The organism is Cohnella sp. WQ 127256, from assembly GCF_024519285.1.
In the GTDB taxonomy this organism is placed as follows: domain Bacteria; phylum Bacillota; class Bacilli; order Paenibacillales; family Paenibacillaceae; genus Cohnella.
Window position 1 is genome coordinate 1 of record NZ_JAMZCY010000005.1, and the last position, 57671, is coordinate 57671.

Genomic DNA, 57671 nt, shown 5'->3' on the forward strand with positions numbered 1-57671 from the left:
GATGAGATTTCCCAATTCGTAAGACCCCTTGAAGAACACGAGGTTGATAGGCTCGGGGTGGAAGCGCAGCAATGTGTGGAGCTGACGAGTACTAATAGGTCGAGGGCTTATCCTAAGCGAATTGACACTGCAAGACATATGACACACCACTTCTTCTATAAAGCTTTACTTCGCATCCAGTTTTCAAGGCGCAAGCCTTGTATAGTAAGTCTGGTCTGGTAATAATGGCGGAGGGGTTCCACGCGTACCCATCTCGAACACGACCGTTAAGCCCTCCAGCGCCAATGGTACTTGGACCGCAGGGTCCTGGGAGAGTAGGACGTTGCCAGGCCGGATTTACAAGATTTACTTTGCTTATATTCCCTGATAGCTCAGTTGGTAGAGCACTCGACTGTTAATCGAGTTGTCACAGGTTCGAGTCCTGTTCGGGGAGCCACATGGAGAGGTGTCCGAGTTTGGTCGAAGGAGCACGATTGGAAATCGTGTAGGCGTCTAAAGCGTCTCGAGGGTTCGAATCCCTCTCTCTCCGCCACAATCCTTTTCGTATAAGCATGGCCCCTTGGTCAAGCGGTTAAGACACCTCCCTTTCACGGAGGTAACAGGGGTTCGAATCCCCTAGGGGTCACCAATTAATATCCTCAACCAAAAGAATTACCATAAATTGAGGGTTGCAATTCATAAGCGATATAGGTTATGATAAGAAATGTCGCTTAAGAAACTAAGCATTGAATAACGACGCGGGGTGGAGCAGCCCGGTAGCTCGTCGGGCTCATAACCCGAAGGCCGCAGGTTCAAATCCTGCCCCCGCAACCAATTGAACTACCTTCGGTTCACTACCGAAAATTAACATGGAGCTGTGGTGTAGTGGCCCAACATGCCTGCCTGTCACGCAGGAGACCGCGGGTTCGAATCCCGTCAGCTCCGCCATTCTTTACTTGAAACAATGGCGTAACAATCCGAATTGACAGCGGATTTGCCCTTGTAAGATCTACTACGGCTCGATAGCTCAGCTGGTAGAGCAGAGGACTGAAAATCCTCGTGTCGGCGGTTCGATTCCGTCTCGAGCCACCATTAAGTAAAAAAGAATAATACGCGCCGACTTAGCTCAACTGGTAGAGCAACTGACTTGTAATCAGTAGGTTGGGGGTTCAAGTCCTCTAGTCGGCACCATTTCTTATCTAATCTTGGAGGATTAGCGAAGTGGCCAAACGCGGGAGACTGTAAATCTCTTCCTTCGGGTTCGGTGGTTCAAATCCATCATCCTCCACCAGTTTTACTCTACATAGGGGCATAGTTTAAGGGTAGAACAGCGGTCTCCAAAACCGTTAGTGTGGGTTCAATTCCTGCTGCCCCTGCCAATAAGTTATACAATACGATCATGGCGGTCGTGGCGAAGTGGTTAACGCATCGGTTTGTGGATCCGACATTCGGGGGTTCAATTCCCCTCGTCCGCCCCATTTTTACTCAGTACAAATAGCTGTTGGGGATTAGCCAAGCGGTAAGGCAACGGACTTTGACTCCGTCATCCAAGGTTCGAATCCTTGATCCCCAGCCATTATATGCGGAAATAGCTCAGTGGTAGAGCATCTCGTTGCCAACGAGAAGGTCGCGGGTTCGAGCCCCGTTTTCCGCTCCAAAGTAATCTAGACTTTGGCGCCATAGCCAAGTGGTAAGGCAGAGCTCTGCAAAAGCTCTACCCCCAGTTCGAGTCTGGGTGGCGCCTCCAAAGCTCTACTACTTGCGCCCTTAGCTCAGCTGGATAGAGCGTTTGACTACGAATCAAAAGGCCGGGAGTTCGAATCTCTCAGGGCGCGCCAAGTAAGAAAACTGAATATGCCGGTGTGGCGGAATGGCAGACGCGACGGACTCAAAATCCGTTTCTCGCAAGGGAGTGGGGGTTCAAGTCCCTTCACCGGCACCACTACTTAACAGACGATTATCTCGTTTAGATCTTAAAAGATCTAGGAGATGATCTTTTTTTTTATAATCTGGTGACGTTTATTCCTAAATTAGTCGGGATAACACTGGTTGTGGCGAATACACGGTGGCTTTTTGATCGCAATGCGGATTCTGAGCGTAAGCAGGTAGAGCCGGCTTCATGAAGCCGTACGATACGTTCGTGCGATAGACGTATCGCGTAGTGGTCTAATAATTGCTACACATACGTAGATGGCAGCTACCGCGGCAGGAAAGGGATATACAAGCACATGCAGTTGAGACCGCAAGAGAGGCCATAAAAAGAAGAATATAGTAGTCGCTCGACGCCATGATGAACGACCGAATATTCCAGCTCGAGTCATAAACAGACTAAGAAGAGGCTTGTCTCAGAATTGAATTTCTGAAACAGCCTCTTTTTGCTAACTCAAGTTCTTAATCCCAGTTTGATTGTACGCTATATTTTCACTTTCTTCATAGCTGTAGTCCCGCCCTCGAAGCGAATGAATTCCGTAAAGCTAGCGAACAGATTAGTTGAATTCCGATTATTGATGATATCGATCAACAGGGTAACGGTTTTTGCTTTCTCCGCTTCGGACACGTAAAAGGTTGTCAGTTGGGGAACGCTTACTTTCACGAGTTCGGTGAAACCGGAGCCGATCAAGCTGATATCGTCAGGAACGGATATTCCGGTACTCTGAAGACGTTGAAGAACCCCAAATTGGATGACGGTATTCGTACAAAAGGCTGCCGTGTAATCCAGTCTTAGCATCTCGGCTCGCTTACATAGCTCATATCCGTTCTCATCGTTGCTGATTTGAATTAGTGATCGATCGATCGAAACTCCGTTTGCTTCATGCGCCTCATAATATCCTTCTAAAGCCAATTGATGAATTGTATAGTCCAAGCTCCCCATAAACATTGCGATACGGGTATGTCCTAGCGAGATGAGATAAGAAGTCGCGTCATAAGCCAGTTTCTTATCGTCGAATGCCGCATAATTAAGATTGTCCGCCTTTCGCAAGGGCAGACCATAGAGGATGTAGGACGAGCCGGAAAGGCGGAATAAATCGATGAATTTCTCATTTACGTCACCTGATACGATGTAACCCTCGATTTCCTGGCTATCTAGCGCCTTCTGCAGCTTGTTCAGTGAATCCGGCGTATTCGTAATGTTCATGAAGACCATTCCATAATTGAAGCTGCTAGCCGCTTGTTCGATGATTTGCAGATCAGCCATATAACGCGGATCATTCGCATCCCGATCAAACAGGACGAAGCATAGCTTAGGGGACACTTCAACATCCCGGTAGCCAAGCTCTTTGGCCGCTTGTAGAATTCGATTACGGGTTTCGATCGAGATCGTACTGCTAGGCGTATTGTTCAATACAAGGGAAACGGCTGTGCGCGAAATGCCTAGATGTTCCGCGATTTCCTTTTTCGTAACCATCAGTCGTTCTCCTTCTACATGCAACAATATAACGCTGGTTATATTATACCTTAATTAGGTAGAAAACGTCAATTTAAAGCGGATAATACTTGTTTAATAGAAAAAACATTAAATAAAAGAGCTTTCAAATGTTTATTTTTGTTTAAAAACAGCATTGACACCTAAATATAACGTGCGTTATGATTGCTGTGAAATCAAGTTTATCGATGTATGTTGCGAAGCATCGAAGGGTGGGGTCATACAACATTGTGCATCAAATTACTGCAGTACTCGTAGGAGCCGGTGCGAGAGGAAGATTCGTGTATGGTAAATATGCGAGTAAATATCCGGAAGAATTGAAAATCGTCGCAGTCGCAGAGCCGAATGAAGAACGCAGACAGCTGGCGGCAACTGAGCACGGACTTCAATCCGATCAGGTGTACGAGAGCTGGGAACGGGTGCTATCAAATGTGAAAATAGCGGATGTTGCCGTCATTTCCACGCAAGATAGAATGCATTTTGCACCGACAATGAAAGCTTTAGAGCTTGGGTACGATGTTTTACTGGAGAAACCGATGTCTCCCACCGAGGAAGAGGTCGTCGAGATGGTTCGTGCATCCCGCGAATATGACCGTCATCTTACAGTAAGTCATGTACTGCGTTATACACCCTTCTGGTCGAAGGTTAAGGAAACTATCGCAAGTGGTGCCATTGGAAGGATCGTTTCAATTCAGTTAAGCGAAAATGTAGGTTACTTCCATATGGCGCATAGCTTCGTGCGAGGAAACTGGAATAAGGCTGAAGAGACGAGTCCAATGATCTTGCAGAAATCTTGTCATGACATGGATATTCTTTCCTGGCTTATCGATGAGCGTTGTCAGAGAGTCAGCTCGTATGGGTCATTACTACATTTCCGTCAAGAGAATGCGCCAATCGGTTCGACGCCTCGATGTACGGACGGTTGCGCTGTCGAGAGAGAGTGTCCGTATTCCGCGGTTCGAATCTACGAGGAGGATGATTCTCACGAGTTTTCTCGCTTCATAACGAATGATTTGTCACGGGCGTCAATTAGACATGCGATTGAGGAAGGACCGTTCGGACGGTGCGTGTACCGTTGCGACAATAACGTGGTCGATCATCAAGTTGTGAATGTGGAATTCGAGAGCGGTTCGACGGCTTCTTTTACGATGTCCGGCTTCTCACACGATATTTCTAGAACGGTTCAAGTCATGGGCACGATGGGCGAAATTAGAGGCTACATGGAAAAAAGCGAACTTGTTCTATATCCCTACGGAAAAGAAGCGATTGACATCCAAGTGGCGGTAGAAGAAGGGGGTCACGGTGGCGGTGATGAAGGCCTCATGCGAGAATTCTTGAAGGAAGTCCGGAAAGAGAACAGGAATGTCGGCCAAGCGTTAACATCGGCTGAAGCCTCATTGCAAAGTCACCAGATGGCTTTCGCAGCGGAGCAATCCAGACTTGCGGGTGGGAGTTCAGTGACTATCTCGGGTCTGAACGCTCAACACGCCATAACGATCGGCAGTTGAGCTGAGTTATTGCCAGCTTCATATAGCTTCAACTGAATAAAAACTATTGGGGGGTCACATCAATGAAAAATGTAAACGCATTATTGTTGTCACTTGTTATGGTTGTCGTTCTGTTAGCGGGATGCGGGGGCAATAAGAACAACGAGCAAGCAAGTTCCACAGCGAGCGCAAAATCCAGCGAAAGCCCGAGTGCAAGCGCGAGCGCTTCGAGTTCAGCAAGCGAATCCAACGTGTATGATAATGGCTTGTCAAAGGACGACAAAGTCACTTTACAGATGGGTTTCTGGGAAGCCGGAGGCGGTCGCGCTTGGATGGATTTAGCGGTTAAGAAGTTTACCGAGAAATATCCGAACGTTACCTTCGACATCACCTCGACACCGACTTTGAATACCATTCTTGAGCCTAAGATCGCAGCAGGTAAAGATGATGACATGTTCGATCTTTTTATCCCGCATTTTTTGGCTCCCGGTCAGCTTGATCGCTTAGCACATGCCGGTAAATTAGAGCCGCAGGATGATTTGTGGGATCGCGATCTTCCGGGCGAGCCCGGCAAAAAACTGCGTTCGGTCATCTCCGACGATGCTTATGAGACATCGCTTAGCGTCGGATTTACGGCTAGAGTACCGGTAAATGGTTATACGGCAGGACTGTTCTTCGATCAGAAGCTGTTCGACGAGAAGGGGTGGAATAAAAATCCGGCCACTTGGGACGAATTCGTGGCACTGCTTGATCAAATCAAAGCCGACGGTGTCATTCCAATTACGTTCCCTGGCGTATATGCCGGTTACTTAACGGACTACACTTTTAATATTTTGCAATTCGACTTGGCTAAGGCTAACGGAAGCTTCGATACTTACGTGAAAAATTTCCGCGATTTCGAAGGACCGCTCCTCACGACACCTGAAAACAAAGAAGCATGGAATCGGATGTATGAGTTCGGGAAGAAAGGCTATTTCCCATCTGGTGTTGCAGCACTGAACCATACGCAATCTCAAATGCAAGTATTGCAGCACAAGGCTGCACTTGTCTCCACAGGGGATTGGGTTGGCAACGAGATGAAGGAAACTACACCTGAAGGATTCAAATGGGGCTTCATGGCCATACCGGCGGTCAATGATCCGAATCAAACCGTATTCGTGAATTCCGGAGTTGGTGATGCCTCGTTCGTTATTTGGAAGGGCAAGCCAGATCTTAATAAGAAGTGGGCAAAGGAATTTATCTTAAGTCTGTATGACTTTGAAATCCAAGTATCGTTAGCATCGGAAGCTGGAACGTATCCGGGAAGATTGGATTTCGGCGAAGACCCTGCTCGTATTGCGAAGCTTCAGCCGACACAGGCTGCTGTTATGGAATATGCGACAAAGCATAACGTGGAGTATATTTCTTATCGGCATACGTTCGGACTTACAAGTCCAGAGCACGGACAAGCCGAGAAGCTGTTGAGCGAACAGATTACAGCTGCTGCAACAGGGAAGAAAGATCCTGCATCCGTGCTAGAGAAGGCGGAGAAGCTTAAGCAAATCGCGATTGAGAAAGACCGTCCTAAACAGTAAGCTTCAAATGATCGTTTACAGCAATCGTTCATAAAAATAACAGCTTTGTTCGGGAGGAATCGGATTCCTCCCGTTCATTTATTCAAGAAAGGGGGAGACGCATTGAATGCCGATAGTGGAGTAAGTGCTCGGAAGCGGACAGGTTTGGCTAAGTCTAGAAGGCAGAAAACGGTCTTTTTGATCATTGCGATTGCCCCGTCGCTGCTTGGTTATATTTTGTTTACTCTGTACCCTAATGTGATGTCGGTCTATTATTCCTTATTGAACTGGGACGGTTTAAGTCATGCTGAGTTTGTCGGTTTTGATAACTATGTGAATATGGTCAAGGATGAATTCGTCTGGCGTGCTCTATATCATAACTTGTTGTACATGATTGTCGTGCCCGCTCTGATCGTTTTCATTTCCTTGTTACTAGCTCATTTATTGAGCAATAAATCGTATAAGGAGAATGCGTTCTATAAGGTAATCTTCTTCTTTACGAATGTGCTCTCGACGGTTGTTGTTGCCTTGCTTTGGTCTTTTATTTTCGACGGAAGCTTCGGACTGTTAAATGGTTTTCTTGAAATATTCGGTATGAATATGAACGATTTCTATTGGCTTGGCGATACAAGAACGGCGATATGGGCGCTGGTTTTGCCTATGGTATGGGGTGGAGTGGGGCTATATGTCGTCATTTTCATCAATGCGATGAGTGCGATTCCGAAATCCATCTATGAGGCCGCTTATTTAGAAGGCGCTCGTCCAATGACAATCCTGTTTCGGATTACAATTCCTCTTATTCGTGGAGTCATTCGTGTATGTGTCGTGTTCGTCATACTCGGTTCGTTGAAAGGCTTCGAGATCATCATGATCTTGACCAATGGGGGACCGGAAGGCTCGACGGACGTTATCGGTCTGTACATGTTCAATCTCGCGTTTGGCAAAGAATATCACAACTATGGGTACGCATCAGCTATCGGAATGCTCCTGTTCGTTATTCTGGTCGGAGCCAAGCTGATTATCGACAAGGTGTATCCAGAGGAAAACGTAGAGTTCTAGCACAGGAAAGGAGGCGAGGCGACAGATGACGGAGCGGAGAACTTTAATGGACGGAATATGGAGAATACTGCTGTTTCTGTGGGCGGTATCCATTCTATTTCCGGTGATCTGGATTCTCTACCAATCGGTAAGAACGAATCCAGAGTTTTTTCAAGATATATGGGCATTACCGACGGATATAAAATGGAGCAACTATTCGGAGGCATGGAATAGCTACGATATTGGCCAGTCCTTATTAAATACATTGTACTATGTTGGCGTAGCTTTAGTGCTGGGTACTTTTCTCACGACGCTTAACGCATACGCATTAACTCGCATGGAGTTTAAAGGTCGTAAGCTAATCTGGGGACTCATCATGCTTTCGTTATTTTTACCGGGGATTAACGCTCTGGTGCCCCAATACATTTTAATGAAATCTCTGAACCTAACGAATAGTCTATCAGGACTAATCATTTTGGACAGCTTCGGAGAAAACGTCTTTTTCCTCATGCTGCTTGGTGGATTCATGTCTTCTCTTCCAAAAGATTTGGAGGAGAGCGCGCATATGGATGGAGCAACGATATTCCAGACGTTCTGGCGAGTGATGGTTCCCCTGTCCACTCCGGGAATCGTAACCGTAGCGATCTTTAAATTCCTTGGGTTGTACAACAACTTCCTGGGACCGTTTATCTATTTAGGCGATCCTTCTAAGTATACGATCGGTGTTAATATGTACCAGGCAAATATGAAAATGCAATATACCTCGGATTGGGTGACGATGTTCGCTGGAGTCATGATCGTTATGGTTCCTTCTATTATATTCTACGTGCTCTTCCAAAAGAGAATTATGGAGGGTGCTACGATGGGGGCGATGAAAGGATGAGCACGACGAAACCATATGAATGGTCGTTTTTCGGTGATTATACCGGACTGGAGACCGGGTTAGAAGCGATTTGCGGCATGCTAGAGTTAAAATGGACAGCTAACGGAGGTCTTCCTGTTACGTTAGTTCGAACTAAAACGAGTACCGAGCTGATCGTAAAATTTGATGGTGTCCGAGCCGAGATAAGCTATGGGCTCAATCATCATTTGTTTCGTGCGATTGGACTGTTAGCCGAATCTCTAAGCTTGAGCGAGCCCTTCGAGATCAGGGAGGAGCCGCAATTCGATACGATTGGGTTCATGCTCGATTGCTCCCGGAATGCGGTTGCGACAACGGATAGCGTAAAAGAATTACTGCGTTATATGGCTTTGATGGGCATGAATATGCTGATGCTATATACCGAGGATACTTATACAGTGGAAGACGAGCCGTATTTCGGATATATGCGGGGAAGATATACGCCGGAGGAATTAAGGGAGTGCGACGCGTACGCCGAGGAATTGGGGATTGAATTAATTCCATGCATTCAGACGCTTGCGCATTTGGAGACCTTCTTGAAGTGGGAAGCTTCGACGGAGTTAAGAGATACCAACGATGTGCTTCTGGTCGGTCAGGATCGTACCTATGAGTTTATCGATCGAATGGTGGGGAGCGCGTCGCAAATCTTTCGCAGCCGAAGAATCCATATCGGAATGGACGAGGCTCATGGTTTAGGGCGCGGACGTGCGCTTGATCTCTATGGGAACCGTGATAAGTTCGAAATGATGAATGACCATTTGTCCAAGGTGAACGAAATAACACAGTCTTATGGCTTAGAGCCTATGATCTGGAGCGATATGTTCTTCAGAATCGGTTCTGAGACACACGATTATTATGATCTCGAAGCCGTCGTCGACGAATCTCATGTCAGCCGAATTTCTCGGGGGACCCAGCTCGTATATTGGGATTATTACCATTACGAGCAGGAGTTCTACGAGACTATGATACGAAAGCATCGTCAACTAGGATCCAACCCGGTATTCGCCGGCGGCATATGGACCTGGCTCGGACTTTGCACGCATTATGATCGTACGATGAAGTGCTCAAACGCGGGCTTACAAGCGTGCAAGCAAGAAGGCGTAAGGGAAGTATTCGCGACGGCGTGGGGCGATAACGGTGCAGAAAGTCATCTCTGGTCTATTCTTCCGGGACTACAGTTATACGCGGAGCATGCGTATTCCAAAGTGTTGGACGAGCAAAAGCTGAGACAGAGGACAGAATTCTGTACGGGAATTCCGTATGAGCATTATATGAATCTAGAGAAACTGGATGATATTCCAGGACTTCTAACCGATCATGGAGACTTGTCCAATCCATCCAAGTACTTGTTATGGCAGGATGTATTGTTGGGACTATTCGACAAGCATTTCCAGGATATTGATGTTTCAGGGCATTATGAACGGCTAGCGAATCAATATCGTGATCTTGCTACGTCTAGCCGAAGCTCGCAGCGACTATTCGAGCTTCCTGCTAGATTAAGCGATGTTCTCGCATTGAAGGCGGACTTAGGCATACGGATGAAACGAGCTTACGATTCTAGTGATCGTCAGTCATTGGAGCATATAGCAGCAATCGAGTTACCTGAAATCCTTCTACGGGTAGAAGCTTTGAGAGTCACGCATCGTCATCAGTGGATGGCAACGAACAAGCCTTTTGGCTGGGAGGTGTTGGATTTAAGATATGGAGGCGTAACAGCCAGACTTAGGACGGCGATGGATCGCGTGACCGATTACTTGAACGGAGTTGCATCGCGGTTAGAGGAGTTAGAGGAGCAGAGACTGTATTTTGATGATAGAGAAAGACGGGGTGTAGCGGGAACTGACTATTTTATTTCCTATCACCGAATTGCGAGTGCTGGAACGATGACTTAGATGACGACCAATGGCTCATATTCTATGATAAGCGAGGGCATGAAGATGAAGAAAAGTCGGAAGTTACTCTTGATGGGATTCATTGCAATTGTTGGTTTCTGTTCGATTCCAGTTTCTCCAAGCTATATTGTTAAAGCAGCGCCTCTTATAGAGGATGATATGGAAAATATAAGCAATTGGACTTTGGCGAATCCAAGCAACGGCTTCATGAGTACTTATTCCGGTATTCCCCAAGTGTTCCAAGGGTCTTCCAGCATGAATTTTAAGGTTACAGACGACAATGACGGCATTCCCGACACGACCTCTGTATCCAAGACCTATTCTCCGAATTTGAATTTGGCAAGTCATGACGTCATGTCCTTCTGGATTCAGACGGATACGCTAGATCCGCTCCTGGAGCTCAGTCTGCAAGACTCAGACGGGACGATCAGCAAAGTGAAACTGTCACAGGTCGTACGCAGTGCTCATCTCCCTTCAGTGGTCATGCCGGATGAATGGATTCAGGTACAGTGGCATTTCAAGGAATTCGATGGGGTGGTGAGCGGAGGAAACGGTGCGATGAATTACGGTGCCATTCAGAAAATCTCGTTCTCATCGACGGATGGCCGTCCCGCTAACATGAAATCGGAGCAAGTCAACTTTTATATCGACGAGCTGAATTTCTATGCGAATTCGGATCTCTATGACACGATGCAGATCGATGCTATGGATAGCGCGACCGCATGGAACGCGACCTCTGGCTCCAGTCTTGCTCTCTCGACAGTACAGGTGAAGCAAGGCACCTCCAGCATCAAATATACGGTGACGAATAATAACAACGGAATCGTAGAGTATCCTTCATTATATAGGGCGAACGTCAATTATAATTTGACCGGGTATTATCAGCTAACTTATTGGATCAAACCGACTCAGAATCTGACTTTCTTTAACGTGCGTATGACCGACACGGATCAGACTTCAGAAGAATTCAATCTCGCGAAAATGTTTCCGACGGCGGGAGGAACGCTGCTGGCTAACAAATGGTACAAGGGAACAATCAATTTCCGAGAAGATCCGGGAACGATCGTCGGTGGAAATGGCATTATAAATTTCGATCAGTTAAAAGAGATCGTCTTCGTAACCCGGGACTCCGAACTGCCTGTCGGGGTTAGTACGGACTTCTACATCGATGACCTGCAAGCGATTAAATACAAAGACAGAATGATGCTGGACTCCTTTGATGGAACGGCCGGATGGACGGCGACGCCCGGATCGAGCGTCATCGTGAACACTAATAACTATCGCGATGCATCCCGGGCGTCCGTAACCTTCCAGGTTCCGAACAACAATGACGGGATTGCCAATAGTTATTCCGCCACGAAAAGCCTATTCGCCAATCTATCGTCTCAGGATGTATTATCCTTCTGGATTCTGGTCAGCAAGGACACGGACAAGATGATCTTCAGCATTAAGGATGCTGACGGAACGGTTAACTATATCCGCTTGGATTCCATTTTGTGGGGCTCCCAGCTCGTTGCTGGTAGTTGGTGGCATATCGAATGGCCATTCAAAACGCAGACGGACGATATTGTCGGCGGCAACGGGGTCATGGATTATGGCAATATAACCGGCTTCGAGGTCATCGTCGATGATAACACGATGGTCAAGGGGATATCGGATAATTACTATTCATTGGATAATCTGGAGGCCATGACGAGCAAGGAGTGGACGAGAAGTAAAGAAGACGTTCCTATGCTCGCGCCGACGTCGCACGATTACGCGGCCGACGATTTTCAGATCGGGATGTATCACCATAGCCTTGTGCAGCCCGAAAAAACGCTCCAAGACATGGCGAAGCACGGGGTGGATTTCATTGTCTCGCACGAAAATCACCGAGATGACGTGATCACCAAAAATGCCGGATTAGCGCAGAAGCTTGGCTTAAAGATCGTTCGGCAGGCATTTCCCGTGGCCAATAATAACTCACTGGACCACGCAGGGCTTAATGCGCTCGCTGCTAGCGATTCCGGCCAAACTTTTGTTTACGATCCAATGAACCAAATCATTAGCTACTTGAATGCTAATGAGCTCGAAGTGTATTGGCCGAATAAGCTGCAAACTAATGCCGCAGGCGACTATGCTTACTATGCCGATCAAGCGCGTATGAACGATAGCGCAAAAGGAATCAACAGGCGGGTTAATACTCATCATATCAATTATCTTTGGTATGATACGGGCGAAGATCATCCGTGGTATATGGATTGGGCAACGCTCGGCAATTACGGGGGATTCCAGTGGACGGATCGACTGAAGCAGACCGCATGGCGAATGGGGAAGACGAATGCGACGAATACGCAATCGTGGTCTCCGAGTAAGCTGATCCCCAATATGAACGAAAGGAACTATAGGCATATCGGCTTAGCTCCGTTGAATCTCGATGAAATCGCCGATTTCAAGGATTCGCTCTGGACGAACTTCGAAGGAGGCTTAAGCGGGATCTCCTTCTTCACTTATGACGGGGACGAATGGGCGAACGAATGGAACTTCGTTGATAATGACGGCAATCCGATGAATGACCGACGCTGGGCGGCGGTGACGGATATGTCCAAGCAGATCCGCGCCACGGAAGGCAAACCTTACGCGGAGATGAGCTATCCGAGGAGTTTTGACGTCGTCGACAACGGTAACGTTCCGGTAAGTGCGCTTGCTGCTCCTAGCGGAGCGCCGATCGTCTCGGTCGCGTTCGAATACAACGACGGCACGAACGATACGTGGATTCCGATCGGTACGGCTATGGCAAGTCCTTATACGGTGAATTGGAACACGGGCGGTCTGGATTCGTCGAAAAAATACTTTGTCCGAGCAACTTCCTTCGATGGAATCCGCTATTCGGTCGCGGATACGAGCTATTCCGTATCCGTGAAGGCAGTCGCGGGAGGACCCATCGTGACAGGTACGGCCGTATCGTCCAATCCGACGAACGGGTTGACGTCGATCTTGCTCTCCGCTACGGCGAATTCTAGCGGACAACCGGTGGCGAAGGTACAATATTACGTCGATACCGTACAGAAGCAGGGACAAGGCATTGACATGACGGCTACAGACGGGACTTTCGATAGTTTAACTGAAGGAGCTTCGGTGACGATTGCCATCCCGACGATTGCTTCGACAGAGCCGATTCTGATCGATGATATGGTGGACATTTCCGATTGGAGTGGCACGGCGACGAGAAACCCGGAATCGGGATTGCTGCGTCTCGATGTCGGAAACAACAATAACGGTGTTTCGGATAAGCTAACGGCAATCAAGGATTATGGTGCAAGCTTGCAGAATTTATCCGGTTTGGATACGTTGTCCTTCTGGTTGAAGGACGTAACGGCTCCTCTAAGCCAATTGCAGGTTAAGCTGCAGGACGTTGACGGCACAGTGCTCGAAGCCTCATTGCCAACGTTCTACGGTGATAGCAGCTTGCCGATTGATGTATGGAAAAACGTACGTTGGAACTTCAAAGAGAACTACGATTCGATTACCGGAGGGAACGGAGTCTTCAATTTCGAGAGCGTGAAGTCGATCGAATTCAGCGTGGATGACAGTATGCTTCCCGCTTCGGGTGCTCCCCAAAGGATTTACGTCGATCTGATTCGCGCATTCGCGGAAACGCGCTGGCAGGAACAGACGACGCCGATCGTCTATGTGCGAGCTATGGATAGCGCGGGGAACTGGGGGCCGACCCAGTCCGTAAAAGTGAACGTGACGAAATCGTCTGCAGGTGATACGCAAGGACCGATAACGGTTGTGGCAGGTACGAATCCGCGCGGCATTACGGACGGACTATCGTCATTCTTATTGACCGCTAACGTGGATGATGGAATCGACAACCATGGCGGTTCCCGGATCGTTGCTGGGGAATACTTCGTCGACGCGCCGGGAACGAACGGTTCGGGCATACCAATGGGAGCAGTAGACGGAAGCTTCGATTCGATGAGCGAATCTCTTGTTGCTACGGTATCTGCCGCTGGATGGGCGGAGAACAGTAAACATACGCTATATATTCATGGACAAGACGAGGCGGGGAATTGGGGACCGTTCTATACGGAAACGATGATCAAAACTTCCGCTCAAGGACCTCGCATACAGAATGCGGCTGCAACTCCGAGAGAAACGCAGGGAGGCGCAAGGGTGACGATCCGGGCGCTTGCTGACGAAACGGATACGGGCTGGGGCAACATCGCTGGAGCGGAATATTTCGTGGATTCGGTCGGGTTCGAGGGGAGCGGGACGCCAATGACTGCGCATGACGGATTATTCAGCGCTAAGTCAGAGCAGGTGACGGCTCAGATCAACGTTTCGTCCTGGTCGAGCGGGTACCACACGGTATTCGTTCATGCGAAGGATTCGCGAGGTAAATGGGGACCGTTGAAATCCATTACAGTGAGGAAGAACTAAGCGAATATCCTTAACAAATTAAACAGCCTGGCTTTTCCTAGAGGAAAAGCCAGGCTGTTATTTTGCGTTGGTACCCAGCATGATTGTCAGATGCTATATCTTAGCAATGACCGTACGTAAATACTCGGATGGAGACATGTCGGTGATCGACTTGAAGTACCGTGAAAAGCTGTGGATGCTGTCATAACGAAGAAGCTCAGCGATTTCCGTTAAAGTATGCTGCTGAGTTCGAATAAGGCTCTTTGCATGTTGGATTTTCAAATTTCGATAGTACTTCATAATACTGATCCCTTTATTCTCTTTAAAAATAGTGAAAGCATGGCTCTTGCTTAAGTTAAAGTTCTTATAAATATGTTCCAATCGGATATCCTCATAAACATGCTGTTCCATAAAGTCGCACATACGAGTGACAAGATCGTTTTCGCTTCGCAGCTTAATCGTGTGTGACAAGCGATGTTCTCTTCTGACGTGCTCATCTCCTGCGGATCTTAACCGAATAAGTAGCATTTCCAAATAAATTTTGATCAATTGCTCGGAGCCTAGAGGCGCATCAGGTTGTCTACAAAGGGTATGGTTGCGCGGATCGTCGTAGGGAGGGGAGAAGGCAGCGAAGCCATTTTTCATGATTTGCGCCAATATATCTCTTTGCCGAACGTCCAGCGTAAAAATTTTATTATCAAAGAAGTCCATTTCCTTCGAGCGGCACACGAAAGAAAGAATAATAACATTTGGGGCGATTCTCTTATTTGCCCAAACCCCGTGAAATTCATTCGGTTTATGAAAGATCATGTCCCCTTGCTTGAGGCGGTAACCTTCCGTATCCGCAAACACCTCTAATTCCCCTTTGTCCACATAAACGAATTCCCAGAAGTCATGCTTCTCACCTTCGAAGGCGAAGTCTTTGGAAAACTCAAAATAATGGAATGAAATCAGCTGTTTGACAGCCAGTGGTTCATTAAGCTTAGTGCGAGCGAATTGGATGTCCGTCACCTGCTGGAGCCCCCGTTGCGTTAGATTCGTTGTGCCTATTATATCATGTTGTCTTGACCCTATCTTTAATAGTAGAACAAGAAATTAAGGACTTATTGCCACGTTAAGCGGTCTTTTTGCTAAAGCTTGCGTGGGAAGGTTGTCATACACTCTATGTAGGGTTGTGTATAGGAAAACGGGCTTAGGAGGAATCTCGGTGAACATATTGGCGGTAGGCTGTCATCCTGATGATCTGGAGATAGGCTGTGGTGGAACGCTTGCAAAGCTATCTGCACAAGGTCATCAAGTGACAATGGTTCATGTGGCTAATGGTGATAAGGGACATAAAATCATTGAGCCGGAACAGCTGAAACAAATCAGACGGCTGGAGGCAAAGGCTGCTGGTAACTTAATCGGTGCCGAAGTAGTTAGCCTGGATATACCTGATTTGTCGGTGAAATCGGATCAGGATGATCTTGTCGTTAAACTGGTAGAGGTTATTCGTAGGGTCAAACCGGATTATATGATCACGCATCCGCCGGAGGATTATATGAAGGATCATATGGAAGTATCGAAGGCAGTGTTCGATGCCAGTTTCGCGGCTACGGTGCCTCATTATCATAACTCATTCGGTGAAGATGCTCATGACAAAGTCGTACCCATTTACTATATGGATACGCTGGCGGGCGTAGGTTTTCTGCCAACAGAATATGTGGATATTAGTGAGCATATGGAGACGAAAATCCAGATGAATGATTGCCATCAGAGCCAGATCAAATGGCTGTACGAGCACGACGGCATTGATTTCCTCGATTTTGTCAGAACCGTTTCCAAATTCAGAGGTCTTCAATGTGGTAAAGCTTATGCAGAAGGCTTTAAGCAATGCCAAGCATGGCCGAGGCTAACGACTGTGAGGTTGCTTCCATAATCCAGAGTCTATATCCGTAAAGAGGAGAGAGCTGAATATGAATTTTATACAAACTGTTCATGGATCATTATTAGAGGGTTTCTATCCAGCTGGCTGGGATATGGAGAAGATTGACCGTTGCTGTGCGAATTCTCCAGAACGCATTAATGATCGTCAAACCTTCTGGCACAGAGAATTTCGCCCTATCGCATGCAATGAAGTTCAAGAACTTGACGTGAAGATGGGGCATGAAATCGCTTGGCAGATTCGTCAGAGTAAGGAAGCGGGACGTAAGGTCGCTTTTATTTTGCCGGTAGGTCCGATGGGTATGTATAAGTGGGCTGTATACTTCCTTAAGGAATGGAAAATCGATTGTGCACATGTGTATGGCTTTAACATGGACGAATGGAGCGATGGGGAAGGGAGTACGCTACCTTCGGATAATGCGGGCTCTTTCCAGAACGCAATGGAGCAAGCCTTCTACGGTCCGCTTGGTGAACTCACCGTACCAGCGAATCAGCGGCATTTTGCCACCAAAGCAATGCTGCCTACTTATGCCGAGAAAATTGCGGTATTGAAAGAGGAGGGGGCAGAGCTTATCACTGTGTTCGGAATCGGTCGGATGATGCATATTGCGTTTTGGGAGCCACATTTCGGCGCGGAATTCGCGAACGATGAAGAATGGAGTAAGCAAACGCACCGCATTGGCGCTCAGCTTCATCCGCTCACAATCGAACAGAATGCAATCACGAGCTTCAAGAGCCGGACGACACTCGTTCCTTGCCGCGCTAATACGATTGGGCCAGGATTATTCCTGCAATCCGATCGAATCATTGGTGGTTGCGACGGAGCGCTTGGGCGAGGTATGCAGTGGCAGGGACTATCCTTATGGACGACATTGCGTCACGGACCGGACAGGTGGCTCCCATCGACTTACATGCCGACATTGCCTGGTAAGTTATTTTACTTGGAGGAATTGGCTGGACCTTTAGAAGCGGATGTGAACTGATCGCCCCTTTCCAGGAAAGGCTAATAGAATTCAAAAGCACTTAATTTCATCTTCTCAAGGGCTGTCCCAAAGGTGAAAACTTTGGAGCAGCTTCTATTTTTTACAACGCATGACGTGAAATAAGCTTTATAAAACCGTAAGAAAAACGGAGCTAACACAAGCCTACTATCACTTAAGAGATAAACTTTCTTATGGACATACAATCCCTTATTTGTGCAAAATAACGGATCTGATGTCCGATCAGACTTTTGAGACACCCTCGTTTTCATGCTTTTTTTTATAAGCGACTGGACTAAGTCCATAATGCTTCTTGAACGCTTTGCTGAAATAATAAATGTCGGGGAACCCGGAGCTTTCGGCGACTTCCTTAATGAGCAGAGAAGCGGGATCCTGAAGAAGCATAGCCGCTTTTTCTAAGCGAATTTGGTTCATTCTCTCAATCAAAGTAATTCCGGTGCGTTGTTTGTAAAGTCTGCAGAGGTGTCCGTAGCTCATATGGAGGGAAGCTGCCAGCTCAGTCACGTTGAATGATTTGCCTTGATAGTCTTCCAGATATACTTCGATTTTCTTGATGAGTTGATCACGCGGACCAGAAGACTCAACGGATACAAGCTGCTCAGATTGAGCGATTCGGGTTAATGCTTCAAGCAATCGGATAAGGATGAGCTGAAGGGAAAGATCGGATCGGCCGGATAAGGCTTCCTGAAATAAATGAAGAAGAATTTCCTTGATTCCGTACTGATCGGCATATCCGCCGGGTTTCCAATGCCGTAGCCCTTCTAGCTCGTCAAAGAACGGATCGTTACCGTCTTGATCATCCGGTTGGCGAATCCGCCACCTCAAGCAAATACCTTCATGCGGATTATCGTTCTTATAAATATGGGAGTGGATCATGCCGGGTGGGATGAGGAAGAAGTCATCCTCATTAATCGTGACCAGTCGGTCGTGAAAGCGAGTTTGCAGTTGTCCCGTAAGCACATAGTTGAATTCAAACCAGGTGTGGGAATGAGGAGGACATTTGCTGGCATTGCCCACTTGTTCAAAAATGATATCGATCCAATCGACGATTGTATCGTTGATTCTGATTTCATTGCATAACCTGTTGAATATTGCAGGTAGATCAGCTTTCCATCGCGTAATGTCCACTCTAGTCACCTCGTGCTCCATTTTCTATTCTGTAATCATATCATAATAGAACAAAAAGTCATGCGAATAGACAATTTACGGAAGGCGTGTTGAACGTGAAAATGGAGAGGAGAGACTAATGACATACGGGGGATTATCGATGAAAAAGCTATATTTGATCAGCAACGCGCATTTGGATCCAGTTTGGCAATGGGAATGGGAGGAGGGTGCCGCCGCGGCTGTATCCACGTTCCGCGCAGCAGCAGATTTCTGCGAGGAGTTCGAGGGGTATGTTTTTAATCACAATGAAGTCATTCTCTACAAGTGGGTGGAGGAATACGAGCCGACTTTGTTCAAGAGGATTCAGAGGCTGGTGCAAGAAGGCAAGTGGCACATTATGGGCGGCTGGTACTTACAGCCGGATTGCAACATGCCCTCGGGCGAATCGTTCGTTCGACAGATCCTGCTAGGGAAAACCTATTTCCGTGAGAAGTTCGGGGTCGAGCCGACGACGGCGATTAACTTTGATTCGTTCGGCCACACGAAGGGGCTCGTGCAGATCATGCAGCAAGCGGGCTACGATTCTTATATATTCATGCGTCCGGACGGGTTCGATAAGGCTCCTGCCCAAGAATTCGCTTGGATGGGATTCAACGGTAGTGAGATCATCGCTCACCGCATCAATGGGGGCTATAATACACAGCTTGGGGAAGCCCATCTGAAAATCAAGCAGCTACGGGAGGACATTCCGGACGGAACGATGACGATGGTCTTGTGGGGCGTGGGCAACCACGGCGGTGGACCATCCCGCGTGGATCTGAGGCAAATTCGGGACATGATGGAGGATTCGCCAGACTGTGAGATCGTCCACTCGACTCCTGAGCACTATTTCCGAGAATTGCGGGCAACGAAGAAGCTCCCTAGTTACGATGGAGATTTGAACCCTCGTTTCGTCGGCTGCTACACTTCGATGATCAGAATCAAGCAGAAGCATCGTCAGTTGGAGAATGAGCTGTATATGACGGAGAAAATGCTATCGGCGGCTGCGTTGCAAGGTAAGCTTGAGTACCCATCGGCAGACCTTCATGAAGCGGTATGCGATCTGATGATGGCGCAGTTCCATGATATTTTGCCAGGATCGTCCATTCAGCCTGCGGAAGAAGCTGCTATACGGATGATCGACCATGGCTTAGAGATCGTCTCCCGCTTGAAGGCGAGAGCTTTCTTCGCACATGCTGCTGGAGAGGCCAAAGCTGAGTTGAAGGAATATCCGGTTCTGGTGTACAATCCTCATCCTTATCCGGTTAGAGGGATTTTCGAATGCGAGTTCATGCTGGAGGATCAGAACTGGAAGGATGAGTTCTCCATGCCAGTTGTTTATCGTGACGGGAAGAGAATTGCGTGTCAGCCGGAGAAGGAATTGAGCAATCTGACGCTGGACTGGCGTAAGCGGATCGTATTTGAAGCAGAATTGTCTCCTTCCACGATGAATCGGTTCGATTGCCGAATTGAAATGCTGGAACGTAAGCCGGAGCCGGGGTTGAAGCTTGTAGACGGGTTTTATCGTTTTGTAACCGATGAAATGAACGTCCGAGTGAACGCCCAGACAGGGTTGATCGACGAATATTCGGTTGGTGGTGTATCCTACTTGCGGCCAGACGCTTTCTGTCCGATTGTTGTTCAAGATAACGAGGATCCGTGGCGTATGGATACGAATGCTTTCTCGCCGGATATCGGAAGATTTGCATTAATGAATCCTGGGGCGGGTAGTGACTTCTCCGGGGTTAAGGATCGGATGCTCCCTTCCGTGCGGGTCATCGAGGATGGGGACGTTCGGACTGTGGTGGAGTCCGTACTCTCATATGGTAGCTCCACGATCGTGATGACCTACAAGCTCCCGAAGAAAGGGACAGAGCTGGAGGTTCAAGTCCGGGTATACTGGAATGAAAAGGACAAGATGCTGAAGCTATCGATTCCGACGGATTTAAAGGACGGCGTATACGTGGGGCAAACGGCATTCGGAACTCATGAGCTACCGAGTAATGGTGACGAGGCGGTCGCGCAGAAATGGGTAGCCGTGCAATCGGAAGAGAAGGGTCAGGCGATTACCTGCATCAATAACGGCCTCTACGGATCCGATTATCGGGATGGAGAGATTCGTTTAACACTTCTACGGAGCCCCGGTTATTGCGCCCATCCCATTTACGATCGTCCGTTGGTTATGCAGGACAGGTTTTCCCCAAGAATTGATCAGGGGGAACGCCAATATACGTTTTGGCTAAACGCGGGACCGCTCGAACAAAGACGAGCAGTCGTCGATCGCGAGGCGGATGCGTATAACGAAAGACCGTACGCGTTATCCTTCTTCCCCTCGGGAGATGGGGAGGAACAGGAATCCTTCATCTGTCTAGAGGAAGGTACCGTACAGCTTAGCGCGTTTAAGAAGGAAGAGCGCGGCGATGGCTATATTCTCAGATTGTTTGAACCAACCGGTCAAGAGCAGATGACCTATATCACCATCCCTTCCATGAGCATTCGCCAGGAGGTTCGGTTGAGCGGCTTCGAGATTCGTACATTCAGATTGGATGGTAAGAACGGCGTTCTCTCAAACATCGGGCTATGCGAAAAGTGAGCCAGAAAACATGGAATAAAGGGTAGCGTGATGCTGCACTTTAATCTAGTTATTAGTTGCTCTGTTTGATCTTGTTCCGATACTCCCGCGGGGTCGTTCCCGTCTTCTTGCGGAATAACTCATGGAAAAACTTGAGATCGCGGTAACCCGCCATCGCAGCGATGTCCTTAACGGACATCGCTGTTTGCTGTAGTAGCTCGCAGCTTTTTTTCACGCGAAGATTCTGTATGTACTCCGTGTATGATTGACCCGTTGCTTGTTTGAACATTCGCTGCATGTAGCTTACGCTTACTGGAATAAGTGCGGAAATCTCCACTAGCGTGATGGATTGACCGTAATTTTGCTCGATATATTCAAATACTTTTCCAAGCTGTGAGATCGCTGGGGCGGACTTTTCTTGGGATAATTCTAGTCGATATAAGCATACGAGTAGCTCTGTTAATCGTGCGTAGAGGATGGCCTCGTATCCGGGTTGTCCGGTTTGATATTCGCGATAGAGCATCTCCATGCAAGTTTTTGCTTCATTAAAGGAGTCTTTGAATCGGCGGTACGAACGGTTGTCACCGGATAGGAGATTTAAAATCGAGTGCGGGAAAGGGTACGCGCGCATAAGCCTGTCCGGAACTGAAGAGTCAAACAGACAATTGTACACGATCAGCTCATCCTTGGACGCCTCGGAAGCTGGACGATAGACGTGTCGTGTACCAATCGGAATAATAAAGAGATCACCTTTCTCGACGAATATCCGTTCATCTCCGATATAGTGGAATCCTTTGCCCTCGGCTACATATTGAATTTCTAGAAAGTCGTGAATATGAATAGGTAAGGTGAAAAACTCGCGTTCCCTTCTGACACAGATCGGGAAATCGGGGCTCCAGAACGCTTTTCCTTCTAAAGTAAAGGGGCTTGATTGCATTTGGCTCATTCCCTTGAAGTAGGATGTGATTGCCCTATTAATAACATATAATCCCCCCTGTTATCAACAAAAATCGTTGTGTTATGCTTTGGGAAAATGGGATAAGGGGTTGGCAAGTATGAACTGGACAGCGGATTGGATATGGCGATCACAGCGGATTAGGATCAATGATTTTGCTTACTTCCGTAAAGAGTTTGCGGTTCGAGCTTCGGTTATATCAGCGGAATTACTCATGTCCGCGCATCATTCGGCACAAGTCTATGTGAATGGAACAAAGGTAGGCGGCTATGGATCGCCTGCGCCAACGAACCCATGGAAGCGGAAGTATTATTTAACCTATGATATACGCGAACAATTACAAGCGGGTCAAAATTGCTTGACGGCGGATGCTCATTACCTTGGGGGTAGCGGACAAAATTATGTGAATGGGGTGCCGGGCTTCCGTCTTGAGCTGCGACTTGTTTACGAGGACGGAACTAAGCAGGTCATTAAAACAGACCGTACTTGGGAAACGCTGAAGGATATGCCGCATAAGGTGGGAACTCCTTATCAGCAATGGCGGAGAGTATCAGCAATAGAAGATTATGATGCAAGGAAATGGGATGGGAAGTGGCGCTATGTCGGATGGAACAATGAGAGTAGCACCATCAAAGCCAAAAAGGCGAAGATCGGACGTGACGAATGGGCAATGGTGGCGCAGAAGATTCCGGAAGGTGCCATCGAAGAAGAGATCTTGTTAACAGCATTAGAATACCGCGCTGAAGAAGGGGATTTAACCAATCCACAAATATTCGACGTAGGAAGAATCGTATCCGGCTGGCCTAAGTTTACTCTGAAAGGAATCAATGGGGTAACGATACGTCTCCGATATTCGGAGGATTTGGACGAGAATGGCCGGGTTAAGCATAATGTCACTAATGAGCATTCTGAACATTACTTCGATCAATATACGATGCGGGGAGACGAGAGGGAGACGTGGCAGCCGGACTTTTCTTATAAGGCCTTCCGCTATGTCGAGGTCACTGGATATCCTCTGCCTATCGAGGCTAGCGGTGATCTTACCGTATGTCTAGCATACACTGGGATGCATTACGCTGGCAGCTTTAACTGTGCGGATGAGCATCTGAATGCTTTGTACGAAGCCTGCATTCGAACGCAGAAAAACAATACACTAGGTCAAACCGTGGATTGCCCCCACCGTGAGCAAGCACAATATACAGCAGATACGGATCTGCAAGCTGAGGCACTTCTATATAACTTCGATGCGCTAAGCGTCATAGAGAAGACACTAAGTGATTTCGAGGATGCGCAGCTGGAGGATGGAACGTTTCCTTTCGTAGCGCCTATTAATTATGAGCATCCAGATTTTAATTTGCAGATTCCTGAATGGGACCTCCATTATGCTACGCTCCTATGGAAGCTCTATGAGGCCTCGGGCGATGTGAAGGTATTAGACACGAATTATGGTACAATGCGCCGAATGACGGATTATTTCATTGGGATATTAGATAAAGATACGGGGCTTGTTCCTCTTGATAAAGGTTGGCATATTAGCGATTGGCCTTACCCTTCCGTGGAGCATAAGGGACAGTTTCTAACGGTTCAGCAGATCAAGCTTGTTCAAGCGTTACAGATCGTTAGTAAGGCTGCAAGCTTGATCGGCAAGACTGAGGATCGGGTAGTGTATCAGGGCTATTCCGAACGGTTAAGTGATAGTATTATTGAGCAGCTCTACGATAGGGAATCAAAGAGATTCCGCGACAGCTCGGAATCAGAGCAAACGCATCAAGGGGTAACGGTAATTGCTCTATACGCGAATCTTGTTCCGGAAGCGGATCGCGAGGCAGCGATTTCCTTCGTAGCAGAGAAGGAATTCGAGTGTCGTACCGTCCTTACTCTCCCGCTGCTACGTGTACTGTTCGAGAATGGATGCGAAGCTCAGGCCTTTGAGCTGCTAAGTCGTAAGGAATATCCTGGATGGGGATATATGATTGCCCAAGGTGCTAAGACAATGTGGGAAGGCTGGGAAGACATGGAGAGCCACTCCCACGCGTGGAACGGTTACCCTGCGAGAATGCTCCAAGAATATGTCGTTGGAATCCAATCAGAAGCGCCAGGATTCGCGAAGGTCGTCATCCGTCCTTATATGCCGAAGGATTTATCGTTCGCAGAAGCCGAAGTGTGGACTCCGCATGGGACGTTGTATGCGGGCTGGGAAAGGCTGCAAGAAAAAACGATCGTACGGGCACGAATTCCTGAAGGTGTGGAAGCCAGTCTGAAGGTTAAACTTGTGGATGGCATGACTGAAATGAATTTGCAAACCGGTGACAATGAATTGACGATCGAGCAATAACTGAGATAATAGGAGACATGGGAAGCTAAGCTTATTTCCAGAGGAGCTAGAGTCTTGATGAATCCATTATTAAATGAAAAGAAGCAAGATGGGCACGCCCAATTACTGATCGATAGCTATCATCGAGTAACCGGTCGAACTTTGCTACAATTCGAAAGCGATAAGGATAAGGCTGCGGATGCCCTGTTCCATGCTCCGTTCGTGTTATTGTCTCATGGGATTGAGGATGACCCTGTATTGAATTACGGGAATGAGGCTGCTTTGCAGCTATGGGAAATGACATGGGATGAATTTACCCGAACTCCGTCGCGTTTAACAGCAGAGCCGATGGAGCGATCCCAGAGGGACATGTTGTTGGCGGATGCCAAAAACCAAGGGTTCTCCGATGGGTATTACGGCGTTCGGATCTCGAAAAGTGGGAAAAGGTTTGAGATTCGAAATGTACTTCTTTGGAACGTAGTGGATGAGATGGGAACGTATCGAGGTCAAGCTGCTGTATTCATAGATTGGCAGCTCGTCTAAAACGACATAATAAGCGAAAACCCGGAAGAGGATAGGGTTCCCTCTGTCCGGGTTTATTGTTATTTCTAAAGGACACTCCCCCCGAAGAGGAAGCGATGCTCCCACTGCGTGTTGGTGAACTCTCCGACATGAACTCCGCCACTGGCATTAGAGTAGGTGTGAAGAATTTTGCCGTCACCCAGGTAGATACCTACATGTGTAATGCGTGCTGTTGATTTATCGATGTCTTTGTAACTTGCGGCACTAGAGCCTTTGTACGACATGAAGAACATGAGATCTCCACGCTTCAAGTTTTTCCAGTCTGTTTCGGCAGTGCCGTTGTTTTTAACAAAAGCTCCTTGCTGACGTGAGTCAGCTGGGAGAGCGGTGCCGATTGCTTCTTTGAATATCCATCGAACAAAATCCGAGCAGTCGAAAGTCGTCGAAGTCGAGCGACTAGAACCGAACTCATAAGGAATACCTGTATATTTCATGCCGTCAGCGATGACTTTCTCGATCGCGTCGGAAGCTTGGTCATCAAGGGTTGTTTGTTGTGTTTCTTCATTAGAGTTTACATTATCGTCTCCGACTTTGTTCTGATCTATGCTTTGCGTAGACGATTTAGCTTTGGTCGGGGCCACCTTAGAAGCAGCCGAAACTGCTGGAACGGAACTGAATCCACTGATTAACATTACGGCTGCGAATAATCCCATCACGTGTTTTTTCAAGCTGCAACACCTCCGTTTAATGTGTAACTATACGCTAACATAGGAGGAGTGAGGGGAAAACCCACAATTGTTGCCATCGGGTTAGAACCCTTGGTCTGAGTAGGAAAGGTCGGAGGACTGTATATATCCTCGACTACAGTCTAGGAATAAAAACATACGCGAGTCCGTTATGCAATGCAGCGGAGAGGTTTACAATAAGGACATAAGATAAACGAGTCACAGAAAAGAGGTGAAGCAAATGCGAAGCGGAAATGGGCTGGCAATACTGCTTATCGGTTTCGGAGGTTTAATCATTTTCAGTAAATTGGGCTTCGGACTTGGATGGTTGTTTGGACTTCTAATTCCGATTCTGATTATTCTACTCGGTGTTATGGCTTGGAATAGTGGAAATCGACTACTCGGCGGTGTTGTAGCGGTGGTTGGTGGATTCATTCTTCTAGGCAAGCTGTCCTTCTTGTTCGTATGGGTGGCGGCTATTGCACTGATCGTATTCGGGATTTCGATGCTTGGCCGTAATAATCGTAGCACTAGAATGTAGCCTAAATATACTTAGCCGTAGGGAACAAGGAGGGATACAAGAATGAGCGTGATGAAGAGAGTTCGCGATATGACGGTAGCTTCACTGAATGATCGTCTTGAGAAAGCAGAGGATCCCGTCCGCGTTATCGATCAGTTCCTATGGTCGACCCATCAAGAGATTACGCAGAGTGAAGGGCTTCAACGTCAATATGCTGCTCATACGGACAGCTTGCACCGGCAATGGGTCGATGCCGAGCAATGGATGGTGAAGCGGGAGCAACAAGCTTTAACGGCGCTGAAGGCAGGGGAAGAGAATGTTGCGAAGCTAGCCCTGCAAGACAAGGTAATCCATGAGGAACGGTCGGAACGCTATCGTCAATTGTATGAACAGAGCAAGAGTGAGCTGACCGATCTGGAGCAACTGTTGCAAGAGCTTCGCAACGAGTATCGAGCCGTGTACGACCGTCGTCAGTTTTATGTGGCTCGAATGGAGTCCCTTCGCCTTCAACAGAGATTAAATGCTCGTTATACGCCTGGAAATTCGGATACTTCACAGATGTTCCGTAAAATCGATGATCATCTGAGCGATATTGAGCTAGAAACTCGTAGCTTAAGAGATCTTCGCCGAATGGGGCAAGAGTCATTGATTCAAGCAGGAGAAGTTGTTAAAAATACGATTGAAAGAGAATTAGAGCAGTTAAAACGTAAGCTGCAACAAGGAGGTTAGAGAAATGCGCAAATTATATCGTTCAACGCGAGATCGCAAATTGTTCGGAGTGTGTGGGGGGCTGGCAGATTACTTTGGAGTAGATGCGACATTACTCCGTATCCTACTTATCGTCGTAGCTGTATTCTCTGCGGGCTCAGTGGTCATCGTCTACATTATTGCCGGATTTGTAATCCCACGAGAGCCGAATTATGGCGGCGACTTCGGAGCCAATCCATTCGATCAAGGATGGAGAGGACAAGAGCAATCTAATCATGGTTACGGCAACCAAGGCTGGAACCCTGGAGCTAATTACTCGGGACAAGGACCGGGAACAGGACCAAGCACAGGTGGAGGGTATTCATCCGCTAGTGCTACTCGCCCAGGACCTTCCGTAACAACTCCGCCCACATCTAGCCGTTCCTCGCAGGGTATTGATGCGATGATGGAAGATATAGAAAAGAAGTCAATGCAAAGAGAAATTGAAGAACTGAAAGCCAGGATTTCAAAATTTGAGAAGCAATCGAAAGGAGAATAACACAATGGGTGTATTCCAAAGAGTGAAAGATATGACAAAGGCGTCGGTACATGATTTACTTGATAAATTAGAGGATCCAATCGTGATGTTAAATCAATATCTCCGTGATATGGAAATTGAAATTCATGATGCGGAAGTAACAGTAGCTAAGCAAATGGCGTCAGAACGTCGGATGAAGCAACGCTTAGATGAGTTAGTACGATTAAGTGTCGAACGCGAAAATCAAGCGGAGCATTCTTTACGTAACGGTAATGAAGCACTTGCTCGCAAATTACTTGAAGAGAAGGTTCAGTTCAATCAACAAGCCATTGATCTGTCTGGACTGCACGAGCAAGCTAGCGCTCAAGTCAGCGACCTGACTTCTCAGCTCCATGAAATGAAGGATGAGTATTACAAGCTTCGTAACAAACGCAATGAGCTCGCTGCACGCTCGCAAATGGCGAAGGCACGCAAGCAAATGGCCCAAATCAGCACGTTGCATACGATCGAGAGTGGATCAGCTTCTCGAGGATTCCACCGTATGGAAGAAAAAATAATGCAGATGGAAGCGGAAGCGGATGTCGTTCGGCTACCAGGTTCATCTTATGGCGGAGCACCATCCCGTATTGATCCAGAAAAAGCCTACCGCATAGATCAAGAGCTTGAAGCTCTGAAAAATCGTGTTCAACCGAATCTAAGTAAAACCGAAACAGAGTAAAGAGTAACGGACTAGCATTTTCGAGTGTCCTAAGATGTGCTATGATGTCAGATAGTAATGGTTGGTATATCTTCGAAGCCATAACGGGACTTGATCCGTTATGGCTTTAGCTACGAATAACGAAGAGAGCAGCAGGAGGTGTGACCCGACATGAGAAAATCCAGTAACGCGATTCTTTTTATAGCGGCCGGAATATACCTCGCGCTTGGTGCTGTGGCGGGTTACACTACGGTTAATGCAGTTGTTCTCCTGCTTCTGGGTATTGAACGTTATAGAACAGATCGTGCCCGAATATCAATTATCGTTATTATGGTAAGTATTCTAGTATTGGTGATCACTCAATTTGCCATGTTTGCAGTGGTCGTATTAATCTCACTCGGAATTTATTATTTAAAGGCACGGCCGCCTTCGGTTGGAGCATATGTAAGCAAGCATAAGTTAATTCTTAACATGCGAGACGATGAGCAATCCTGGGTGCTTCAATCGATGAGCTTCTGGCATGCCATTGGGGAAATACGCATGGATATGTCATTAGCGGTGCCGGAAGACAAGGAAACCACGATTGTGCTCCAAGGACTGGTTGGCGATCTGGATTTGATAATCCCAGATGATTATGGAATAGAAGTAGATGCTTCAGTACTTCTAGGTCAGGTGTCGTTTAGGCAAGTGAAAGAAGGCGGGATGTTCCACCGCTTAACATGGAAATCGCAAAATTACGACGAGTGTGAGCAGAAATTGAAACTTCAATTGTTCTATCTCGTAGGTGATATCAAAATAAGCACGGTATAAATCGTCTTTGAAGGGGGGAGTCGCATGGAGTCCCAGAAAGTCACCAATATGGTTTGGCGTCACATGGGCGAGGCTGTGCTGTACTCCCTAGGCATTGGTGCGCTAGTTGTTTATTTATTAATTAGATATGGGCTCGCTGGGTCATTCCAATCTTGGGGAACTGTAATTTCTTATTCCCTATCTGCAGTTGGCGTATTAACGATAACGGGAGCTGCTTATGGGTTCTGGAGAAGCTACCCGATACGTCATAGGCTGGAGTTACTAAGGGATACGATGCTGATGCTGGAAAAGGGAAGCTCCAATTTACCTTTACCGGATTTGGGTAAAGATGAAATCGGGCGCCTAGGAGATCAGCTAGGAAAGCTTGGTCGTAAATGGGAAGAGCAGGTTACTTCTTTACAACGCTTATCTACGAATAATGCGGAGCTAGCCGCACAAGCTCGGATGAGCGCTGTCGTAGAGGAGCGCCAACGGCTTGCCCGCGAGCTTCATGATGCTGTTAGTCAACAGCTGTTCGCTATCTCCATGACAGCTACCGCAGTAGGGCGTACAATGGACAATGATTTCGAGCGTGCCCGACGACAGGTTGAATTGATTGAAGAGATGGCCTCTGCTGCGCAATCGGAAATGAGAGCGCTTCTTCTGCATTTGCGCCCCGTACATCTAGAGGGTAAGAGATTAGCCCAAGCAATTCCGGAATTGGTTGAGGAAATGAAGGCTAAGGTTCCGGTCGATATTTCCATAGATATGGAACAGGACTTGCCGCTGAATAAAGGCGTAGAGAACCATCTTTTCCGCATCGTGCAGGAGGCACTATCCAATACGCTTCGTCATGCTAAAGCAACGAAAATGGACATCGTTCTCCAACGACGAGGGGACACTGTTCGTCTTGGAATTAAGGATAATGGGATCGGCTTCGACCCTAAGATCAAGAAGCAAGCTTCTTATGGGATGACGAATATGGAAGAGCGTGTGAACGAGCTTGGCGGCTCCTTGAATGTCGCCAGTGCTCCTGGCAAAGGAACTAGAATTGAAATTAGGGTGCCCTTAATGGCGGAAGGTGGTTTAGCGAATGACGGAACAGGCTATGATTCGGGTGTTGCTGGTAGATGATCATGAGATGGTCAGAATCGGTTTGGCTGCAGTGCTTGGTACAGAGGCTAACATCGAGGTCGTGGGTGAGGCTGGCAATGGTCTTGAGGGTTTACGTCTAGCTCGTGAATATTCTCCTGATGTTGTTCTGATGGATTTGGTTATGGATGGAATGGACGGAATCGAGACGACTCGCCGTCTGATGGAGGAAATGCCGGAATGTCGAGTAATTGTGCTGACCAGTTTCCTTGACGATGAGAAAATGTATCCTGTCATTGAAGCGGGAGCATTTAGCTACTTACTCAAAACCTCACGTGCATCCGAAATTGCAGATGCGATACGTGCAGCTGCGAGAGGCCAATCTGTTCTTGAATCCCAAGTCGCATCCAAAATGATGAACCGTTTCCGCCGACCTCCCCAGGCAATCGCTCAGCCTCATGAGGATTTGACTGACCGTGAGATGGAAGTATTAAAGTTGATTGCCTTAGGGAAGTCTAATCAGGAAATTGCGGACGACCTGTTTATTGGGATCAAAACCGTCAAATACCATCTGACCAACCTGTTCGGTAAGCTTAGTGTCGAGGATAGAACTCAAGCGGCCATATATGCCCATCGTAATGGACTTGCAGATTAGATGAGAATAACAGCTCTTATTGGAGCAAGTGGGATGACGGCTTTAACCGTGCTGATGTCCTTCGCGGGTTCTAAACTAAGAGCCCCCCAATAAGCCGAGCTTGCTGGTTGAGCATCTCGATCTCTTTGATCTAATTCGAGGGAGTTAATGTCTACTTTCATTTTGGACTTGCGGCTGCGATTGACCGGACGAGCAGTGCGCTCTCCATTAAGAATGATCGACGATGAACTGCATGATGTAAGAACTCCGGTGTGGCGAGTATCGTCGTTCATAATGACATAAACCGCCCGACCAACTAAGGGTCGGAGAGAATCCTCATTAATCGGAAATAGGGAATCCATTACAATTGTAGCCTCCTTGAACGCGAGTTTTTAAGCATTATATTCGAATAGAGACAATCGTGTACGGGCGTATGCCCAAGCGCAGGGAGACCGACTTAAAAACGTAGCGTTGTCCCAGTTATTGTGCTACACTACAATTCATGAGATTTGACTAGATCAGCTCATCCAATCCTGCAAACAAGAAAGATGAGGGTCCATGGCGCACAACAAAAACGAAGCTATTTCCGCTCATGAAGCGGTCTATTTCATTTTCGGGGCTACGGGCGATTTGGCTCGCCGAAAACTCTTTCCGGCCCTTTACAGCTTGTATCGTGAAGGTAAGCTGGGTGAACGTTTTGCTATCATTGGTTTAGCTCGGAGACCGCGTACCTATGCCCAATTCCGTGATGACGTTTACGAATCGATTCAGGAATTTTGTCGCTACAAGCCTAGCGAGAAGGCATCATGGGAGGCTTTTGCTGAACACTTTACATATCAGTCTTTAGATACTGGCAACGTAGAAGCCTTTAAACAATTAAAGAGTCATACAGAGGAAATCGAAGCGCAATATCAAATTCCAGGCAATCGCTTATTTTATTTGGCACTTGCACCTGAGTTATTTGGTAACGTTTCTCGTAATCTCCGTGAAGGTGGCATGCTGGAAAGTGGTGGATGGCATCGTCTAGTTATTGAAAAGCCATTCGGCTACGATTATCCGTCTGCGGAGAGCTTGAACGAAGAAATTCGCCATGTTTTTCGTGAGGAAGAAGTATTCCGTATCGACCATTACCTCGGTAAAGAAATGGTTCAAAATATAGAGGTTATTCGCTTGTCGAATGCTTTCTTCGAGCCGCTCTGGAACAATAACCATATCGCTAACGTTCAGATTACGTTATCGGAAACCGTTGGGGTAGAAGAACGTGGTGCTTATTACAACAAATCAGGAGCATTACGCGACATGGTTCAGAACCATATGCTGCAAATGCTGACGATGATTGCTATGGAGCCGCCTAGCCGTTTAGATCCGGAGGATATCCGGGATGAGAAGGTTAAAGTTCTTCGTTCCATTCGTAACATGGTAACTCAAGAAGAAATTCATACGAACATTGTTAGAGGTCAGTATAGTGAAGGCTCTTCCAAAGGCAAGGAGCTTAAAGGCTACCGTCAGGAGGATTCCGTTGATCCTGAATCCGTAACCGAAACCTTCTTCGCTGCTCGTCTGTTCGTAGATAATTTCCGTTGGGCTGGAGTTCCGTTCTATGTTCGGACGGGCAAACGCTTGCCGGTCAAATCTACAGAAATCGTGATCGAGTTCAAAAATGTGCCGAATAACGTCTTGTTTGCAAAAAACCAGGATCTATCACCGAACCTGCTTGTTATCCGTGTGAATCCGATGGAAGGCATTTATATTAAGTTTAATGCCAAGAAGCCCGGCAATGACATGACGGTTCAGCCTGTAGCTATGGAATTCTGCCAAAGCTGCCAAGTGGGAATTAACACGCCTGAAGCATATGAACGTCTTATTTTCGATGCAGCTCGTGGAGATCACACTTATTTCACCCGTTGGGATGAGCTAGCGGTCGCTTGGAAGCTCATTGATCCGATTGCGGCTGCCTGGAGAGAAGATTCTAGTGACTTGCAGCAATACCCTGCAGGCTCATGGGGACCGAAGACAGTGGAAGCACTATTAGCTAATGAAGGCTACCATTGGTGGCCCGTGAATGGACAGGAAGAAGATAATATCCTCTGGGTGTCGAATACAAGTAAGTAAACGATCTGCTTGGAGATTAATTGAATAATTTACTATGCAAAGGGGATCATGCCGAGAGGCATGATCCCCTTATTCAATCAAACAGACATCCAAAGTGCTAGGACCCCATTTGAAACATAGCTGGCTGTTGTAATAAAACAGCGATATTAAAAAGTTATGAGTTATGCTCGACGATATTGCTGAGGGGAATTTCCAGTAATCTTGCGAAATAAGGAATGGAAAAATTTCATATCAGAGTAACCTACTTCATTTGCGGTTTGTTGCACGGATTTATCCGTTGTTTTAAGCAAATGGCAGCACTTCTGAATTCGCACGTTCTGTACATAATGGTTGAAGGTTACTCCGGTAACCTTCTTGAATTGATTCTGAAAATGACCGACACTCATGAACGAAAGTTCCGCCACCGCTTTAAGCGTAATTTTATCCGAATAGCTTTTCTCAATATAGTATAGAGCATCGTCAATACTCTCGATCTTAGGCTCGGCTGTATGCATTTGCTGTTCGGGCTCCATCTCCACGCGATGGATGAGCTGCAAAATCTGCAAAATAATAGCGGTTACCATTGTATGAAAGCCTGAAGGGCGCTCGGAGTATTCGAGATAGGCTTGGTTGAATAGAGAGAAGAACTGATCTCTCTTGTCTGAGTACGAATACCATGGACGACTCAAGTTATTTGGAAAATAGAGGTAATGATATAAATTAGAGTTCTGGGGAATCCAACCCTTTAATCGGTCAAGAGTAGCAATATCAAATATGCAATTGATAACAACAAGTGGGCAGGTCGGATCTGTAGTTGAGGGCCGGAATACATGACTTGTTCCAATAGGAATAAGGAATAAATCGCCTTTCTGTACTTCAAGAAGCTGATCATTGATATAGTGATAACCTTTCCCCTCAACGACTAAGCATAATTCGATGAAATCATGGCGGTGCATAGAGGTGACGAAAGCTTCCGTCTCGCGGTTCAAATAAATAGGGAAGTCCGTATTGAAATACCGTGAGCCTTGTAGCAATAGTGTCATCTAGCATCCCTCCATAGATGCCCTCTTTCAAAGCTTTCGTTTGAAAAAGGGAGTGTGTAATCGTAATTGTAAAGGAAAGGAATTATTTGTACATGGATGATCTATACTATCAGACTTGTAATATGCATACCTTTCTGCACGATTCTAAAGCTGTGATATGCTACTTATAGAGGAAGACATCAAGTTGAGATTTTGGGGGAAACTAGGATGCGCAAGCATGGAATTCGCAGTAAGCTGTTTATTTCCTATACGCTTATCGTGTCATTTGTAATTGCAATATTAAGTTTGTTTTTCTATATCCGAATGTCGAGTGTTGTATGGGAGAGATCGTTAGAGACATCACGTCAGATGCTTCAGAGGGTCGATGCTTCACTCTCACAAGCCATTAAAGATATTGATCGTATATCCGCGCAGGTTATCTATAATTCAGATTTCCAGCACAAATTCGAAGAATCCTTCTCGACAGTGGAAACTTACGAGGATTTTGATCAGAAAAATGCTTTCGTAAAAATACTGGCAACGCTCAATGGTCCTTCGTTTATCGCGCAACAGATCAATGTATTTAACCTCGATGGAGATTTCATTAGCTACGGCTTAAAGATCGATCCCTACGATAATCTTAAAGAGAGGATCAGCCTGTTAGATTGGGTAACGCCTACGTTAAAGAAGGACGGAGATAAGCAAATTAACCCGCCTCATCGCGATGAATTGTTCAAGTCCGGGGAGCTTGTATTTTCATTATCGAGGCTATTTCCACATAGTTCAGCTTCATCACCTAAGTTTGTAGAGGTCCAGCAATCCTATGAGAAGCTTAAAGAAATCGCTGGAGATGCGCTACTACAAACGAATAATCAGCTTTACATTTTCGACGACGAAGGACACTTGTTTTATCCGATTGAGGATGACAAGCTAATTCCTCCATTTGAATGGTCGGATATTCCTCATTTACCCTCTGGTGTATTTCATAATGTAACGGAAAAAGTGAACGGTGAAAGTATGGTTATAGGGTGGTTACGTTCTTCCTTTTCTGGATTGACCGTGGTTGCCGCGCAGCCTAAGCAACAGCTTCTAAGTCCCGTGAATAGCCTGAGATCGATCGTACTGACCGTTATGATTGCTGCGGAAATATTTGCTCTACTAATCGCTTATTGGATCGCTTCCTCGATTACTCGACCGATTCGCTTGATTCTAAAGGATGTAAAGAGACTGGACCTAGAGCAGATTAATCTAAACATGATGGTTCAGAATCAGAAAACCTATCGAAAAGCGACATACGAGATACAAGAGCTATATGATGGGGTCGTGTCTATGAAAACACGTTTGAACAATTCGGTGGATCAATTTATTGATTCTCAGAAACGGGAAAATTTAGCCCATATGAGAGCGCTTCACAATCAACTTCAGCCACATTTTGTCTTTAACACTCTTTCCTCTATTGGTGCTCTTGCAGAAAACTCAGGTGCAGATCAAGCCGCGGCTATGAGCTATAAAATGATGCATTTAATGGAATATATCAGCCAACCAAACACCGATCCTGTCCAAATGCAGGAGGAGTTAAACTTTACAGAGAGCTATTTGCAGCTAATGAAGCTTAGATATCAGGATAACTTCAGTTATGAGGTAGAGGTTACCGAAACCTTAAGTGGTATTATTTTTCCAAAAGTGGTTCTTCAGCCGATTGTAGAAAATTCATTTACTCATGGCTTTAGGTCTGTTAATCCTCCATGGCATATCGGTATTAAAGTGACAGAGTCTAATAATGAACAATGGGCGATAAGGATAACAGATAACGGTAGTGGATTTCAGATCGAAGCTTTGCAGCGTATAAAAAGGTTTATTGAAAATCTTAATGACGGGCTTTCTAGCCAACCAGATCTTATCGGAAGCAAAGGAATCGGTGGTATTGGCTTGGAGAACGCTCTAATGAGACTATATTTGTTCTATCAAGGAAAGGTTTCATTTGATATTCACAATCTTGAAGAAGGCATGGAGCTTACGATTAAGGTAGGACTTAAGGAGGGAATGCCGGATGTTTAGAATTATGGTTGTAGAGGATGAGCCTCTTATTCTTCAGAGCATTTGTGAGAAAATTCGGAGTATCGATCTTGATTTCAAAATCGTTGGTGAATATGAGAACGGTGAATATGCCATGCTCGAATTAGATTTGGTTAAACCTCATGTACTGCTGACGGATGTCTATATGCCAGTCATGGATGGACTAACCTTAATTGAACAAGTGAACAAATCATCACCGTCGACGATCTGTGCCATTCTTACGGGCTACAGAGATTTCGAATATGCAAGAAGAGCGCTTCAGCTTGGAGTAACAGAATTTTTACTTAAGCCTCCCCAAACGGAGAACATTACTAAGCTATTAGATGACGTAAAGGCGAAGCTATGGAGAAATCAATCGCTAATGGAATCGGAGATGCTCCAGCAATGGGCCTACCGCAAGGAAGAAGATAAAGTGAATTCGACGAATATTCAGCAGCTGGAGCAGGAATATTTTTACCATGCCAATTATGTTGTTCTATATGCTTGGAATCCGCCGCAGATGCAGGTATCCCTTTCTACCCATGAGGACAAATGGAAGCTAGACTTGCTTCTTCTGGAAGGAGAGAAGGCTTATGTCATTCCGCCAATCTCCAGTCATCAGAAGATTATCGTCGTCGGAGTTCATCGCATATCAGAAACAAGGTTATACGAATTAGCAGAGCATATTTCCTCCTTTCTGGATGCAGGAATGTACTGCGTGGCCGCTGCGGACATCAATAAATTACAGACAGAGCTATTTCCGATGATTTCTAAGCTACACAAAAAGGTTTACTCGGGTTTTCCACTAGAAGGAATGAAATGCTTAGTATTGCAGGGAAATGAGAATACGTATGATCTGCCAATGTTACCGATTCCAAGCTTACTTGAGCAGGAGATGTCTATGCTATTAGTTAAGCAAAGGAAAACGGAGTTTCTTAAAAGGCTCGAAATGTTGTTTGATATGGATGAGTGGTCTTCTGGTACGCGCATGCAATGGCTTCAAACACTCTCCTATCAAATGAATGCATGGATATTGCAATACCCAGAAATTGCTCGTAAATCAATTGAGATTCATTGGAAAGACGAATTAGAGGATTTGATCTGGCAAGCCCCCAATACTACAGCCATTATCCAGAGCTTAAAGGAGCTTCATAGCAGCTTATTCGATGCATTAGATCAGGAGCCCGAGGTTGAGGCGTCCTGGACGGAGGAATTAAAAAACTATCTTGATACGAGATACATGGACAATATTGCATTAACAGACGTTGCCGAGAGGTTTGGAGTAAATGCATCTTATTTAGGAAGGGTTTTCAAAAGGAAATTCGGTCATAGTCCTATCGATTATTTGATTCAAGTTCGACTTGCAAAAGCGAAGCAGTTGATCCGGGAAAAGCCACGATTGTTCTTTAAGGATATCGCCGAGATGGTCGGCTACAATGATCCCTTCTATTTCAGTAAATTGTTTAAGCAGTGGACGGGGCAAACCCCGAGGGAGTTTAAACAGCAGAAAATGAGTGAGTGATAATGCCCTATATATTCCTTTCGATTCCCCTACAACGAAGAAGTGAACGCTCTCTATACTACAAGAGTAAGCAGATATCAAATTAATGGGGGGTATACAAAATGGTAAGAAATACGAAGGTAATCTCATTAATCCTTGTCGCGGCTCTAGTGATTGCTGTGATGGCAGCATGCGGAAATTCCAAGGATAATACGCAAAAGGGCACTTCAGCAGCATCAGAAGAAGCTTCTCCTTCTGCATCCAAGGAGCCTGTAAAGCTAACTTTTGCAACAGTGGCAAATGGCGACACCGAGTCCCAAGCGTTTAAGGAAATATTTGCAAACTTCGAGAAGGCGACGGGGAATAGTATTGATTTTCAGATTTTACCTGACGTAAATCAGTACGAGAATATTATTAAAACTCGCTTTGCAACGCAGGATGCGCCGGATATCTTCTATTTCTTCTCAGGTCCGAACGAGTACGTGACTATGCAAGCTGAGAAAAATCTAGTCGAAATGACGAATGAGGCCTATGTTGGAACATTGACGTCTGCTGTTAAGGATTTCTATACAGCGGATGGCAAAATATACGGTGTTCCTTGGGGCTCCTTTAACGCTATGGGTGTTCTATATAACAAGGATGTCTATAAAGCTCAGGGATTAAGCATTCCGACAAACTATGGTGATTTGATGGCGAATGCTGAGAAGCTGAAAGGTGCAGGTATTACACCGTTCTATGAAGCAGTTAAAACAGGCTGGCCAACGCAAATATTCCCATTGGCTGCATTTCAATCCATGGTTATGCCGACGATTGGTGGGGAAGAAGGTGTTAAGAAGCTGATCGCGAACTCGCTTCGCTTCAATGAAATTCCAGAGATGAAGCACGTTTACGAGCTTCAATATAACTTGAAAACTAAAGGCTACTACAATAAAGATTTGCTAGCAGGTACTTATGAGAATCAACAAGAGGCACTGGCAAACGGAACAGCGGCAATGGCTTTCCAAGCAGACTGGATGCTACCGGAGGTTTCCAAACGGTTCCCGGATAAAGTAAATAACATCGGATTTTTTCCACTCCCGTCTGAGAGTGATGAAGGAACTGTATCGCTGTACCCTCCGAAACAGATTTTCGTGACGAAAACATCCCCACGAGTTGAGGCAGCTAAGGAGCTTGCGAACTTCATGACAACTCCTGAGTCACTTGCGATCTGGTATAAATATAATCCAGGTATTCCTGTATACAATGGCGTGGAGACAACATTACTGCCAGGACAAGAGGATATCTACAAGTACATTCAAGCGGGTAAAGGTATTGTACAAATCCAGCTTCGCTTACCAGCGGGCATTATAGACTTCGACAAAATTACTCAAGAGCTTGTAGGTAAAGGGGATGCCCAGAAGGCTGTAGACCAAATGGACAAAAACTACAGAACAGATGGAAAGAACAAGAAGATTGCTGGATTCGAGTAAAGCTGCTGTAGCTTTGTGAATTGCGTTTTCTGATGTGAGGGGATTGCTAATTACGAGGGTAGTAGCAATCCCCTCTGCCTATCAAGAAGGATTAGCAGTAAGGATACCGCAAAATAACAAAAGAGGATTGTTAACATGAAAAGACATGTTAGATACCCGCTCTACTTCATCTTACCAGCATTAGCGATCTATGTTGTCTTGTTTGTATTCCCCACCTTGTCCGGATTTGCATTTAGCTTTACGGACTGGAGCTCCTATAGTGATGAAGTGAACTTTATTGGCTTTGACAATTATCGTTCCTTATTCTCGGAAGGTGTGCTGGGGCTAGCTATTAAAAATACGCTGATTTATGCGTTTTTCGTGACAATCTTCGTCAATTTGATTGGTCTTATGCTTGCACTCATGCTTAATCACAACTCCAAAATGAGTAAATTTTACAGGACCGCCTTTTATACCCCTGTTGTAATAGCGCCACTAATTGTTGGTTATATTTTCACGGCTATTTATAGTCCGGAGAACGGTATCTTGAATAATATTTTGCGTTCAGTAGGCTTGGATTTCATTGCAGTTGACTGGCTTAATGACTCACGGTATGCCTTATTATCTATTATCATGACTGAGCTGTGGAGAGGCGCGGGGTTCGCAATGGTTATCTATCTTGCTGGTCTAAAGACGATACCCAATGATTTGCTCGAGCAAGCCGGAGTAGACGGAGCTAGTGCATCTAGTAAATTCAAGAATGTCATCTTCCCTTTGCTTGCGCCATCTTTTACAGTCAATTTCTTACTTACGATTATTAACTCGCTGAAGGTTTTCGAAACAGTTCTTGTGCTTACCAATGGAGGTCCTGGTTATGACACCGAGGTTTTCAACACGCTAATCTTCCGGAACTTCTCGCGGGGGAATTGGGGTTATGCCACTGCTTCTGGGCTAGTGTTAACCGTAATTGTCTCAATTATTGCGATTACCTTCCTGCGTGTATTGCGTAAAAGGGAGGTAGAGATGTGAGCATCCGTAATTTGAAATGGAGTCGAGTCGGAGTGGAAGCACTGTTGTTCGTACTCGCACTCGTTGTCATTATTCCGTTCCTAATGATCGTAGTCAATTCTTTAAAGGATGTAACTGAAGCTGGGCGATTCAAGTTAACATTGCCAACCACGTTGAATTTGGATAACTTTCAAGCCGTATTTGCCGACGGGAAAATATGGCGGGGGTACATGAACAGTGCATTGATCTCTGTAGGAGCGTTAGTCATTACGAATCTTTTTGCCTCTATGGCTTCCTTCAGTATTCAGAGAAATGGTTCACGCCTAACCCATTTTCTTTACTACTTTTTTATCGTCGGCTTAGTGATGCCTGTCTCACTAATTCCAACGATTAAGCTGATGATGGGTTTAGGTATTCACAACTCCTATCAAGGAATGATTTTGTATTATTCATCCGTTTTACTGCCTTTTACAATTTTCTTAATGACGGGTTATTTGAAGACCGTTCCAAGGGAGCTAGACGATTCAGGCATTATTGATGGCTGTGGACCGTTACGCTTATTTTTTAAGATTATGCTGCCCTTAATGCAGCCCGTCATGGTGACGGCGTCGCTTCTGACTATTATTTCAGTTTGGAATGATTTTATGGGGCCGTTCTACCTGCTAACAGATGGTGCCAAGTGGACGGTAACCGTATCCGTATACAATTATGTTGGAAAATATAGCTCGGATTGGAATTTGATATTTGCTGATATTTTAGTCGTAATCATGCCTATTCTTGTCTTGTATTTCATGCTGCAAGAATACATCGTTGAAGGAATGACTGCAGGTGCTTTGAAGGGATAAACATATTGAATGGCAGGAGGAATCTGGACGTGAGCAATCAGATTGAACATTATGAGAATCTATTGAGAGATTTCATTACTTCGCAGGTGGATACGATTCTGAAGGAGCCTGTACATTACTTAAAGCATCCATTTGTGGATCCCGGTTCGATCTATGATGGTAATCTGTGGGATTGGGATTCATTCTGGGCGGTGTATGCCCTCTTGAATTTAGTTGACGAATCGGAAGCGGGAGCGGAAAAGAAGAAACGATATATTCGCCATGCGAAGGGGAATATTCGGAACTTCTTGGACTATCAGATGGAGGATGGTTACATTCCGATGATGGTTGCGACGTTAGATATTAACTCGGAGCTTCCAGAGCCTTACTTGAACTTGAAACGTAAGGAAGGCCTCATTACGAATATGCACAAGCCGTTTCTCTGTCAGCAGATTGCGTTGATTAGTGGTTTCAGTGAGGACTACTCCTGGATTTCCGAAGATTACGCAAAGCTTGAAGCTTATTTTGAATGCTATGATCGGGGATACCTAAACGAGAATTGCAGTCTATATGTATGGGCTGACGATATTATGATCGGAATGGATAATGATCCTGCGACCTTCGGTCGACCAAGGTTTTCGACCGCGAACATTTACTTGAACGCATTCATGGTGTCTGAATTGAATGCAATGGCTGTTATTGCAGAAAATTTAGGGATTTCATCAAGAAGCGAGCATTATCGGAATAAGGCGGTGGCTCTCACTGCAGCGATTCAGGAACAATGCTGGGATCAGCGCGATAAGTTTTTCTATTCTGTTGATGTAGATATTAAGACAAGGCACTACGATTGGTTCCATCAAGGTCTTGGTGTATTTTGGAAAACATTGCCGATTAAGATTCGCGCTTGGACTGGTTTTATTCCGTTGTGGTCACGTGTTGCAGAGCCTAGACAGGCTGCTTATCTCGTTGATGATCATGCCACGGATTATAATACCTTTAATAGTCCTTACGGAATTGCAACTCTGGCACAGGATGAGAAAATGTTTGATTGTCGTGCAACGAATAATCCTTCCAATTGGCTCGGGCCAATCTGGATTGTTACGAATTATGTTGTATTTCGTGGGCTAATGAATTACGGGTTTGTAGATCAGGCTAGGGAACTTTGTGAGAAAACAGTAACCTTACTCGGACAAGACCTCGAACAAACGGGAACTTTGCATGAATACTACATTCCACGGTCGGGTGAGCCTGTTATGAACGGTGGTTTCCTGAATTGGAACTTACTCGTACTCAATATGATTGATGAATTGAAGGGGAAAGAGCCAATGAGCCGGTTCTGGACTTAGTGTTAAGGTGGATGAAAGGAAAGAAAAAGACCGGGGGAGCCTACCTCCGGTTATTTTTTATTTTACAACGTAACAGTGTTATGTTACACTCACTGTGGAGGGATGATTATGGAGCGGGATTTAATATCTAAGAAGGATTTGCTCGATGAAAAGGGCATTTCTTACGGACAATTGTATCGGTGGAAGCGAAAGCAGCTCATTCCCGAGGAATGGTTTATCCGAAAATCAACGTTTACGGGCCAGGAGACGTTTTTTCCTAAAGATTTAATGCTGGCTCGCATCGATAAAATCATGAATATGAAGGACGATTTATCACTGGATGAGCTTGCAGATAAGCTTTCTCCGTTATTGCCGGATTATGAAATGCGTAAAATTGATATCCACAAACGAAACATTGTTTCACAGGTTGTGTTGGAGCGATTCACACCCGAGGATGCAGACAGTGTGGTCTATACCTTCGAGCGATTGCTATATCTCTATGTCGTCGACAAGCTCCTTCAAGCGGGGGAGATGAGCTTGGAGGAAGGAGAGCGGTTACTGCATCTGATGAGGGAGCATTTTCCTAAGTTTGAGGGTAAGCCTTGTGATCTCGTTTTTATCCGCAAGATGGGGGTATCGTCCTTTGCATTGCTATCGGTTCCTGCAGAGATGTATTACGAAAGCGGAGTTAAGCTAATTGCACGATTACCAATGGCAGAGTGTATTGAACAGTTGAAAGGAAAATTGGTGTAGGGGGAAAGAGGATGGAGCTTTCTAAAAAAACGGACTTAATCATTAATGGGGTGAGCACAGCTGGAGGCGGGGTTTATGAGAAGGTTAAGATTGATGGTATCGGAACCGTTGAAGGGAATTTAACCTCATCCACATTAGATGCGAATGGGATAACTAAGATCAAGGGTGATCTCCAAACAGGAGCATTGGATGGCGATGGCATCCTTAAAATTTTCGGTAATCTATCCGCTGGAAAAACTCTCATGGATGGTCAAATGAGTGTGAAAGGGAACTATCGAGCAGATCACTTAACCTTGAATGGCATTCTGAATATTAGCGGGAATTGTGAGATAGAATCCTTTGAAGTAGAAGGGGCCTTCGAAATAAAAGGGCTACTGAATGCAGGGAGAATGAACGTAAAGCTACAAGGGAGAGGTAAGGCGCATGAGATAGGTGTTGAATCCATGCAGGTGCGTAGGGCGTCGAGAAGTGTATGGAGTAAATTATGGCAATGGATGCTTCCGAAGTTCACCCCTGAGCTTCAAGCCGAGACGATTGAGGGTGACGACATCGACTTGGAGTTTACGGAAGCGAGAGTCGTAAGGGGAAACCGCATTATCATTGGCAAGGGCTGCAATATTGAGCTTGTTGAATATCGTACGGAGTTGAAGGCTCATCCAAGTGCCAAAATCGGTAGGGAGGTGAAGGTCGGTGGCTGAGGAAGTGAGACGCGATTTGAAGATGATTGGTGAAACCAGCTCCGCGGGAGGAAAGTTTCGTCATATTAAAATAACGGGTGAAAGTGTATTAACTGGAGATGTTGATTGCATTAAGCTGGCGAATACGGGCGAAGTGGTCGTAAACGGAGGCCTACGAACGAGAGAGCTTAAGGTGACTGGCGAATGTGAAGTTAAAGGGAGTCTTGAGGCGCAAATTGTTAGAGGACGTGGTGAGCTTAAAATTTCTTCTAGCATCCGAGGAGAGAACATTAAGTTCACAGGTAACATCGACGCTGGTGGGAATTGCGAGGTTGGAGTGCTTGAGATGGATGGAGCATTCAACGTGGCAGGTCTTCTTAGCGCGGATGTATTGGAATTAAAGATGTATGGTCCTTGCAGGGCACGGGAAATCGGTGGAACTAAGCTTGTTATAAAGCGAAGCAAAGCTACGAAGCTGCTTAACTTGGTTAACCTGAAAGGGCATGCTCATCTAACCGCCGATCAGGTTGAAGGAGATCTGGTGGAACTCGAGCATACGATTGCTGCGGTTGTTCGCGGGAATAACGTAACGATTGGTCCTGGCTGTCAGATCGGACGCGTAGAATATCGGGATACGTTGAATATTCATAAGAGTGCGTTGGTGAAGGAAAGTCATCAACTATAAGTGGATTTTCGTTCATATTCAGTTCACAAATGGATCGTATGGTTACACTGTCAGTTAACATGCTAGTGGGATGGTGTTCGTTTAATGGGAATTGTAGCGGAAAAAGGAAGCAAACAGGGGAACAATAAGGTGCTCGTGTTAACGGGATTACTCATTGGCCTGATTTTTGCGGAGCTCGACGAAACTGTGGTATCGACTGCCATGCCAACGATCATTCGTGATCTTCACGGACTCTCGTTATACGGTTGGGTCGCCGGGGTCTATATGCTGGCCATCACCATGTTTATGCCGATTATAGGAAAAATGGCTGATCTGTACGGACGTAAACGAGTCTATTTATATTGTATGGGGTTGTTTATCACTGGATCTATTGTAAGCGGGCTTGCTCCTTCTATGACATGGCTGCTCATTGGTCGAGGGATTCAAGGAATAGGTGCAAGTGGATTAATGCCCCTTGCACTTGTCATTATTGGCGATACCTATCCTTTGGAGCAACGGGCGAAAATTCAAGCCTTATTCGGCCCGCTAATGATCCTTCCTCAGCTACTAGGACCAACTGTCGGGGGATATCTAGTCGGCCACGTCAATTGGCACTGGGTATTCCTCATCAATATTCCGGTTGGGTTGGTTGCTGCTGCCGTCCTTGCCAAAGGCATGAGGGAGAGCCGAGGTGAAGAGAAGAAATATATTGATTGGGCCGGCGCCTTTACGCTGGTACTGGCATTGCTGAGCTTACTCATGGCTCCGGTGCTTATAGACAATCAAGATTTAAGCTGGTCATCGCCTTTAATCATCGGTTTGTTAACGATATCTGCTCTCTTGTTCGCACTCCTCATCCGCATAGAATCTAAGGTGAAGGAACCGATCATTCCCTTACATTTGTTTAGGAACCGCAATGTAGTCGTATTATCTATTCTCGTATTCACGTTGATGCTCGGAATAATGGGAGGCTTCGCCTTGTTCCCTTACTTCGCACAGAATGTGATGGGATTAACGCCAACGGCATCGGGTTACTTAATGTTTGCCTTTATGGCGGGAGCCATCCCTTCAAGCATACTGAACGGTTTCTTGATCACGAGAGTCGCCTATCGAAATCTGTTCATTTTCTCATTCACACTACCTATCATTGGGTTCTATTTATTATCACACCTAAGTGTAGAAACGACGACGATCTACATCATAGTCAGCTTCTTTATTCTTGGTATAGGGTTAGGAGCTCTGTTCGGGGGAGATAACCTGATCGTACAGGAGTCGGTCGATAAAGCACATAGCGGGATCGCCTTATCCACGGTGCAATTGTTTCAGGCGCTTGGTGCTACAATTGGTCTGAGTGTTTTTGGGAGCTTGTTATCTAGAAAAATCGGGAACGGCATTCTAAGTCTGAAGGATCAGCTTCCCGCAGGGACAGCAGAAAATATCGCAACCGATGGCATACCTTCGGGGATAGCACCGGAAATACTACTGAAAGTGCAAGCCTCATTCTCGGAAGCGTTCCAGAGCATTTATGCGATATCACTAGGATTCGTGATCGTGGCATTCGTAATTTGTTGGTTTCTGAAAAAAGAAGTATTGTCCAAGAGGGTGGAAGAGGTCGAATCCGAGATCGTTGCTAGTGCATAAGATAGACGATTAGGATTGTTGAAGTTCACAATGTTTGAAACTCCGCCCTCTTGAGGTTGCGCGGAGTTTTTTGATGAGGGAATTGATCGGAAAGCCAGGGTGTTTGTGTTATAATGGAGACTGATATTTTATCGTGAAGGGAATTTCAAAGGATGAGTCAGAAAACGAACGATGAATTACGGCAAGAAGTTACGAAACGCCGTACTTTCGCTATAATTTCTCACCCCGATGCGGGGAAAACGACTTTAACAGAGAAGCTGCTTCTGTTCGGGGGAGCCATTCATACAGCGGGCTCAGTCAAAGCGCGTAAAGCAGCACGGCATGCGACAAGTGACTGGATGGAAATCGAGAAGCAACGGGGAATCTCGGTAACGTCTTCCGTCATGCAGTTCCAATATGAAGGCAAGCAGGTTAATATTCTGGATACGCCTGGTCACCAAGACTTTAGTGAAGACACGTATCGTACGTTAACTGCTGCGGATAGTGCGGTTATGCTTATCGATGTTGCCAAAGGCGTAGAGGCACAAACGATCAAGCTATTCCAAGTGTGCAGCAAACGAGAAATTCCAATCTTTACGTTCATTAATAAGCTTGACCGTGAAGGGCAAAACCCATTTGAGCTACTTGAGGAAATCGAGCGTGTTCTTGGGATTAGATCTGTACCGATGAACTGGCCGATTGGGATGGGACGCGAGCTGTGCGGCGTATACGATCGGATGAAAAACCAAGTGGAGCTGTTTCAAGGTAAAGACCACTCCAAAATCGAGGTTCGCAAGACAGAGGATTATAACGATCCGATTATTCGTGAAATGGCTGGCGATCATTTAGCCGATCAATTGGCACAGGATCTAGAGCTTCTCGATGTCGCTGGCGACGCCTTTGATTACGAGAAGGTTCGTAAGGGTCAATTAACGCCTGTTTTCTTCGGAAGTGCGGTCAATAACTTTGGAGTTCAGACTTTCCTGAAGAACTTCCTAGAGCTGGCACCACAACCTACTGAGCGTAAGAGCACAGAAGGTATGATTAGCCCTGAGGAAGAGAAGTTCTCCGGTTACGTATTCAAGATTCAAGCGAACATGAATCCAGCCCATCGCGACCGTATCGCTTTCCTGCGGATATGCTCTGGTAAATTCCAACGGGGAATGAGCGTTCGGCATGTACGCGCAGGTAAGGAAATTAAGCTGTCTCAGCCGCAGCAATTTCTAGCGCAGGATCGGGATATCGTTGAGACGGCCTACCCAGGCGATATTATCGGTTTGTTCGATCCTGGTGTATTTCGGATCGGTGATAGTCTAAGTGAAGGTCGGGATATTGTATTCGATGAGCTTCCTACGTTCTCACCGGAGATTTTCTCGAAAGTCTCGATCAAAAATGCGTTAAAGCAAAAGCAGTATTTGAAAGGACTCGACCAGTTAACCGAAGAGGGTATGGTACAGGTGTTCCGTTCAGTTGGTGCATTTGAGGATACCTACTTAGGCGTTGTAGGGCAGCTGCAATTCGAGGTTTTCGAATATCGTATGAAAAACGAATATGGCGTTGATATCCAATTGTTCCGGACACAGTTTCAATTTGCACGTTGGATTGTTGGCGAGAAGGTTGATCCGAGCAAGTTCCGAATCAATTCGATTCTGGTCAAAGACAAGAACAATGTTGACGTTGCGCTATTCGAAAATGAGTACGCTATGAGAACGGCAATGGAACGGATGCCTGAACTGAAATTTTTGGAAGTCGCTCCTTAATGCCACGCGGAGTAAATAAATGAGATCACAGTCACTCGTCGCCAATTGGCGGCGAGTTTGTTGTATGTGGCGTCAAGGAATTGTAAAATGAAAAGAAAACTTGTTCGGAAGTAAGGTGGAGTGCTCATGGGCAAACGGTTAAAGATTAAAGGTGGCTTTATCGTCAGACCGGACGGAGTCGTTCAAGGGGACTTGACTATCGAAGATGGAGTTATCATTTCTATTGCTACGAATGATCCTTCAGAAGACCAATCTGATGATCAAGTTGTGGATGCGGCAGGGGCATGGGTGCTTCCCGGACTCATCGATATTCACTGTGATGCGATTGAGAAAGAAATCGAACCCCGCCCCAACACCCTTTTTCCGATGGATATGGCTTTTTTACAGTTTGAGCGAAAGCTCGCAGGACATGGCATTACGACAATGCTCCACTCCTTGTCACTTGGTGTAGGACTAAGCTTACGCGGAGAGCACCTTGTCGCTGAGCTAATACAACTGATTGCTGAGCTGCGGTCGGAGAGAGCGATGATTCATCATGGCGTTCATCTTCGTTATGAGGTTTCGCATCTTACGGGATTTGATCTGGCAAAGAGATTAATGGATGAAGGCTTACTTGATTATTTGTCGTTAATGGATCATGCACCAGGGCAAGGGCAATATCATCGACCTGGCGCTTTCCAGCGCTATGTCATGAAAAACCAAGGCGTAGGATTGGAAGAGGTTGCGAAAATCGTTGAGGAGCTGGAAGAAAGAAGAAGCAAAGTGGATTGGAACAAGCTGAAGTCGTTGACTTCAGAAGCTCGCAGGCACGGCATCGCCGTCGCTTCTCACGACGACGATAGCGCTGCGACTGTGAATCGTTCACTTGATTTTGGAGCAACGGTTTCTGAATTTCCGCTTAATCTTGAAACGGCTAAGGTTGCCCATAGCAAAGGAATGGGCGTATGTGTTGGTGCACCCAATATTGTTCGAGGGGGTTCCCATGATGGCAATCTGAATGCGGTTGATGCCATTCGTGAGGGAGTAGCGGATATTTTATGCTCCGATTATCATCCTGCCTCGTTGCTGCAATCTATTTTCAAGCTTGAAGCTGAGGGAATAGCACTATCTAGAGCTGTAGCCATGGCGACGCTCAATCCTGCGAAAGTGGTTGGACGCGATGATGCTATCGGTTCAATAGAGCTTGGCAAACGAGCAGATGTTATTGTCGTGCGGAAGGTTCGGAATAACCCACTTGTCCAGTACACGATAGTCGATGGAACACTCGTACATCAAACACAGGATATTGTTTAAGCTTGTTGTGGAGCTAAATGCTTATGAAGCGTGTCGACCATTTTTTTGCGAGCTGCAGCAGTGCTATCGTTCCATATCATTTCGAATAATACACCTAAACCAGGTAAAGCCATTTCTTCATGGCCGATCGAGCCTTCAATAATTTCCGTAAGCTCGTCGTTATTTTTACCTTGTACTCTTTGATTAATGGCTTGTCTAAGATCTAATTCCACGGTTGTGCCTCCTTCAAGGGGAACTTCCTGTGTAGAGTTCCCTTTGGGTGCAACGGTTATGCCAGTTATCAGATGTGTTATAATGAGCGCATTGGAAACAATCGTAAGGAGGTACGTACTAATGGCCAAGAAACCTAATGCTAAGAAGCAATTTGCCATTATTGGACTAGGAAGATTCGGTTCAAGTGTGGCGAAATATTTAGCAGAATTGGGTTATGAAGTGTTGGCAGTGGATGACAATTCTCAGCGCGTGCAAGATATTGCACATGCAGTGACACACGCTGTTACCGCCGATTCCACGGACGAAGAGGCAATGAGTGCGCTTGGTATTCGTAATTTCGATGTCGTCGTTGTTGCAATCGGACAAGATATTCAATCCAGCATATTGACGACTTTAATCCTGAAGGATCTTGGAGTTCCGTATATTATTGTGAAAGCACAAAGCGATCTGCATGGTAAAGTGCTAAACAAAATTGGGGCGGACAAAGTCGTGTTCCCGGAGCGGGACATGGGACTTCGTGTTGCGCATCATCTGATTTCTCCGAACATCCTTGAGCACATTGAACTGTCTGCCGATTACAGTATTGTGGAGATGAAGCTTCCGTCCTCGATGGTGGGCAAAAACCTCAAGCAACTTGATATTCGGCTTAAATACAATTGCAACGTGCTAGCTGTTAAACGTAATGGGGAGATGAACATTACGCCGCGTGCGGATGAGCCATTGATCCATGATGATATTCTCGTCATTGTGGGCAAGAACGATCAATTAACGAAACTGGAGCAAGCAAATGCGGAACCTTGATGGATATATTAGTTCGGCCTCCAACCCGCGGGTGAAAGAGTGGGCTAAGCTACAAGAGCGTAAATACCGCGAACGAGAAGGCAAGTTTCTACTTGAGGGTATTCATCTTGTTAAAGAAGCATTGGATGCACACTGGCCGATTGAGGTTATTGCTTTTGACGAGGGTTCAGGTGTCCTTGATGCTTTTGAGGAGTATTTGAATGGTGAACAACAGGATGGCCCTGTTTGGATTCCGGTCTCACCGGAAGTCATCATGAAATGCAGTGAGACGGGAACGCCGCAGCCGATATTTGCTGTCGCGTTAAAGCGTCCACCGAGTGCGGAGATACTATTTGGTCATGACAACGGCTTAGTTGCTGTGCTTGATGGGGTGCAGGATCCGGGTAATGTAGGTACGATTATTAGATGCGCAGCCGCAAGTGGAGCGACAGCGGTCATACTGGGTAAGGGAACTGTGGATTTGTATAATCCGAAAACAATCCGCTCCACGATGGGAGCACTTTTTCACGTTCCCGTGCGCGAAGCCGATTTAAAAGTGTTGTTGCCTGAGGCTACTGCCCAAGGTGTCGCTATTGTAGGGACAAGCTTGCAAGCAGCACAATCGTGTTATGATTACGATTTCCGTGGGCGTAATGTCTGGTTAGTATTTGGGAATGAAGGTAATGGGCTATCCGAAGATGTTTCTTCATTAGTAGATGCGAATGTAATTATTCCAATGACGGGCCGAGCGGAATCACTTAATGTTGCGATGGCCGCGACAGTGTTGCTTTTTGAGGCTCAGCGTCAGCGGCAATATCCAACGAAAATAAACTCATAACGCAGAAAAAACTGAGGAAACCTGCAGAGTAAAAAAGCCAGAGAAGCGGGACTATAAAGCCCGTAACTCCAGTACTACCAAGGGAAGAGAGCGAGCAACATAGCCCTCTCCCTTTTCTTTTTCCTAAGCATTCCCCAAGTTTCCCATACCTCTTTATTTTTTACTTTCTATCTTTTCCTCGATAATTTCTCAATCATGTTTTGTCGTTTCATGTTATAATTTGGATGCCACTTTTGGGGTTGGATAAAATTGCTATGGTATATTAGGAAGGTATTATTCATCGAAGGGAAAGTACATAAAATGAAGAACGGTCAGCTGATATTGATTTTTATTTGTATATTTATTGTTCTTTCTGGTTGTAATGAAAAAAGTAATGAGTCTAATAAAGGTAACACTAATTCATTAATTGACAAAGTAGAAACAAATCAAGTAGAGAAAGAGATCAGAGAAAAAACTGAAATCATAGAGAAAAGTATTGAAGATAAAATGATCTCGTTAAATGAAAATATGGCTACGCAAAAAGCAAAGATGGAACCCATATTAAATGAATTACAATCTAAGCAGTCATTAGTAATGGATGAGAGTAGTGGTTTTCAAGATGTGTATTTTGGAGATCTTGTTAACAACAAGCCCGATGGTTTTGGTAGCCTCAGAGTTTATACAAGTAGTAAAAATGTTTCGTCTTACGTAGGCCAATTTACGGAAGGTTTACCTAATGGTGTTTCCTTAACCTATTTCAATGACGATTCGGTATATGTTGGAGAAGTGAAAAACGGGAATTTAATAGGTCAAGGAATATATGTAGAAGCATTGTTCGACGAAGAAAATACAAAAGAGTATGTTGGCGAGTTTATTCAATTTGATAGCGGTAAATATTTTGCAGAGTACACTGAGGAACCAGATGCAGTAACGTTTCAAAATGGCGATTTTTATAAGGGAGGCTATACTACACTTTCTAACGAATATGACTATTCTTTTGAAGGACCGGGTATTTTCTCAAAAGGTTTTGGTGATTCCAACCGATTCACTTATAAAGGTAAGTTTAAAAATAATAGACCAGTTCCCCAGGAAAATGGATATGCTAAGGTGACTTTAAATAATGGAGATATCTATATTGGTCAAGTAGTCAATAGTATTCCCAATGGACTTGGAGCAATCATAAGCACCAAGGATGATAGTTATGCAGGTGTATATTTCGGGAATGTAGTAAATGGAAAAGCAGATGGATATGGAATTCTCGATAGCTATATAGGCAACTTTGTTGATGGGAAAATTCATGGCATAGGATACGCATTCGACGGGACTGTAGAAATTAGAGGTTTCTTTGAAAACGATTGGGACGGAGTAGGGGTAATAAAAAGCACTAATGATGAGTTTACTGGAGAGTTTAAAAATAGAAGCCCCTATTTAGGGGAACTCTTGAGCGATCAATTACATTATACAGGCACTTTTGAAGAGGTAAATGGTAAAGTAAGCCCGCATGGTTTTGGCATGATTAAATATTCGGATAAAGTTTATAAAGGTGAAATAGCAGATAGTATTTCTAATGGACTGGGTGTAATTGAACTTACTAATGGCGAAGGTGTAATTGAATTTTCTAATGGCGACAAGTTTGTTGGGATAATAAATTTTGGGTTAGCTTATGGAAATGGATATTATACAAATAATAAGGGAAATGAATATTTGGGTTTATTCAATAAGGGTAGACCACAAGACCCTGTTGTGGGTGACAGTAGTAAAGTAGTAGCAGATTATCTTATTCTTTCCGAAACGAGCCACTTTATGGATGTCTCGGTAGTTCAATGAATGGACAGGGTAGCTGGTTAGTGAATGCAAGAAACAGCAAAGGCAGTTGCCCCAAATACCTGAAGTTCCTTGCCTGCACGTATCGGGTATCATCAAACACATAGAAAAACGAGGCAGCCTTCTAATGGGGGCTGCCTCGTCGCATCTTGAGGGGGATAACCAAAACAGTTTTTTACAAGCTAAATGGAAAAACCTTCTTGACTTATAGGGTAGGGGGCTATACTATAATACTGTAAATGACTTTGGAAAAGTTTTGCCGAGAACTAATCCAAAATATCATACGCACATCGTCCGATTTATTTGGCCAGTGGGTGTGTTTCTTGGGGGAGTGATAACTGAATGGTTGAGCTGGAACTGGACGATGCTTATCAATGTACCGGTGGGCCTGTTCGCGCTGTTGTACAGCATGAAGACCGGCTTTAAGTTTGACTAAATTAAACAAGGAGTGATGAAAGACATGAAGCGACTGCTATTTCTCTTGGTATTGATCACAGCTGTACTTACAGCGTGCGGAACGAACGCATCCACAAAGGAAGGGGACCATTCTACGATGGATAAGGATCATGGTGGGCACCAATCGGATAACCAAACGAAGGAAGCGACAGGCCAGGAGCATGCCGGGCACGGGAATGAAGGCGGGAATGACATTCAAGCCAATACCGTAAAGGCCGTATGGACCCTTGCAGGCGGACAAAAGCCTCAGGCGAAGCAGGATACGACCATTCGTGTGGAAATTCAGAACAATAATGACATGCCGATTGAGGATTTTGATACGAACCATGAAAAGAAGCAGCACTTGATCATTGTCAGCAAAGATTTGTCGTTTTTCACCCATATCCACCCCGCATATAAAGGCAATGGCGTATTTGATATTACGACGCAATTTCCAGCGGGCGGGGATTACAAGCTGATTGCTGATTTCCTTCCGACCGGCGGCAGCGCGATGACCAAGATGGAATGGGCTCATGTAGAAGGAACTCCGGCGAAAGTGGAACCGATTCAACCGAATACAGACTTAACAACGGTTGTGGACGGGAAGCAGGTCACGCTGCAGTTCGATCAGCTTGCGGCGAACAAAGAATTGATGCTTACCTATACAATTAAAGACGCGGAGACGAAGGAACCTATAACGAACCTTCAACAGTATCTGGGCGCGGTGGGGCATGTCGTGATTTTGACGTCCGATGCAGAGAAGTATCTGCATGTACATCCGATGGAAGAGAAAGCGTCAGGTCCGGATGCTCAATTTATGACGACGTTTCCGAAGAGCGGTATCTACAAAATATGGGGACAGTTCAAGCATAACGATCAGGTGATTACCGTGCCTTTCGTCATAAAAGTGCCTTGAGTCAAGTAGAAAGTATGGGAGAGTGAGTGGAATGGCCATGCAGAAATTTGCCGTTACACCCGGCTTTGAGGTAGGCGGTACCTTATTTAAACCGGAGCAGCTGGCAATTCTGGGACGTATCATTGGCGAAAATGCGAAAATCGAATTAACCACGTTTAAGCAGCTCTATGTCGCCATGGAAGAGGATCGGTTAGAAGAAGTTCAGGGGGAACTTCGGGAGGTAGGGCTGCAGATCCTTCCTTCGGGTTTTTTCACCAAAAGCCTGATCGCCTGTAATTTCTGCAAAGGAGCAGATGAGGCTAGATTGGAACTGGCCAAAGCACTGGATGAGGCGATTTCAGGCCATGAGGTACCGAGCCCGCTGAAAATCGGCTACGCAGGATGCGCCCTGGGAACAAGCGAACCGTTGCTGAAAGATATTGCCGTCGTGAAGATGAAGGATGCATTCGATATTTACGTCGGCGGTGAAGCGAAAGGATTGAAAGCTCATCTCGCCAAGCTCTTTATGTCCGGGGTGAAGGAGGAACAGGTGATTCCGATCGTTTCTCGATTAATTTTCACTTTTCAGGAGCAAGGGAAAAAGAAAGAGAAGTTTAGCAAGTTCATTGAACGCATAACGATAGAAACACTCCGGGAAATCAATGCTTAATTTTGATCATGTTACTTTTACTGTAAAAGGGTATTATGAATACACGGATCTAGAATTAGAGTTCTGAATGGAAGGAGCTACATCATGAGTGACAAAAAGTCATTACTAGAAGCGTATAAAGAAGCTTCTTTTCCGGTGGATGGGCATGGAAAGAGAAACATAGAAGTATTGCAGGCAGCCTTTAAAGAGATTGAGGGCGATGTGGATAGTGATATTTATGGTAAGGGTGCAACCATTGAGGATTTTCAGGGACGGATGGCGGAGTTTCTGGGGAAAGAAAGTGCTGTGTTTTTCCCGAGTGGGACGATGGCACAGCAAATAGCCTTGAGAATTTGGTGCGATCAAAAGGGGCTTAAGAAAATCGCATATCATCCTTTGAGCCATTTAGAGCTGCATGAGGAAGACGCTCTTAAACAGTTACATCATATTGAGCCAATTCTAATCGCGGACAAAACAAGAGTGATCAGGCTGGATGATGTCATGAACTTGCAGGAGGATATCGCTTGTTTGTTGCTTGAATTGCCTCAACGGGAGATTGGTGGACAACTACCGAAATATGAAGAGCTTGTAGCTATTTCGGCCTATTGCCGTGAACGCGGGATCAAGCTACATCTGGACGGGGCGAGGCTTTTCGAGATTACACCGTATTATCAAAAGTCTGTGGCGGAAATTTCTCAGCTATTTGATAGTGTTTATGTTTCCTTTTACAAAGGGATTGGCGGTATTGCGGGGGCGATTCTCGCGGGGGATGCGGAATTTACAAAGGAATCGAAAGTTTGGAAAAGACGACATGGAGGCGACTTGATCAGTCTGTATCCTTATATTCTGAGCTCCGATTATTATTTCAAACAAAGAATCGATAAGATGGAACAGTACTATATACAAGCAAAAGAGCTTGCTAGCTTTTACAATCAGTGCAGTGGTGTTGCAACAACTCCTGTCGAACCAGTTTCGAATATGTTTCATGTTCATGTTGAGGCGCCTAAAGAGCTACTTGAATCGATATTGATCAGCATATATGAAACGACAGGTATAGGATTAACTCGTTACTTGAGAGAAACTAACGAAACGAGCTGCAACTTTGAAGTGAGTATTGGGGATCTGTATGCCAATCTGCCCAAGGAACGGGTAAAAGAAGCTTTCAAGCTACTGAATGAGAGACTAGAGAGTACTGTTTCTTAGGGGGAAGACACTCATAATGATCATACTAGGCTTCTCTGGAGTTCTTTGAACTTCTAGAGGAGCCTTTGTGTTTCCGCTATATAGACTGTTTTACTTCCCCATTAAATTCACCCCAAATAGTAGCCGAAACTACAACTTTCGGATAATATTCGCAGTCCTATCGACATGCTATAATCCACCTGATGAAAGATAATGATACTGGGGTGAGGGCATGAGGAAGGCAAAGATTTCGCTTCTCGTGGCGGGATGTATTCTTTTATTGGCGATGGTAGCGGGTTGCAGCGAGAAGAAGAACGAAGCGACAGACACAATGGCTCTGAGTAAATCGGATGCGAAGAAGCTAGATGATTACTTCGCAAAGGAGAAGGAGGCACAGGAAAAGAGGGATAAAGAAGCGAAAATTCCAGAGGACTATCCACAAGAGCTTCCTTTATTAGTAGATGACGCCTTTGATATTTACTACAATAATAATGATGCGGGAACTAGCTTCCAAATCAGCTTCAGCACAATGCAAAAAATAGCAGATGTAGGCCAGCTTTATAACGATTATATAACAAAAAAGGGCTTTGATTATAAGGAAGATGATCATGGACCAGCGAGTAATATTTATGCCAAGGGTGAGATGCCGGATTGGAAATTCAAACTCAGCGTTATTCTCGTAACAACGGACAAGGGGGATGCATCGAGAGTAGATATTGAATATTTCAAGTAAGTCCTACACTTTTTTGCTCAGTAGTCGGAGCCGTAGTCATGGTCGGCCATAATATACGTCTCAATAAAACACCAAATAGACCGAGTGTGCCTATCATAAGCCCGATGAGAACGAATGAGCGACTCACACCAACGGAATGGATGAGCATTCCACCAACGAGTGGAGCTGTTAGCATGACAAAGCTCATTATCGTATTTTGTATACCAAATATGCGCCCAGTCATATGGGGAGGCGTTTCAGTCTGCAGAGTAAAGCTATGAGTAACCATATACAACCCGTTTCCAATACCAATCAGAACACCGAAGCTCAGCAGTATACTGATTCCTATTCCCGGCTGGGAGCTCCCTAATAGGAGGATGCCTGCACCAATCAGAACATAACCCCCACCAAGCCCCCAGCCAATGGTAATGCGATTAAGCCGATTCAACAAAACGATGATTCCCACTGCTCCAGCACCAATTGCCGATATAAACCAACCTAGCAGCGATTCATTGTGGGGATCAATCTCTCGAAGTACGGTTGGAAATTGATAATCGATTAGCAATATCGCTAGCAAACCGAAAAACCCGAACACAAGCGTATGCAATAACCTCCTAGTCTTCAGCATGAAAGACCAGCCTTCCCGCCACTCAACCCAAAACTTAGTGAGACCTTCCATTTGTTCACGAGAGGGAGTAACGAATTCCTCCCTCATAAGGCGTAAGGGCCACAGCAACAGAGCTGACACAACTCGTGCCACCGCATTCAGGATAATACAAATTTGAGGAGTCAGCACAATCAGTGTAATTGCGCCTAACAGAGGACCAGCTACCTTAGAGCTTTGATTCACCAGTCCGTTGAGTGAAGTAGCCCGGAGCAATAATTCGGAAGGGACGACTTGTTTGGTTAGTGCTTGCTGAGCGGGAACATGGAATAGGCTCGCTGTCGCACGAAGAGCAAGCAGCGGCAGCAGCAATGCCAAATTCGTTGCGAGTAGGACGCATAGTGTCAAGACTGCAGTTAACATATCGCACAGGATCATGATTCGGGATTTGCGGACACGATCCACTATTGTACCTGCAAAAGAACCAAGCAACACACCTGGCAAGGCCATTACTGTTGGGATGAGTGCGATCAAAAGCGGGTCGACTCCCCAGCGGTAGACGACGAGCACTTGAATGGCGAGCATATCAAACCAATCTCCGAAAGAAGCAAGGGTATAGGAAGAAAATAGCCGTCTAAAGCTACGGTTCGAGAACAGTGCGGAACGAGACTTGTCTTCCATGGATTATTCCTCCGAGTGGTGGGTTTGGAATAATTGTATCTCATG

The 57671-nt window shown here is 45.8% G+C and carries 47 protein-coding genes, 15 tRNA genes and 2 rRNA genes; 55 read left to right on the plus strand and 9 right to left on the minus strand.

Annotated features, from left to right (window positions below):
• From M1K58_RS14975 to M1K58_RS15055, 17 genes are all read left to right on the plus strand, one after another.
• Positions 1-115, plus strand: a 23S ribosomal RNA gene (locus M1K58_RS14975); the annotation flags it as partial.
• A gap of 99 nt (positions 116-214) precedes the next feature.
• Positions 215-331: ribosomal RNA gene (gene rrf / locus M1K58_RS14980) — 5S ribosomal RNA — on the plus strand.
• Positions 332-360: 29 nt separating this feature from the next.
• A tRNA-Asn gene (locus M1K58_RS14985) sits at positions 361-436 on the plus strand.
• A gap of 3 nt (positions 437-439) precedes the next feature.
• Positions 440-532 (plus strand) — tRNA-Ser (locus tag M1K58_RS14990).
• 21 nt (positions 533-553) lie between these two features.
• Positions 554-628 (plus strand) — tRNA-Glu (locus tag M1K58_RS14995).
• Between the two features lie 108 nt (positions 629-736).
• Positions 737-813: transfer RNA gene (locus M1K58_RS15000), tRNA-Met, on the plus strand.
• A 37-nt stretch (positions 814-850) separates the two neighbouring features.
• Positions 851-927, plus strand: a tRNA-Asp gene (locus M1K58_RS15005).
• A 68-nt stretch (positions 928-995) separates the two neighbouring features.
• Positions 996-1071, plus strand: a tRNA-Phe gene (locus M1K58_RS15010).
• Positions 1072-1094: 23 nt separating this feature from the next.
• Positions 1095-1170: transfer RNA gene (locus M1K58_RS15015), tRNA-Thr, on the plus strand.
• Between the two features lie 16 nt (positions 1171-1186).
• Positions 1187-1270, plus strand: a tRNA-Tyr gene (locus M1K58_RS15020).
• 14 nt (positions 1271-1284) lie between these two features.
• Positions 1285-1358 (plus strand) — tRNA-Trp (locus M1K58_RS15025).
• A gap of 23 nt (positions 1359-1381) precedes the next feature.
• Positions 1382-1457: transfer RNA gene (locus M1K58_RS15030), tRNA-His, on the plus strand.
• Positions 1458-1481: 24 nt separating this feature from the next.
• Positions 1482-1555, plus strand: a tRNA-Gln gene (locus M1K58_RS15035).
• Between the two features lie 6 nt (positions 1556-1561).
• Positions 1562-1636: transfer RNA gene (locus M1K58_RS15040), tRNA-Gly, on the plus strand.
• A 16-nt stretch (positions 1637-1652) separates the two neighbouring features.
• A tRNA-Cys gene (locus M1K58_RS15045) sits at positions 1653-1726 on the plus strand.
• 14 nt (positions 1727-1740) lie between these two features.
• Positions 1741-1817 (plus strand) — tRNA-Arg (locus M1K58_RS15050).
• An 18-nt stretch (positions 1818-1835) separates the two neighbouring features.
• Positions 1836-1921: transfer RNA gene (locus tag M1K58_RS15055), tRNA-Leu, on the plus strand.
• Between the two features lie 471 nt (positions 1922-2392).
• Here M1K58_RS15055 and M1K58_RS15060 read toward each other — a convergent pair.
• Positions 2393-3385 (minus strand): LacI family DNA-binding transcriptional regulator, encoded by a 993-nt coding sequence (locus M1K58_RS15060; protein WP_256759682.1) that lies wholly within the window; start codon positions 3383-3385, stop codon positions 2393-2395.
• Between the two features lie 248 nt (positions 3386-3633).
• Here M1K58_RS15060 and M1K58_RS15065 point away from each other — a divergent pair, with 248 nt between their 5' ends.
• The 6 genes from M1K58_RS15065 to M1K58_RS15090 all read left to right on the plus strand — a co-directional run bounded on the left by M1K58_RS15065 (position 3634) and on the right by M1K58_RS15090 (position 14699).
• Positions 3634-4911, plus strand: a complete 1278-nt coding sequence (locus M1K58_RS15065; RefSeq protein WP_256759683.1) for a Gfo/Idh/MocA family protein — start codon at positions 3634-3636, stop codon at positions 4909-4911.
• Between the two features lie 62 nt (positions 4912-4973).
• Entirely contained in the window at positions 4974-6464 is a 1491-nt protein-coding gene (locus tag M1K58_RS15070; RefSeq protein ID WP_256759684.1) for an ABC transporter substrate-binding protein, read from the plus strand.
• A gap of 102 nt (positions 6465-6566) precedes the next feature.
• A complete protein-coding gene (locus M1K58_RS15075; protein WP_256759685.1) occupies positions 6567-7502 on the plus strand; it encodes a carbohydrate ABC transporter permease in 936 nt (311 codons plus the stop codon).
• 25 nt (positions 7503-7527) lie between these two features.
• Entirely contained in the window at positions 7528-8364 is an 837-nt protein-coding gene (locus M1K58_RS15080) for a carbohydrate ABC transporter permease (protein ID WP_256759686.1), read from the plus strand.
• Entirely contained in the window at positions 8361-10274 is a 1914-nt protein-coding gene (locus tag M1K58_RS15085; protein ID WP_256759687.1) for a beta-N-acetylhexosaminidase, read from the plus strand. Before M1K58_RS15080 ends, M1K58_RS15085 begins: the two co-directional genes overlap by 4 nt.
• 45 nt (positions 10275-10319) lie before the next feature.
• Positions 10320-14699 (plus strand): cysteine peptidase family C39 domain-containing protein, encoded by a 4380-nt coding sequence (locus M1K58_RS15090; protein ID WP_256759688.1) that lies wholly within the window; start codon positions 10320-10322, stop codon positions 14697-14699.
• A gap of 93 nt (positions 14700-14792) precedes the next feature.
• On the opposite strand, the gene M1K58_RS15095 is transcribed toward M1K58_RS15090, so the two are convergent.
• Complete coding sequence (locus tag M1K58_RS15095; RefSeq protein WP_256759689.1) at positions 14793-15689, minus strand: AraC family transcriptional regulator; 897 nt, start codon at positions 15687-15689, stop codon at positions 14793-14795.
• 196 nt (positions 15690-15885) lie between these two features.
• Between M1K58_RS15095 and M1K58_RS15100 the strand changes: the two genes are divergently transcribed.
• Together M1K58_RS15100 and M1K58_RS15105 are read left to right on the plus strand one after the other, a co-directional pair.
• Positions 15886-16596, plus strand: coding sequence for a PIG-L deacetylase family protein (locus M1K58_RS15100; protein WP_256759690.1), 711 nt, complete (start codon positions 15886-15888; stop codon positions 16594-16596).
• A 37-nt stretch (positions 16597-16633) separates the two neighbouring features.
• Entirely contained in the window at positions 16634-17584 is a 951-nt protein-coding gene (locus tag M1K58_RS15105) for a sugar phosphate isomerase family (RefSeq protein WP_256759691.1), read from the plus strand.
• Positions 17585-17824: 240 nt separating this feature from the next.
• Here the strand turns inward: M1K58_RS15105 and M1K58_RS15110 are convergent, their stop codons facing one another.
• Positions 17825-18730, minus strand: coding sequence for a helix-turn-helix transcriptional regulator (locus M1K58_RS15110; protein ID WP_256759692.1), 906 nt, complete (start codon positions 18728-18730; stop codon positions 17825-17827).
• A 139-nt stretch (positions 18731-18869) separates the two neighbouring features.
• On the opposite strand from M1K58_RS15110, the gene M1K58_RS15115 reads away from it, so the two are divergent.
• On the plus strand, positions 18870-21341 hold the full coding sequence (locus M1K58_RS15115; RefSeq protein ID WP_256759693.1) for a glycoside hydrolase family 38 N-terminal domain-containing protein: 2472 nt from the start codon (positions 18870-18872) through the stop codon (positions 21339-21341).
• Positions 21342-21393: 52 nt separating this feature from the next.
• On the opposite strand, the gene M1K58_RS15120 is transcribed toward M1K58_RS15115, so the two are convergent.
• Positions 21394-22257 (minus strand): AraC family transcriptional regulator, encoded by an 864-nt coding sequence (locus tag M1K58_RS15120; protein ID WP_256759694.1) that lies wholly within the window; start codon positions 22255-22257, stop codon positions 21394-21396.
• 118 nt (positions 22258-22375) lie between these two features.
• Here M1K58_RS15120 and M1K58_RS15125 point away from each other — a divergent pair, with 118 nt between their 5' ends.
• On the plus strand, positions 22376-24610 hold the full coding sequence (locus M1K58_RS15125; RefSeq protein WP_256759695.1) for an alpha-L-rhamnosidase: 2235 nt from the start codon (positions 22376-22378) through the stop codon (positions 24608-24610).
• A gap of 57 nt (positions 24611-24667) precedes the next feature.
• Positions 24668-25132 carry an MEKHLA domain-containing protein gene (locus tag M1K58_RS15130; RefSeq protein WP_256760302.1) on the plus strand — a complete coding sequence of 155 codons (465 nt, stop codon included), beginning with the start codon at positions 24668-24670 and terminating at the stop codon, positions 25130-25132.
• Between the two features lie 65 nt (positions 25133-25197).
• On the opposite strand, the gene M1K58_RS15135 is transcribed toward M1K58_RS15130, so the two are convergent.
• Positions 25198-25839 carry a C40 family peptidase gene (locus tag M1K58_RS15135; RefSeq protein ID WP_256759696.1) on the minus strand — a complete coding sequence of 214 codons (642 nt, stop codon included), beginning with the start codon at positions 25837-25839 and terminating at the stop codon, positions 25198-25200.
• A 238-nt stretch (positions 25840-26077) separates the two neighbouring features.
• Here M1K58_RS15135 and M1K58_RS15140 point away from each other — a divergent pair, with 238 nt between their 5' ends.
• The 7 genes from M1K58_RS15140 to M1K58_RS15170 all read left to right on the plus strand — a co-directional run bounded on the left by M1K58_RS15140 (position 26078) and on the right by M1K58_RS15170 (position 30814).
• Positions 26078-26377, plus strand: a complete 300-nt coding sequence (locus M1K58_RS15140) for a hypothetical protein (protein WP_256759697.1) — start codon at positions 26078-26080, stop codon at positions 26375-26377.
• 42 nt (positions 26378-26419) lie between these two features.
• The gene (locus M1K58_RS15145; protein ID WP_256759698.1) at positions 26420-27085 is read left to right on the plus strand and encodes a PspA/IM30 family protein; all 666 of its coding nucleotides are present in this window, start codon (positions 26420-26422) and stop codon (positions 27083-27085) included.
• Between the two features lie 4 nt (positions 27086-27089).
• A complete protein-coding gene (locus M1K58_RS15150; protein ID WP_256759699.1) occupies positions 27090-27602 on the plus strand; it encodes a PspC domain-containing protein in 513 nt (170 codons plus the stop codon).
• A gap of 4 nt (positions 27603-27606) precedes the next feature.
• Positions 27607-28299 carry a PspA/IM30 family protein gene (locus M1K58_RS15155; RefSeq protein WP_256759700.1) on the plus strand — a complete coding sequence of 231 codons (693 nt, stop codon included), beginning with the start codon at positions 27607-27609 and terminating at the stop codon, positions 28297-28299.
• 150 nt (positions 28300-28449) lie between these two features.
• Complete coding sequence (liaF, locus tag M1K58_RS15160; protein WP_256759701.1) at positions 28450-29088, plus strand: cell wall-active antibiotics response protein LiaF; 639 nt, start codon at positions 28450-28452, stop codon at positions 29086-29088.
• A gap of 24 nt (positions 29089-29112) precedes the next feature.
• Positions 29113-30201 (plus strand): sensor histidine kinase, encoded by a 1089-nt coding sequence (locus tag M1K58_RS15165; RefSeq protein WP_256759702.1) that lies wholly within the window; start codon positions 29113-29115, stop codon positions 30199-30201.
• Positions 30161-30814 (plus strand): response regulator, encoded by a 654-nt coding sequence (locus M1K58_RS15170; RefSeq protein WP_306220463.1) that lies wholly within the window; start codon positions 30161-30163, stop codon positions 30812-30814. Before M1K58_RS15165 ends, M1K58_RS15170 begins: the two co-directional genes overlap by 41 nt.
• On the opposite strand, the gene M1K58_RS15175 is transcribed toward M1K58_RS15170, so the two are convergent.
• Positions 30811-31155 (minus strand): hypothetical protein, encoded by a 345-nt coding sequence (locus M1K58_RS15175; RefSeq protein ID WP_256759703.1) that lies wholly within the window; start codon positions 31153-31155, stop codon positions 30811-30813. The two genes, M1K58_RS15170 and M1K58_RS15175, sit on opposite strands and share 4 nt — an antisense overlap.
• A 196-nt stretch (positions 31156-31351) precedes the next feature.
• Here M1K58_RS15175 and zwf point away from each other — a divergent pair, with 196 nt between their 5' ends.
• Complete coding sequence (gene zwf / locus M1K58_RS15180; RefSeq protein WP_256759704.1) at positions 31352-32905, plus strand: glucose-6-phosphate dehydrogenase; 1554 nt, start codon at positions 31352-31354, stop codon at positions 32903-32905.
• 161 nt (positions 32906-33066) lie between these two features.
• On the opposite strand, the gene M1K58_RS15185 is transcribed toward zwf, so the two are convergent.
• Positions 33067-33927 (minus strand): AraC family transcriptional regulator, encoded by an 861-nt coding sequence (locus tag M1K58_RS15185; protein ID WP_256759705.1) that lies wholly within the window; start codon positions 33925-33927, stop codon positions 33067-33069.
• 207 nt (positions 33928-34134) lie between these two features.
• Between M1K58_RS15185 and M1K58_RS15190 the strand changes: the two genes are divergently transcribed.
• The 12 genes from M1K58_RS15190 to M1K58_RS15245 all read left to right on the plus strand — a co-directional run bounded on the left by M1K58_RS15190 (position 34135) and on the right by M1K58_RS15245 (position 48834).
• Complete coding sequence (locus M1K58_RS15190) at positions 34135-35964, plus strand: cache domain-containing sensor histidine kinase (protein ID WP_256759706.1); 1830 nt, start codon at positions 34135-34137, stop codon at positions 35962-35964.
• Positions 35957-37483 (plus strand): helix-turn-helix domain-containing protein, encoded by a 1527-nt coding sequence (locus M1K58_RS15195; protein WP_256759707.1) that lies wholly within the window; start codon positions 35957-35959, stop codon positions 37481-37483. Before M1K58_RS15190 ends, M1K58_RS15195 begins: the two co-directional genes overlap by 8 nt.
• 101 nt (positions 37484-37584) lie before the next feature.
• A complete protein-coding gene (locus tag M1K58_RS15200) occupies positions 37585-38931 on the plus strand; it encodes an ABC transporter substrate-binding protein (protein WP_256759708.1) in 1347 nt (448 codons plus the stop codon).
• Between the two features lie 135 nt (positions 38932-39066).
• Positions 39067-39939 carry a carbohydrate ABC transporter permease gene (locus tag M1K58_RS15205; protein ID WP_256759709.1) on the plus strand — a complete coding sequence of 291 codons (873 nt, stop codon included), beginning with the start codon at positions 39067-39069 and terminating at the stop codon, positions 39937-39939.
• Positions 39936-40763, plus strand: a complete 828-nt coding sequence (locus M1K58_RS15210; protein WP_256759710.1) for a carbohydrate ABC transporter permease — start codon at positions 39936-39938, stop codon at positions 40761-40763. The genes M1K58_RS15205 and M1K58_RS15210 overlap by 4 nt, the downstream gene beginning before the upstream one ends.
• A 29-nt stretch (positions 40764-40792) precedes the next feature.
• Positions 40793-42088: an alpha,alpha-trehalase gene (locus tag M1K58_RS15215; RefSeq protein ID WP_256759711.1), complete on the plus strand. Its 1296-nt coding sequence runs from the start codon at positions 40793-40795 to the stop codon at positions 42086-42088.
• Positions 42089-42196: 108 nt separating this feature from the next.
• Complete coding sequence (locus M1K58_RS15220) at positions 42197-42820, plus strand: YhbD family protein (RefSeq protein ID WP_256759712.1); 624 nt, start codon at positions 42197-42199, stop codon at positions 42818-42820.
• Positions 42821-42831: 11 nt separating this feature from the next.
• On the plus strand, positions 42832-43518 hold the full coding sequence (locus M1K58_RS15225) for a hypothetical protein (protein ID WP_256759713.1): 687 nt from the start codon (positions 42832-42834) through the stop codon (positions 43516-43518).
• Positions 43511-44182, plus strand: a complete 672-nt coding sequence (locus tag M1K58_RS15230) for a bactofilin (protein WP_256759714.1) — start codon at positions 43511-43513, stop codon at positions 44180-44182. The genes M1K58_RS15225 and M1K58_RS15230 overlap by 8 nt, the downstream gene beginning before the upstream one ends.
• An 84-nt stretch (positions 44183-44266) precedes the next feature.
• Positions 44267-45802, plus strand: coding sequence for an MDR family MFS transporter (locus tag M1K58_RS15235; RefSeq protein WP_256759715.1), 1536 nt, complete (start codon positions 44267-44269; stop codon positions 45800-45802).
• A gap of 152 nt (positions 45803-45954) precedes the next feature.
• Positions 45955-47541 (plus strand): peptide chain release factor 3, encoded by a 1587-nt coding sequence (locus M1K58_RS15240; protein WP_256759716.1) that lies wholly within the window; start codon positions 45955-45957, stop codon positions 47539-47541.
• A gap of 126 nt (positions 47542-47667) precedes the next feature.
• Entirely contained in the window at positions 47668-48834 is a 1167-nt protein-coding gene (locus tag M1K58_RS15245) for an alpha-D-ribose 1-methylphosphonate 5-triphosphate diphosphatase (RefSeq protein ID WP_256759717.1), read from the plus strand.
• Here the strand turns inward: M1K58_RS15245 and sspI are convergent.
• The gene (gene sspI / locus M1K58_RS29695) at positions 48831-49046 is read right to left on the minus strand and encodes a small acid-soluble spore protein SspI (protein ID WP_256759718.1); all 216 of its coding nucleotides are present in this window, start codon (positions 49044-49046) and stop codon (positions 48831-48833) included. The genes M1K58_RS15245 and sspI overlap by 4 nt on opposite strands.
• Positions 49047-49167: 121 nt before the next feature.
• Here sspI and M1K58_RS15255 point away from each other — a divergent pair, with 121 nt between their 5' ends.
• The 7 genes from M1K58_RS15255 (at position 49168) to M1K58_RS15285 (ending at position 56362) form a co-directional block, all read left to right on the plus strand.
• Positions 49168-49848, plus strand: coding sequence for a potassium channel family protein (locus M1K58_RS15255; protein ID WP_256759719.1), 681 nt, complete (start codon positions 49168-49170; stop codon positions 49846-49848).
• Positions 49835-50665 carry a TrmH family RNA methyltransferase gene (locus M1K58_RS15260; RefSeq protein ID WP_256759720.1) on the plus strand — a complete coding sequence of 277 codons (831 nt, stop codon included), beginning with the start codon at positions 49835-49837 and terminating at the stop codon, positions 50663-50665. The genes M1K58_RS15255 and M1K58_RS15260 overlap by 14 nt, the downstream gene beginning before the upstream one ends.
• A 300-nt stretch (positions 50666-50965) precedes the next feature.
• On the plus strand, positions 50966-52471 hold the full coding sequence (locus M1K58_RS15265) for an MORN repeat-containing protein (RefSeq protein WP_256759721.1): 1506 nt from the start codon (positions 50966-50968) through the stop codon (positions 52469-52471).
• A 457-nt stretch (positions 52472-52928) separates the two neighbouring features.
• On the plus strand, positions 52929-53819 hold the full coding sequence (locus M1K58_RS15270; RefSeq protein WP_256759722.1) for a hypothetical protein: 891 nt from the start codon (positions 52929-52931) through the stop codon (positions 53817-53819).
• Positions 53820-53850: 31 nt separating this feature from the next.
• Positions 53851-54468, plus strand: a complete 618-nt coding sequence (locus M1K58_RS15275; protein WP_256759723.1) for an NAD(P)/FAD-dependent oxidoreductase — start codon at positions 53851-53853, stop codon at positions 54466-54468.
• Between the two features lie 84 nt (positions 54469-54552).
• Entirely contained in the window at positions 54553-55650 is a 1098-nt protein-coding gene (locus tag M1K58_RS15280; RefSeq protein ID WP_256759724.1) for a threonine aldolase family protein, read from the plus strand.
• Positions 55651-55861: 211 nt separating this feature from the next.
• The gene (locus M1K58_RS15285; protein ID WP_256759725.1) at positions 55862-56362 is read left to right on the plus strand and encodes a hypothetical protein; all 501 of its coding nucleotides are present in this window, start codon (positions 55862-55864) and stop codon (positions 56360-56362) included.
• Here the strand turns inward: M1K58_RS15285 and M1K58_RS15290 are convergent.
• A complete protein-coding gene (locus M1K58_RS15290; protein ID WP_256759726.1) occupies positions 56355-57626 on the minus strand; it encodes an MFS transporter in 1272 nt (423 codons plus the stop codon). The two genes, M1K58_RS15285 and M1K58_RS15290, sit on opposite strands and share 8 nt — an antisense overlap.
• Positions 57627-57671: the final 45 nt, after the last annotated feature.

What these genes read in the sequence shown, in the direction of transcription:
- M1K58_RS15060 (WP_256759682.1), bottom strand. Translation starts at nt 3,385, where the DNA reads ATGGTTACGAAAAAGGAAATCGCGGAACATCTAGGCATTTCGCGCACA.
- M1K58_RS15070 (WP_256759684.1), top strand. Translation starts at nt 4,974, where the DNA reads ATGAAAAATGTAAACGCATTATTGTTGTCACTTGTTATGGTTGTCGTT.
- M1K58_RS15080 (WP_256759686.1), top strand. Translation starts at nt 7,528, where the DNA reads ATGACGGAGCGGAGAACTTTAATGGACGGAATATGGAGAATACTGCTG.
- M1K58_RS15085 (WP_256759687.1), top strand. Translation starts at nt 8,361, where the DNA reads ATGAGCACGACGAAACCATATGAATGGTCGTTTTTCGGTGATTATACC.
- M1K58_RS15090 (WP_256759688.1), top strand. Translation starts at nt 10,320, where the DNA reads ATGAAGAAAAGTCGGAAGTTACTCTTGATGGGATTCATTGCAATTGTT.
- M1K58_RS15105 (WP_256759691.1), top strand. Translation starts at nt 16,634, where the DNA reads ATGAATTTTATACAAACTGTTCATGGATCATTATTAGAGGGTTTCTAT.
- M1K58_RS15115 (WP_256759693.1), top strand. Translation starts at nt 18,870, where the DNA reads ATGAAAAAGCTATATTTGATCAGCAACGCGCATTTGGATCCAGTTTGG.
- M1K58_RS15120 (WP_256759694.1), bottom strand. Translation starts at nt 22,257, where the DNA reads ATGCAATCAAGCCCCTTTACTTTAGAAGGAAAAGCGTTCTGGAGCCCC.
- M1K58_RS15125 (WP_256759695.1), top strand. Translation starts at nt 22,376, where the DNA reads ATGAACTGGACAGCGGATTGGATATGGCGATCACAGCGGATTAGGATC.
- M1K58_RS15130 (WP_256760302.1), top strand. Translation starts at nt 24,668, where the DNA reads ATGAATCCATTATTAAATGAAAAGAAGCAAGATGGGCACGCCCAATTA.
- M1K58_RS15140 (WP_256759697.1), top strand. Translation starts at nt 26,078, where the DNA reads ATGCGAAGCGGAAATGGGCTGGCAATACTGCTTATCGGTTTCGGAGGT.
- M1K58_RS15145 (WP_256759698.1), top strand. Translation starts at nt 26,420, where the DNA reads ATGAGCGTGATGAAGAGAGTTCGCGATATGACGGTAGCTTCACTGAAT.
- M1K58_RS15150 (WP_256759699.1), top strand. Translation starts at nt 27,090, where the DNA reads ATGCGCAAATTATATCGTTCAACGCGAGATCGCAAATTGTTCGGAGTG.
- M1K58_RS15155 (WP_256759700.1), top strand. Translation starts at nt 27,607, where the DNA reads ATGGGTGTATTCCAAAGAGTGAAAGATATGACAAAGGCGTCGGTACAT.
- liaF (WP_256759701.1), top strand. Translation starts at nt 28,450, where the DNA reads ATGAGAAAATCCAGTAACGCGATTCTTTTTATAGCGGCCGGAATATAC.
- M1K58_RS15165 (WP_256759702.1), top strand. Translation starts at nt 29,113, where the DNA reads ATGGAGTCCCAGAAAGTCACCAATATGGTTTGGCGTCACATGGGCGAG.
- M1K58_RS15170 (WP_306220463.1), top strand. Translation starts at nt 30,161, where the DNA reads ATGACGGAACAGGCTATGATTCGGGTGTTGCTGGTAGATGATCATGAG.
- M1K58_RS15175 (WP_256759703.1), bottom strand. Translation starts at nt 31,155, where the DNA reads ATGGATTCCCTATTTCCGATTAATGAGGATTCTCTCCGACCCTTAGTT.
- zwf (WP_256759704.1), top strand. Translation starts at nt 31,352, where the DNA reads ATGGCGCACAACAAAAACGAAGCTATTTCCGCTCATGAAGCGGTCTAT.
- M1K58_RS15185 (WP_256759705.1), bottom strand. Translation starts at nt 33,927, where the DNA reads ATGACACTATTGCTACAAGGCTCACGGTATTTCAATACGGACTTCCCT.
- M1K58_RS15190 (WP_256759706.1), top strand. Translation starts at nt 34,135, where the DNA reads ATGCGCAAGCATGGAATTCGCAGTAAGCTGTTTATTTCCTATACGCTT.
- M1K58_RS15195 (WP_256759707.1), top strand. Translation starts at nt 35,957, where the DNA reads ATGTTTAGAATTATGGTTGTAGAGGATGAGCCTCTTATTCTTCAGAGC.
- M1K58_RS15200 (WP_256759708.1), top strand. Translation starts at nt 37,585, where the DNA reads ATGGTAAGAAATACGAAGGTAATCTCATTAATCCTTGTCGCGGCTCTA.
- M1K58_RS15205 (WP_256759709.1), top strand. Translation starts at nt 39,067, where the DNA reads ATGAAAAGACATGTTAGATACCCGCTCTACTTCATCTTACCAGCATTA.
- M1K58_RS15220 (WP_256759712.1), top strand. Translation starts at nt 42,197, where the DNA reads ATGGAGCGGGATTTAATATCTAAGAAGGATTTGCTCGATGAAAAGGGC.
- M1K58_RS15225 (WP_256759713.1), top strand. Translation starts at nt 42,832, where the DNA reads ATGGAGCTTTCTAAAAAAACGGACTTAATCATTAATGGGGTGAGCACA.
- M1K58_RS15235 (WP_256759715.1), top strand. Translation starts at nt 44,267, where the DNA reads ATGGGAATTGTAGCGGAAAAAGGAAGCAAACAGGGGAACAATAAGGTG.
- M1K58_RS15240 (WP_256759716.1), top strand. Translation starts at nt 45,955, where the DNA reads ATGAGTCAGAAAACGAACGATGAATTACGGCAAGAAGTTACGAAACGC.
- M1K58_RS15245 (WP_256759717.1), top strand. Translation starts at nt 47,668, where the DNA reads ATGGGCAAACGGTTAAAGATTAAAGGTGGCTTTATCGTCAGACCGGAC.
- M1K58_RS15255 (WP_256759719.1), top strand. Translation starts at nt 49,168, where the DNA reads ATGGCCAAGAAACCTAATGCTAAGAAGCAATTTGCCATTATTGGACTA.
- M1K58_RS15260 (WP_256759720.1), top strand. Translation starts at nt 49,835, where the DNA reads ATGCGGAACCTTGATGGATATATTAGTTCGGCCTCCAACCCGCGGGTG.
- M1K58_RS15265 (WP_256759721.1), top strand. Translation starts at nt 50,966, where the DNA reads ATGAAGAACGGTCAGCTGATATTGATTTTTATTTGTATATTTATTGTT.
- M1K58_RS15270 (WP_256759722.1), top strand. Translation starts at nt 52,929, where the DNA reads ATGAAGCGACTGCTATTTCTCTTGGTATTGATCACAGCTGTACTTACA.
- M1K58_RS15275 (WP_256759723.1), top strand. Translation starts at nt 53,851, where the DNA reads ATGGCCATGCAGAAATTTGCCGTTACACCCGGCTTTGAGGTAGGCGGT.
- M1K58_RS15280 (WP_256759724.1), top strand. Translation starts at nt 54,553, where the DNA reads ATGAGTGACAAAAAGTCATTACTAGAAGCGTATAAAGAAGCTTCTTTT.
- M1K58_RS15285 (WP_256759725.1), top strand. Translation starts at nt 55,862, where the DNA reads ATGAGGAAGGCAAAGATTTCGCTTCTCGTGGCGGGATGTATTCTTTTA.
- M1K58_RS15290 (WP_256759726.1), bottom strand. Translation starts at nt 57,626, where the DNA reads ATGGAAGACAAGTCTCGTTCCGCACTGTTCTCGAACCGTAGCTTTAGA.